This window comes from Cellulosimicrobium funkei, from assembly GCF_004519295.1.
GTDB classification, from domain to species: Bacteria; Actinomycetota; Actinomycetes; order Actinomycetales; family Cellulomonadaceae; genus Cellulosimicrobium; species Cellulosimicrobium funkei.
The window spans coordinates 56,572-102,822 of sequence record NZ_SOZH01000013.1 but is presented as its reverse complement, the minus strand read 5'-3'; the positions used below and the strand labels follow the sequence as shown (position 1 = coordinate 102,822).

The following is a 46,251-nucleotide window of genomic DNA, read 5'->3' as shown; positions in this document are numbered from 1 at the left end:
ACCGACGCCGACGTGCCCTCGATGATCTTCAACAACGCCTGCTGCACACCCTCACCCGACACGTCCCGCGTGATCGAAGGGTTCTCCGCCTTACGCGCCACCTTGTCGATCTCATCGATGTAGATGATGCCCGTCTCAGCCTTCTTCACATCGAAGTCCGCCGCCTGCACCAGCTTCAACAGAATGTTCTCCACGTCCTCACCGACATACCCCGCCTCGGTGAGCGCCGTCGCGTCCGCGATCGCAAAAGGCACGTTCAACATCCGCGCCAACGTCTGCGCCAGATACGTCTTGCCCGTCCCCGTCGGACCGATCAACAAGATGTTCGACTTCGCCAGCTCCACGTAGTCCGCGTCGTCCGGGTTCGAGGGCTTGGCCTGCTCGCCCGCCTGCACGCGCTTGTAGTGGTTGTAGACGGCGACGGCCAGGGCCCGCTTCGCGGCGTCCTGGCCGATGACGTACTGCTCGAGGAACTCGAAGATCTCCTTGGGCTTGGGCAGCTCCGTGAGACCGAGCTCCGTCGCCTCGGCGAGCTCCTCCTCGATGATCTCGTTGCAGAGGTCGATGCACTCGTCGCAGATGTACACGCCGGGGCCCGCGATGAGCTTCTTGACCTGCTTCTGCGACTTGCCGCAGAACGAGCACTTCAGCAGGTCGGCACCGTCTGAGATACGAGCCACTACGCGTCTCCTTGTCCCGGTGACCGGTCCTCCGCCCGTCGGGTTCGACGGCGCGGGGCCCGGGCACGGCCGAGCGGGTCCTGCTCCCCATTCCACACCACGGGGCCCCCGTTGTCAGGTGGGCTCTCCGCACGGGGCGCAACGTGTCGCGCCGCCGACCCCGGCGGGGACGGCGGCGCGGCGCGTGGTCAGGCGGACCGGGTCACGGCTTGTTGACCGCGACGGCCTTGCGGCTCTCGAGGACCTGGTCCACGAGGCCGTACTCCTTCGCCTGCTCGGCGGTGAGGATCTTGTCGCGCTCGATGTCCTGGCGGACCTGCTCGACCGACTTGCCCGAGTGCAGCGCGAGGGTGTCCTCGAGCCACTCGCGCATGCGGATGAGCTCGTTCGCGTGGATCTCGATGTCGGACGCCTGCGCGTAGCCGCCACCCTCCATCGCGGGCTGGTGGATGAGCACGCGCGCGTTGGGGAGCGCGAGACGCTTGCCCGGCTGGCCCGCGGCGAGCAGCACGGCCGCGGCCGAGGCCGCCTGGCCGAGGCAGACCGTCTGGATCTGGGGCTTGATGTACTGCATCGTGTCGTAGAGCGCGGTCATCGCGGTGAACGACCCGCCCGGCGAGTTGATGTAGAGGATGACGTCGCGGTCCGGGTCCTGGCTCTCGAGCACGAGGAGCTGGGCCATGACGTCGTCCGCGGACGCGTCGTCGACCTGGACGCCCAGGAAGATGATGCGGTCCTCGAACAGCTTGGTGTAGGGGTCCTGTCGCTTGAAGCCGTAGGCGGTGCGCTCCTCGAACTGCGGGAGCACGTAGCGGGCGGACGGCGCACCGCCCGGCAGGGCGATGCCGCCGGGGCGGGCCGCGGGGCCGGCGAGGCGCTGGGCGGTGGACAGGTACTGGGACTCGGCGCTGAAGCTCACGGGTTCTCCTCGGTGAAGTCTGGTGTCCGGTGCGGGGTCAGGAACCCGTGGTGCCGCCGCCGCCGGTCACGGACGACGCGTTGGTGACGACGTGGTCGATGAAGCCGTACTCCAGCGCCTCCTGCGCGGTGAACCAGCTGTCCCGGTCGTTGTCCTTGAGGATCTGCTCGAGCGGCTTGCCGGTCTGCTCGGCCGTCAGCTCGGAGAGCACCTGCTTCATGTGCATGATGAGCTGCGCGTTGATCCGCACGTCGGTCGCCGTGCCGCCGATGCCGCCGGACGGCTGGTGCATCATGACGCGCGCGTGCGGCGTCGCGTACCGCTTGCCCTTGGTGCCGGACGAGAGCAGGAACTGCCCCATCGACGCCGCCATGCCCATGGCGATCGTCGCGACGTCGGGCTGGATGTACTGCATCGTGTCGTAGATCGCCATGCCGGCCGTGATCGAGCCGCCGGGCGAGTTGATGTAGAGCCAGATGTCCTTGTCCGGGTCCTCCGCGGCGAGCAGCATCATCTGGGCGCAGATGGCGTTCGCGTTCTCGTCGCGCACCTCCGAGCCGAGCCAGATGATGCGCTCCTTGAGGAGCCGGTTGTAGATGGAGTCGTTGAGTCCGAGGCCCGGACCCTCGGCGCGGTTCACCGGGGCCGTCGCGTCGGACGGCAGGTACAGCTCGTTCACATCCATCTCCTTCGTCGCTCCCGCGGGTCGCCCCCGCCTGCGCTGCCCTGGCCGGCCGGGACGGCGTCCCGGTCCAGCCGTGCTGCAGTGACCCTAACGCGGTCCGTGCCCGCCGTTCGTCCCGGCGGGCCGCGTTTTCGCTGACGGCGCACCAGGCACCACGCCCCCTCGCCGACGACGACGGCCCGCACCCTCGCGCGGAGGGTGCGGGCCGTCGTGGGGACCGTCCGGCCGGGGGCCGGCGACGCGTCAGGCCTTCGTCGCGTCCTTCTCGTCGTCCTCGACCGGGGCGTCGGCGGCGGGGGCGGCCGAGTCGTCCACGAGCGCCTCCTCGACCGGCTCGCCCGCGACGTCCTCGACGGACTCGTCCGCGGCGGCGTCCTCGTCGTCAGAGCCGATAAACTCGGTCAGGTCGACGACGTTGCCGGCGGTGTCCTTGACCTCGATCTGGCGCAGCGCGACGGCGAGCGACTTGGAGCGCGCGACCTCGCCGACCATCGCGGGGATCTGCCCGCCCTGGTCGAGCGACTGGATGAACTGGTTCGGGTCCATCCCGTACTGGCGCGAGGCGCTCACGAGGTACTCGAGGAGCTCGTTCTGCGCGACCTTGATCTCGAGCTGCTCGGCGAGGGTGTCGAGCAGGATCTGATTGCGCAGGGCGTCGGTCGCCTCGACCGTGACCTCGGCGCGGTGCGTGTCGTCCTCCAGGCGGCCCTCGGACTCGAGGTGGCGGTGCACCTCGGCCTCGACGGCGCCCGCGGGGACGGGGATCTCGACGGCGTCGTTGAGCGCCTTGAGCAGCTCGTCGCGCGCGGCGACGGCCTGGTTCGACGTCTTGATGCTCGCGACCTGCTCGCGCAGGTCCGCCGTGAGCTCCTCGAGCGTGTCGAACTCGGAGGCGAGCTGGGCGAAGTCGTCGTCGGCCTCGGGGAGGTCGCGCTGCTTCACGGACGTGGCGGTCACGGTGACCGCGGCCTCCTTGCCCTCGTGCTCGCCGCCTGCCAGCGGCGCGTTGAACGTGGTCGTCTCCTCGGCCGAGAGACCGGTGAGCGCCTCGTCGAGGCCCTCGAGCATGTTGCCCGAGCCGATCTGGTAGCTCACGCCGGAGACGGAGTCGACCTCCTCGCCGTCGATCTCGGCCTTCAGGTCGAGCACGACGAAGTCGCCCTCGGCCGCGGGGCGGTCGACGCCGACGAGGGTGCCGAAGCGCTCGCGCAGCGCGTCGAGGCGCTCGGTGACGTCCTCGTCCGTGACCTCGGCGGGCTCGACGGTGATGGCGAGCGAGTCGAGCGCGGGCAGCGTGATCTCGGGGCGGACCTCGACCTCGGCGGTGAAGACCAGCTGGCCCTCGCCGGCCTTCGCCGGGATCTCGGTGACCTCGACCTCGGGCTGGCCGAGGGGGCGCAGGTTCTCCTCGCTCGCGGCCTGGCGGTAGAAGCCGGAGAGCGCGTCGTTGACGGCGTGCTCGATCACGGCGCCCCAGCCGACGCGCTGGTCGATGACGCGGGGCGGGACCTTGCCCTTGCGGAAGCCGGGGATGTTCACCTGCTCCGCGATGTGCTTGTAGGCGTGGTCGATGCTCGGCTTGAGCTCGTCGTACTCCACCTCGACGGTCAGCTTGACCTTGGTGGGGTCCAGGGTCTCGACGGCGCTCTTCACTTCGATGATCTCCAACTGATCGGGGCGGGCCGCGGGCGGCCGGGGACGGCACCGCACGCGGGCGTACGGGCAACCGTCCCATCGTACGCGAGCGGTCAAGCGCGCCCGACGCGCGGACCCGACCTCGATCCTGACCTCGAGCCTGACCTCGAACCTGACCCCGATCCGGGCCGTGGTCCCGGCCGGGGCACGACGAGCAGCACCGCGAGCGCGACGACCGCGGTCGCGACGACGGTCGGCCAGCGCAGCCCCACCACGCCGAGCACGTCGAGCAGGACCGCCATGACCATCTGGCCCCCGACGACGGTCAGCGTGAGGACGAGCGTGCCGAGGTGGCGCACGGCGAACGCGGCCGCGACGGTGACGACCGTCCCGAGCGGCCCGCCCAGGTAGAGCCACCACTGCGGGGGCAGCACGACGCCGTCGAGCACGCCGAACGGGACGCCGAGCGCGCACACGAGCGTGATCCCCGCGAGCCCGCCCGTGACCGAGGTGAGGGTCGCCACGACCGGGTCGCCCGTGAGCTCGGTGACGCGGCCGTTGCCCGCCTGCTGCCCGCACAGCACCGCGCCGCCCACGAAGAGCGCCGCACCGGCCGCGACGACCGCCCACCCGGGACCGCCCGCGCTGCTCCCGAGCACCGCGATGCCCAGACCCGCGAGCGCCGCGAGGCCGGCGCCCGCACGACGCGGTGTGAGCCGCAGCGGCGCGGGCAGCCCGACGCCCCGCGCGTCGAGCGCGAGCCCGGCGACGGTCTGGCCGGCCACGGAGCAGACGGACGCGACCGCGACCCCGACGAGGGGGATCCCGGCGGCCATCGCGACGACGATCGGCACGCTGCACAGCCCGACGGCGAACCACCACCACGAGGCGGACGAGCGCACGACGGCGAGCGTGGACCGGACGCGGCGGCGGGCGACCACCACGAGCACGGTCGCGAGGAGGGTGCCCACGTAGGAGAGCCACGCGGCGAGGACGGGCCCCGTGCCCGCTGCCCCGAGGTCGCCGTTGAGGCGTCCCTGGAGCGAGAGGACCGCACCGCTGCCCGCGGCGACGAGCGCGGCGAGGGTCACGCGGGCTGCCGGACCGGCGGTCGCGGAGGACGGGGTCAACGGGCACCTCCCGGGACGGGACCGCCACGGCGGCCCGGACGTCGACGACGTCCCGCGACGCCCCGCAGGGCGCCGCGCGAAGGTCGGGGTGACAGGATTTGAACCTGCGACCTTCCGCTCCCAAAGCGGACGCGCTACCAACCTGCGCCACACCCCGTCGTCCGCCACGGCGGGCGGACCAGGGGCAAGTGTACTGGCGGGACGGGGCGCGACCGACGGGCCGCCGCGTGGGGAACGCCGCGGCACGGGCGGCCCGCCGACGTTTGCTAGGGTGGCGGCCGCAGGTCGGTGGCACGCCGTCCCGGGCGGCCGCACAGGCCGACCACCGGGCGAGCCGAGGCCCGCGCGGGCGTAGCTCAATGGTAGAGCCCCAGTCTTCCAAACTGGCTACGCGGGTTCGATTCCCGTCGCCCGCTCCGTTCGTCCCACGACCCCACGGGCGCCCCGCCTCCCCGGCGAGGCGCCCGTCGTCGTTCCTGGGCCCCGCGGACGGCGTTGCAGGGCCGCGCCACGGACCGATAGCCTCGGGGCACGCGCGCCGTCGGCCCGCCCGGAGCTCCGGGCGACTCCCCCGGCGCGACCGACCAGGAGGAGCGAGGAATGACCGCGACGACCGCGCGTCCTGCATCGCTGCACCGCGCCGCGCCGCGCACCTCCTGTTGTCGCTGTCTCGGCTGCCGCTGACGACGGCCGTCCCCGCGTGCCCCGGCACGCCCGCGCACGCCCCTCGTCCCGCCCGAGCCCGTCCCGTCGCCCGCGCGCGCCCGCGCCGCCCCCGCGAGACGCTGGACCCCGGCCACCGGGCGCGCCCCGCTCCCCATCGGTACCCCCACCCGGCTCACCCCGAGCCGTCGACAGAAGAGGAAGACATGGCACGCATCTACGACGACGTCACGCAGCTCGTCGGCAACACCCCGCTGGTCCGGCTCAACAAGCTCACCGAGGGGCTCGGCGCCACCGTGGTGGGCAAGCTCGAGTTCTACAACCCCGCCAACTCGGTCAAGGACCGCATCGGCGTCGCGATCATCGACGCCGCCGAGGCGTCCGGCGAGCTGAAGCCGGGCGGGACGATCGTCGAGGCGACGTCCGGCAACACCGGCATCGCGCTCGCGATGGTGGGTGCGGCGCGCGGGTACGACGTCGTGCTCACGATGCCGGAGACGATGTCGAAGGAGCGCCGCGCGCTGCTGCGCGCGTTCGGTGCCGAGCTCATCCTCACGCCGGGCTCCGAGGGCATGAAGGGCGCGGTCAGCCGCGCGGACGAGATCGTCGCCGAGCGCGAGGGCGCGATCCTCGCCCGCCAGTTCGCGAACGAGGCGAACCCGGAGATCCACCGCCGCACGACGGCCGAGGAGATCTGGGCCGACACCGACGGCGCGGTCGACATCGTCGTCGCGGGCATCGGCACGGGCGGCACCATCACGGGCGTCGGCCAGGTGCTCAAGGAGCGCAAGCCCGGCGTGCAGATCGTCGCGGTCGAGCCCGAGGAGTCGGCCATCCTCAACGGCGGCCAGCCCGGCCCGCACAAGATCCAGGGCATCGGCGCGAACTTCGTGCCCGAGATCCTCGACACCTCGGTCTACGACGAGGTGATCGACGTCAACGCCGAGACCGCCGTCGAGTACGCGCGCCGCGCTGCCAAGGAGGAGGGCCTGCTCGTCGGGATCTCCTCGGGCGCCGCGATCGCCGCCGCGCTGCAGCTCGCCGCGCGTCCCGAGAACGCGGGCAAGCTCATCGTGACGATCATCCCGTCGTTCGGCGAGCGCTACCTGTCCTCCGTCCTCTACGCCGACCTGCTGGACTGACGTGACCGACCCCCACCCCCGCGCACGGACGGCCGGCCACCGGCTGCGCCGGTTCGTGCGCGTGCTCGGCGAGGACCTCGAGGCGGCCCGACGGCGTGACCCCGCCGCGCGCAGCCGCCTCGAGGTCGCTCTCGCGTACCCCGGCGTGCACGCCGTGTGGGCCTACCGGCTCGCGCACCGCATGTGGCGCGAGCCCCTGCTGCGCCTGCCGGCGCGGCTCGTGTCGCAGGCGGCGCGCGCGCTCACCGGCGTGGAGATCCACCCCGGCGCGCGCATCGGCCGACGGCTGTTCATCGACCACGGGATGGGCGTCGTCGTGGGCGAGACGGCCGTGGTCGGCGACGACGTCGTGCTGTTCCACACGTCGACGCTCGGCGGGCGCTCGATGAAGCGGGGCAAGCGGCACCCCACGCTCGGCGACCGGGTCGTCGTCGGCGCCGGGGCGAAGATCCTCGGGCCGGTGTGGGTCGGCGACGACGTCCAGGTCGGCGCCAACGCCGTCGTCGTCAAGGACGTGCCCGCGGGCGCGGTCGCCGTCGGCGTGCCGGCCACCGTCCGGATGCCGGCGGGCACGCCCGCCGCGCGGGAGGCCGTCGAGGACCCGTCGCTCCTCATCGAGTACGTCATCTGAGGAGGACGCCGGGGGCGGCCCCGGATCGGCTAGTGTGGTCGTGGGCGGTACCTGAGACCGCGCGTACCGGATACCCCCTGCCCGGTGCGCCCTCGGGTACCGCCCGCTCACCGCCGGCCGCAGCCGCCCGTCCGTGGCCGCCGGTCCCGGCACCACGACCCTCGACGAGGAGGAGCGCGCATGCGCCTCGGCATCCACACCGGCTACTGGTCCGCCGGTCCCCCCGACGGCATCCAGGACGCGGTCGTCGCGGCCGACCGCCTCGGCGTCGACTCGGTCTGGACCGCGGAGGCCTACGGCTCCGACGCGTTCACGCCGCTGGCGTGGTGGGGCTCGCGCACGACCCGCATCCGCCTCGGGACCGCCGTCGCGCAGGTCTCCGCACGCACCCCGACCGCGACGGCGATGGCCGCGCTGACGATGGACCACCTCTCGGGCGGCCGGTTCGTCCTCGGCCTCGGCGTCTCCGGGCCGCAGGTGGTCGAGGGCTGGTACGGCCAGCCGTACGCGAAGCCGCTCGCACGGACCCGCGAGTACGTGCAGGTGGTGCGCGACGTCCTGCGCCGGGAGGCGCCCGTGACGTCGTCCGGCCCGCACTACCCCCTCCCCCTGCCCGACGGCGTCGGGACCGGGCTGGGCAAGCCCCTGCGCTCGACCGTCCACCCGCTGCGCGCCGACCTCCCGATCCACCTGGCGGCCGAGGGGCCGAAGAACATCGCGCTCGCCGCCGAGATCGCGGACGGCTGGCTCCCGCTGTTCTACTCGCCGCGCATGGACGCGACGTTCCGCGAGCTCCTCGCGGACGGCTTCGCGCGCCGCGCGCCCGAGCGCTCGCCCGAGTCCGCGTTCGAGGTGAGCGCGACCGTCCCCGTCGTCGTGCGCGAGCACGTCGAGCAGGCCGCGGACCAGGTGCGCCCGTTCCTCGCGCTGTACGTCGGCGGGATGGGCGCCAAGGGGGCGAACTTCCACCGCGACGCGCTCGACCGCCTCGGGTACGCCGAGGCGTGCGACGAGATCCAGGCGCACTACCTCGCGGGACGCAAGGACCTCGCGGCCGCCGCCGTCCCGACGGCGATGGTCGAGGACGTCGCGCTCGTCGGCCCGCCCGAGAAGATCGCGAGCGACCTCGCGGCGTGGCGCGAGACGGCGGTGACGACGCTCCTCGTCCAGGGCGACGCGACGGCCGTGCAGACGCTCGCCCCGCTCCTCGCGGCCCCGACCCCGGGCTGACCGGCCCGGCGCCGCGCGGTCAGCCGTCGGCGCCGGGGAACCACACCGCCCGGCGCAGGTCCACGCGACGCCCGTCGCGCGACAGCGGGCAGCCCTCGGCGCGGAGCTCCGCGAGCGCCGCGTCGAGGTGGTGCGCGGGCGGCGACCCCGCCGCGTTGACGATCCGCCACCACGGCACCGGGGCGCCGTCGTCGTCCACCCCGGACGACCCGGCGAGCACCTGCCCGACCTGGCGCGGGCCGCCCCGCCCCAGCGACTCCGCGACGATCTCCGCGACGAGCCCGTAGGTCATGGCCCGCGCGGGCGGGACGCGCCGCACGAGGTCGAGCACCGCGGTCGCGTACTCCTGGGCGAGGGCGCGAGGGTCGGCGCGGTCGTCGCCGCCGCGTCCGGGGGTGCGTCGTGCCATGGCGCCCGACCCTAGCCGTCGCGAATGTCCTGGCGCGAGCACGGCCCGGGACAGGAGGATCGGGGGCATGAGCGACCACCGACCCGCACGCCTCCCGGACGGCTACGAGCTCGTCCCCCTCACGTCCGCCGACCTGCGCGACGTGCTCGACCTCGACACCACGACGTTCCCCTCGCCGGTGGAGGTCGACGAGCTCGTCGACCTCCCGTTCCCGCTCACCTGGGAGCGCGCGCTCGGCGTGACGGTCGAGCACGAGGACGCGGACGCGCCGCCCGTCGACGGCGCGCGTCCCGTGCGGCGCGAGCTCGTGGGGATGCACGCGTCGTACCCGTTCGCGCGCTTCCCGGTCCCCGGCGCGACCGCTCCGGTCGCGGGCCTCACCTGGGTGGGCGTCCACCCCGCGCACCGGCGGCGCGGCATCCTCAGCGCGATGATCGACACGCACCTCGCCCGGTGCCGCGAGCGGGGCGAGCCGGTCTCGGCGCTCTTCGCGGCGGAGGCCGCGATCTACGGCCGGTTCGGGTACGGCAAGGCGGCCGACGACGTGCGCCTCACCGTCCCGCGCGGCGTCGCGCTGCGCGACGTCCCGGGCGCGGAGCGGCACACCGTCCGCATCGAGCGCGCGGACCGCGCGCGGCACGGCGAGCTCGTCGCGACGATCCACGAGCGCGCGGGCGCCGACCCGACGGGCCAGGGCGCGGGCATCAACCGTCCGGGGTGGGCGACACGCGAGACCCCCGAGCTCCAGGCGACGTTCTGGGACGACGCCAAGGTCTGGCGCAAGGACCGCGAGCCCACGCGCATCGCGATCGTCGAGCTCGACGGCGAGCCGCGCGGGTACGCGCGCTTCCACCGCAAGCTCTCGTGGGAGGCCACGGGCCCGCGCGGCCCGGTGAGCACGGGCGAGGTCGTCGCGCTCGACGCCGCGGCCGCCCGCGCGCTGTGGGGCATGCTCACCGACCTCGACCTCACGCACGAGGTGACGCCCTTCATGCTGCCCGTGGACGACGTCGTCACGAGCCTGCTCGTGGACCCGCGCTCCGCGTCGCCTCGCCTCGCGGACAACCTCTGGGTGCGGGTCGTGGACGTGCCCGGCGCGCTCGCCGCGCGCCGGTACGCGGCGGACGTCGACGTCGTGCTGCACGTGACCGACGAGCGCCTGCCCGACAACGCAGGGCGCTGGCGGCTGCGGGCGGAGGCCTTCGGCCCGGCGACGGCCGAGCGGACCGATGACGCGGCGGACCTCTCCCTCGACGTGCGCGAGCTCGGCGCGACCTACCTGGGCGGGACGTCGCTCGCGGCCCTCGGCGCGGCAGGTCTGGTCACCGAGCACTCCCCCGGCGCGCTCGCGCGCACGAGCGCGGCCCTCGGCTGGCCCGTCGCCCCGGTGTGCAGCTGGGTGTTCTGACCGGGCGGGCGCACCCGGGTCCCGGGCGCGCCCGCCGTCACGTCTGGCAGACGCCGCACCAGAAGAGGTTGCGCCCCGCGAGCTCCTCGAGGAGCACCGGCGTGCCGCACACCCGGCACGGCAGCCCGTCGCGGTGGTACACGTAGAACGCCTCGTCCGCGGGCACGGCGTCGGGAGCGACGTCCGTGTTCTGCCGCACGCGCCGTCTCCCGGTCGCCGGCTCGTCGGGAGCCTCGCCCGCGCCGTCGTCGCGGTGCTCGGGGCGCGTCGTGACGATCGCGCCCGTGCGCGCGCCGTCGTGCATGAGCACGACGAGGTCGTCCCACAGGGTCCGCAGGTCCTCCGCGGGCACGTCGCGACCGGGGCGCATCGGGTCGAGCCCGGCCCGGAACAGCGCCTCCGCGCGGTAGATGTTCCCCACGCCCGCGACGACGTCCTGGTTCATGAGGAGCAGCCCGACGGGGCTGCGCGAGCGCCGCACCGCGGCGACGAACGCGTCGCGCGGGTCGGGCTCGCCGGGGCCCGGGTCGCGGATCGGGTCCGGCCCGAGCCGGTCCTCGACCGCACGCTTCTCGTCGGCCGTGACGACCTCGCACGCCGTCGGGCCCGTGAGGTCCGCGACCGCGTGCGCGCCGACGAGCCGGACGCGCACGGCGCCGCGCGGCGGCGGGGGCGACCAGGCGCCGTCGGGCGCGCCGGGCACCTCCCCCGGGCCCGCCGGGACGGTCTCACGCTCACCGATCCGGCGCCGGGGCGCGCCGATCGCGTGCACGACGGCGGTGCTGCCGTCGCCCGCGAACGTCCACGCCCCGTAGAGGCCGAGGTGCACGCGGAGCCAGCGGACGTCGTCGGACGCGGCACCCGGCGCGGCGAAGCCGAGGAACATCTGCTTGCCCCACGCCTCGCTCGCGACGAGCACGCGCCCGTCGAGCAGGGCCGCGCCGGGGGCGAACCGGCCCTGCGGGCTGCTCACCGTGAGCGGCTCGCCCGTGAAGAGCTCGCCGAAGGCGCGCGCGAGGCGGTGGACGGTGTGACCCTCGGGCACGTCAGGCCGAGGTGCCGCGCGCCGCCTCGTACGCCGCGAGCTGGTCGATGCGGCGCTGGTGGCGCGGGTCGCCGCTGAACGGCTCCGCGAGGAACGCGTCGACGAGCGCGACCGCCTCGTCCACCGAGTGCTGGCGCGCGCCCACCGCGACGACGTTCGCGTCGTTGTGCTGCCGCCCGAGGCGCGCGGTCTCCAGGTTCCAGGCGAGCGCGGCGCGCACGCCGACGACCTTGTTCGCCGCGATCTGCTCGCCGTTGCCGGAGCCGCCGATGACGACGCCCAGCGAACCGGGCTCCGCCGCCACCGCCTCGCCCGCCGCGAAGCAGAACGACGGGTAGTCGTCCTGCGCGTCGTACGTGTGGGCACCGTGGTCGACGACGTCGTGACCCGCCGCCCCCAGGTGCTCGACGAGATGGGTCTTGAGCTCGTAGCCGGCGTGGTCCGCGGCGATGTGAACGCGCATGGGCTCATCATGCCCCAGCGGGCCCCCTCGCCGCCGAGGTGAGGCCGTAGCCTGAGACGCATGACACAGACCTCCCCGACGTCCACGCCTCCGGCCTCGTCCGGCACCCCCGACGCGACGCGCTCCGGCATCGACCTCGACGCGCTGGACCCCGCCGTCCGCCCGCAGGACGACCTGTACCGCCACGTCAACGGCCGCTGGCTCGCGACGCACGAGATCCCCGCCGACCGCGCGATGGACGGCGCGTTCCGGGCGCTCCACGACCAGGCCGAGGTGCACGTCCGCGAGATCATCACGGACCTCGGGGAGCAGGTCGCGGCGGGCGGCGCAGACGTCGGGCCGGACGCGGCGAAGGTCGGGGCCCTCTACGCGAGCTTCATGGACACCGAGCGGATCGAGGCGCTCGGCACCACGCCCCTGCAGCCCGACCTCGCGCTCATCGCGTCCGCCACGACGCAGGCCGAGCTCACCGGGGCGCTCGGCGCCCTCCAGCGCACGGGCGGCGCGGGCGCCGTCGGCTTCTGGGTCGACAACGACGCGAAGGACCCCGAGCGGTACGTCGCCTACCTCTACCAGTCCGGGCTCGGCCTGCCGGACGAGGCGTACTACCGCGAGGACCAGTACGCCCCCGTCCGCGCGAAGTACGTGCCGCACGTCGCGCGCATGCTCGCGCTCGCGGGCGTCACGGCCGAGACGTGGGGCGCGACGCCCGAGGACGCCGCCGAGCGGATCATGGCGCTCGAGACGAGGCTCGCCGCGAAGCACTGGGACGTCGTGCGCGACCGCGACGCCGACCTCACCTACAACCCGCGGACGCTCGCCGCGCTCGTCCAGGAGGCCCCCGGGTTCGACTGGCGCGCGTGGGTCCTCGCGCTCGGCGCGCCGCAGGGCTCGCTCGACGACGTCGTGGTCCGCGAGCCGGACTTCGCGGCCGGGTTCGCCGAGCTCTGGGCGAGCGAGCCGCTCGAGGACTGGAAGCTGTGGATGGTGTACCACCTCGTCACCGCCCGGGCGCCCTACCTCTCCGAGGACCTCGTCGAGGCGAACTTCGACTTCTACGGGCGCACGCTGTCGGGCGCGCAGGAGGTGCGCGAGCGCTGGAAGCGCGCCGTCTCCGTCGTCGAGGGCGCGCTCGGCGAGGCCGTCGGCGCGCAGTACGTCGCGCGGCACTTCCCGCCCGCGCACAAGGCGCGCATGGAGGAGCTCGTCGCCTCCCTCGTGGCCGCCTACCGCGAGTCGATCACGACGCTCGACTGGATGACGGACGAGACGAAGGAGAAGGCGCTCGCCAAGCTCGAGGCCTTCACGCCGAAGATCGGCTACCCCGTGCGGTGGCGCGACTACTCGGCGCTCGTCGTCGACGCGCACGACCTCGTGGGCAACGTGCGCCGCGCCCACGCGTTCGAGCAGGACCGCGAGCTCGGCAAGATCGGGCGCCCGCTCGACCGCGAGGAGTGGTTCATGACGCCGCAGACGGTCAACGCCTACTACAACCCGGGCATGAACGAGATCGTCTTCCCCGCCGCGATCCTGCAGCCCCCGTTCTTCGACCCCGAGGCCGACGACGCCGTGAACTACGGCGGCATCGGCGCGGTGATCGGCCACGAGATCGGTCACGGCTTCGACGACCAGGGCTCCAAGTACGACGGCGCGGGCCGCCTCGAGGACTGGTGGACGGCGCGCGACCGCGAGGAGTTCGAGAAGCGCACGACGGCGCTCGTCGCCCAGTACGACGCGTACCGACCTGCGCAGCTCGGCGAGGACGGCCCGCACGTCAACGGCGCGCTGACCATCGGCGAGAACATCGGCGACCTCGGCGGCCTGTCGATCGCGCTCAAGGCGTACCGCATCGCGCTCGGCCGTCCGCTGGAGGAGGCGCCCGTCGTCGACGGGCTCACGGGCATCGAGCGCGTGTTCCTCGGCTGGGCCCAGGTGTGGCAGTCGAAGGGCCGGGACGAGGAGGTCGTGCGCCGCATCGCGACGGACCCGCACTCGCCCAACGAGTTCCGCTGCAACGGGGTCGTGCGCAACGTGGACGAGTTCTACGACGCCTACGACGTGCAGCCGGGCGACGCGCTCTACCTCGCCCCCGAGGAGCGCGTGCGCATCTGGTGACCCCGGACGCGCGAAGGGCCCGCGGCGGGTCGTCCCGCCGCGGGCCCTCCTGCGTGGTGGTCGGGCCGGTCAGAGCGTCCGGATGCCCGCGCGCGCGATGGTGAAGCCCTTGCCCGTGGCGTCGTCGCGGCACGTCATGCCGGTCTCGGCGCTGTCGCACGTGAAGGGGCCGACCGTCGTGGACGTGCCGTAGTCGAGGATCGCGGTGTCCCCCGGCGCGGGCTGCGGCTGCTCCGCCGCGGGCACGCACGGCTGGTCGACGCTGCCGTCGGCGTCCAGGACGACCTTGTAGCCGACCGTGCCGTCGCACCCGTCGACCGGGGCGGGCTGCGTGCCGAGCTGGGCGATCACGCACGTCGCGCTGACGTCGGTCACCTCGCACGTGATGTTCCGCGACTCCGACGCGAACGTCTCGGACACCGTGGGCTCGGCCGGTGCCGTCTCCTCGGCGCCGTCCGTGGCGGTCGCCGCCGGGGACGTCGACGCCCCGCCGAGCGGTTCCTCGTCGCCGCCGCCGAGCAGCGAGATCGCGAAGACGATCGCCCCGAGGACGAGCAGCGCGTCGACGACGATGAACGCGATCCACCCCGCGCCCAGCCGGTCCGAGCCGCGACCGCCGCCGTCCCCGCCGCGCCGGCCGGTCGACGGGCCGGACGGGGCGCCCGTGCCCCCCGACGAAGCGCGCGGGGCGGCGGCGGCCGGGGCCGCCGAGGCCGGCGGGTGGTAGGCGGGCTGCTGCGCGGGCGGCGTGGCGGCCGCGTAGGCGGGCTGGGCGGTCGGCTCGTACGCCGCGGTCGCGCCCCCGTACGGACCGGCCGCAGCGTGACCGGCCGCCGTGTCACCCGGAGCGTAGCCGGGACGGCCCGCGGCCGTCCCGACCGGGGCCGCGACGCCGAACCCGTTCTGCTCGGTCGCGTAGCGCACGCGCTGCGGCGGCACCGGCGACGGCGAGGGCGCCGGGACCGCGGGCTGCGCGGCCGTCGGGAGCTGGGTGATCGGCGTCACGTGCTGGACCGTCGTCGCCTGGAAGGACGACGCCGACGCGACGACGGTCGGCTGGCCGTCCGCGGGCGTCGCGCGCGGCGCCTGGGCCGTCGGGCCGCTCGTCGGGGCGAACGAGGGCGGCCCCGAGGTCCCGTGCGCGGGCACGGGGGCGAACGCCGTGGTCGGCTGGGCGTCGTCACGACCGACCGCGGCCCCCGGGACGCCGCCGGGGGGCGGCGGCGGCGGTGGCACGGGTGCGTTCGGGGACATGCTCGGCTCCTCGCGGGCTTCCTCGGCGGACTCGCCCGGCGCGACCGGGCGGCGGGCGCTCCTGGAACCGCCCGCGAACTGACGAAGCATGGCACGAGCCACCCGCACCGGTCGAACCCCGGGAGCCCCGCGACGCCCTCGCCCCCGGGGTCTGCACGACGTCCGCACGGCGTCCGCACGACGGCAGCGCCGTGCCCGACGTCAGTCGAAGACGGGGCCCTGCGTGCGCGTGCGCTTGAGCTCGAAGAAGCCCGGCGTGCTCGCGACCAGGACGCACCCGTCCCACAGCCGGCCAGCGGCCTCGCCCTTCGGCGCGGGCGTCACCACGGGGCCGAAGAACGCCGTCCCGCCGAACGCGACGACGGGCGTCCCGACGTCCTCGCCCACGCGACCGATGCCCTCGGCGTGCGACGCGCGCAGCTGCTCGTCGTAGGCGTCGGAGCCCGCGGCCTCGGCGAGCGACGCGGGCAGGCCCACCTCCGCGAGCGCCTCGAGCAGCACGGCGTCGTAGTCGGTGCGGCCGCCCGGGTGCAGGCGCGTCCCGATCGCGTCGTAGAGGGGCTTGACGACGTCCTCGCCGTGCTCGACGCGCGCGGCGGTGACCACGCGCACCGGGCCCCACGCCTTCGCCATGAGCTCGCGGTACTCCTCCGGCAGGTCGCGGCCCTCGTTGAGCACCGCGAGGCTCATCACGTGCCAGCGGACGGTGACGTCGCGCACCTGCTCGACCTCGCCCATCCAGCGGCTCGTCATCCACGCCCACGGGCACACGGGGTCGAACCAGAAGTCGGCGACGCGCAGGTCGTCCTCGGTCGCGGTGGGGTCGGTCGTCGCGGTGAGCGTCACGGGGCGGTCTCCTTCGTCGTCGGGCGCGCCCGGGGTCCGGGTCGCCGGGGCGCGGCGGCCGGGCCGACGGCGTCCCCACCCCGTTCCGACACCGCGCGAGGGCAGCGTATTCCCGGGAGCGGGCGCGGGCACGCGTGGGATGATCGTCCGTGGCCCACAGGCCGCCGTCGAGGCCGACCGGCCCGACCACGAGACCGAGGAGATGCAGTGCCCGGAGAGAACCTCACCCGCGCCGAGGCGAGCGAGCGCGCGGCGATCGTCGACGTCCAGTCCTACGAGGTCGACCTCGACCTCACGACGGGGGCGACGACGTTCGCGTCGACGACCGTGGTGCGGTTCACCGCGACCGAGGGCGCGAGCACGTTCGTCGACCTCGTCGCGCCGACCGTGCGCGAGGTCGTGCTCAACGGCCGTGCGCTCGACCCGGCGCAGGTGTTCGCCGACTCGCGCATCGCGCTCGACGGCCTCGCGGCCGACAACGAGCTGCGCGTCGTCGCCGACTGCGCGTACACCAACACGGGCGAGGGCCTGCACCGGTTCGTCGACCCGGTCGACGGCGAGGTCTACCTCTACACGCAGTTCGAGGTCCCGGACTCGCGGCGCGTGTTCGCCGTCTTCGAGCAGCCCGACCTCAAGGCGACGTTCGCGTTCACGGTCACCGCGCCCGCGGCGTGGGAGGTCGTGAGCAACCAGCCGACGCCCGCGCCCGAGGCGCTCGGCACGAAGGCCGACCCGACCGGCACCGGCGCCGGCGACGTCGAGGTCGCGCGCTGGGCGTTCGAGCCGACGCCGCGCATCTCGTCGTACATCACCGCGCTCGTCGCGGGGCCGTACGTCGTGGAGCGCAGCGAGCTCACGTCGTCCGACGGCCGCACGATCCCGCTCGGGGTCTTCTGCCGCGCGTCGCTCGCCGACCACATGGACGCCGACTACGTGTTCGACAAGACGCGCGAGGGCTTCGCGTTCTTCGAGTCCGCGTTCGAGCACCCGTACCCGTTCGACAAGTACGACCAGCTCTTCGTGCCCGAGTACAACATGGGCGCGATGGAGAACGCCGGGTGCGTGACGTTCACCGAGACGTACGTCTTCCGGTCCAAGGTCACCGACGCCGTCAAGGAGCGTCGCGTCGTGACGATCCTCCACGAGCTCGCGCACATGTGGTTCGGCGACCTCGTGACCATGAAGTGGTGGAACGACCTGTGGCTCAACGAGTCGTTCGCGGAGTACGCGTCGACGCTCGCGACCGCCGAGGCGACCGAGTGGCGCGAGGCGTGGACGACGTTCGCCGCGATGGAGAAGTCCTGGGCCTACCGCCAGGACCAGCTGCCCTCGACGCACCCCATCGTCGCGACGATCAACGACCTCGAGGACGTGTTCGTCAACTTCGACGGCATCACCTACGCCAAGGGCGCGTCGGTGCTCAAGCAGCTCGTCGCGTGGGTCGGCAAGGAGCAGTTCCTCGCCGGCGTCGCGGCGTACTTCCGCAAGCACGCGTGGGGCAACACCGAGCTGCGCGACCTGCTCGTCGAGCTCGAGGCCACGAGCGGCCGCGACCTCACCGAGTGGTCCGCGCTGTGGCTCGAGACCGCGGGCGTGAACACCCTGCGGCCCGAGTTCGAGCTCGACGCCCACGGCCGCTTCACCACGTTCTCCGTGGTGCAGACGGCGGCGGCCGACCACCCGACGCTGCGCCCGCACCGGCTCGGGATCGGCTTCTACGACCTCGTCGACGGCGTGCTGACCCGCGTGCACCGCACGGAGGTCGACGTCGCCGGCCCGCGGACCGAGATCCCCGAGCTGCTCGGCCTCGACCGCCCGCAGCTCGTCCTGCTCAACGACGACGACCTCGCGTACGCGAAGATCCGCCTCGACCCCGCGTCGCTCCAGGTCGCGACCGAGCACCTCGCGGACCTCGCCGACCCGCTGGCCCGCTCGCTCGTCTGGGGCTCCGCGTGGGACGCGACGCGCGACGGCGAGACGCCGGCCCGCGACTACGTGCGCCTCGTGCTGGGCAACATCGCCCGCGAGACCGAGTCGACGACGATCCGCACGACGCTCAACCAGCTCGCGCTCGCCGCGAAGACGTACGTGGCCCCGGAGCGCCGCGACGAGACGCTCGCGCACGTCGGCGACGTGCTCTGGTCGCTCGCGCAGGACGCGGCCCCCGGCTCGGACCTGCAGTTCCAGCTCGTGAAGTTCTTCGCGCACCTCGCGTCGACGCCCGCGCACGGCGAGGCGCTGCGGTCGCTGCTCGACGGCTCCGCTGCCCTCGACGGGCTCGAGATCGACACCGACCTGCGCTGGGAGATCCTCGAGGGGCTCGTCCTGCTCGACCTCGCGGACGACGCCGAGATCGAGGCGACGCTCGACGCCGACTCGACCGCGACGGGTCAGCAGTCCGCCGCACGGGCCCGCGCGACGGTGCCCACCGCCGCGGCGAAGCGCGCCGCGTTCGACCGCCTCGTCGGCTCGGACGACGCCCCCAACGCGATCGTCCGCGCCACCACGCTCGGGTTCCAGCACGTCAACGACCCCGAGTCGCTCGCCCCGCTCGTCGGCGCGTACTTCGACGCGCTGCTCCCCCTGTGGGACCAGCGGTCGTACCACATCGCCGAGGCGCTCGTCACGGGCCTCTACCCGGCCCCGCTCGCGAGCACGGTGCTGCGCGACGCGACGCAGGAGTGGCTCGACGCCAACGCCGACGCCGCCCCGGCGCTGCGCCGGCTCGTGGTGGAGAACCTCGCCGGCGTCGAGCGCGCCCTCGCGGCCCAGGCCGCCGACGCCTGACCCCTCGGGTCAGCACCCCTCACGACCGCGCGCCGGGTCGCTCCGCACGACGGGGCGGCCCGGCGCTCGTCGTCCCGCGCGGGTCCGCGACCAGGCGGTACCGGCGCGGCGAGCAGGCGATCCCGGCGCGTGCGGCGAGCAGGACGGACCAGGACGGCCTGCTCGGCCGGCTCGGCCGGTCAGAGGGAGTCGTTCATCGCCTTGGCGAGCGAGCGCAGGCGGGCGGAGTCGAACAGGTCCTCGAGCAGGACGAGGTTGCCCGACGAGTCGCCGAGCGGCACCCTCCAGTTCGGGTACTCCTGGTCCGTGCCTGGCTGGTTCTGCGAGCGGCGCTCCCCCACCGCGTCGGCCAGCGAGACGCCGAGCAGCACGGCCGGGGTGCTGCGGACGAGGCGGTGCAGGGCCTCGACGAGCTCGCGCTCGGACGGGTCCTCGCCCACGAGCGAGCGCTCGCGCAGGAACGCGATCATCGCGTCCCGCTCGGCGCGCGCGGCCCGCCGCACGTCGGCGACGTCCTCCGTGAGCACGCCCAGACGGTCCCGCAGCTCGACGTGCTCGCCCGCGAGGTACCCGGCCGTGGGCGGCAGGTCGTGCGTCGTGACGGTCGCGAGCGCGAGGCGCCGGTAGTCCTCCGGGGGCAGCGGGCGGCCGTCGTCGGTCTTCTCGAACCACAGGACGGACGTGCCGAGGACGCCGCGGTCCGCGAGGTAGTCACGGACCCAGGGCTCGAACACGCCGAGGTCCTCGCCGATGACCATCGCGCCCGCACGGTGCGCCTCGAGGCACAGGATGCCGACGAGGGCCTCGTGGTCGTAGCGGACGTACGCGCCCGCGTCGGCGCGCGCGCCGCCCGGGATCCACCACAGCCGGAACAGGCCGATGACGTGGTCGATCCGGATCGCGCCCGCGTGCCGCAGGACGGTGCGCAGCATGTCGCGGTACGGGGCGTACCCGGCCCGCGCGAGCGCCCGCGGGTGCCACGGCGGCTGGGACCAGTTCTGCCCCTGCTGGTTGTACATGTCCGGCGGCGCCCCGACGGACACCCCGGTGGCGAGCACGCCACGGTGCGACCAGACGTCGGCGCCCTCGGGGTGCACGCCGACCGCGAGGTCGTGCATGATCCCCACCGACATCCCCGCCTCGCGCGCGGTGCGCTGCGCGACGCGGAGCTGCTCGTCGGCGACCCACTGGAGCCAGCAGTAGAACTCCACGCGGTCGGCGAGCTGCTCGCGCAGCGCCGCGACGGTCGGGCCGTTCGGGTCGGACGCGCCGGGCGGCCAGTCCCGGTCGCCGTAGTGGTCGGCGAGCGCGCACCAGGTGGCGAAGTCCTCGAGCCCCTTGCCCTGCTCGGCGCGGAACGCGTCGAGCGACGCCTGGCGGGCGGTGGACCGGGGCGCGGTGAACACGACCTCCAGCGCCGCCTTCTTGGCCTCCCACGCGGCGTCGCGGTCGATGGGACCGGGGTCGGTGTCGAGGTCGCGCACCGGGTCGAACGCCCACTCGACGAGCGAGCGGTCGGCCGCGGACAGGTACCCCGTCTCGCGGATGTCCTCGACCCTGATGTACAGCGGGTTGACGAAGCGGCGGCTCGTCGGGAGGTAGGGCGAGGGCGTCATCGGCGTGCGCGGCTCGGCGGCGTGCAGCGGGTTGACGAGGACGAAGTCCGCGCCGGCCTCGTGCGCGGCGAGCCAGGCGAGGTCGGCGAGGTCGGCCAGGTCGCCGACGCCCCACGACGCGCGCGAGCGCACCGAGTACAGCTGGGCCATGAAGCCCCACGCGCGCCGTTCCGCGACGGCGGCGGGCAGCTCGAGCCGCTGCGGCGTCACGACGAGCGTCGCGCGCGCGTGGGCGCCGTCGCTCTCGGCGTGCAGGTCGTGCCACCCGAGGGGCAGGTCGGCCGGGATCTCGAACGTCGCGCGGCCGACGCGCCGGCCGTCGACGGTGCGCGGCTCGACGAACACGTCGAGCTGGCCGAGGTCGCGGCGCTCCCGGGGGGCGCGCGCGGCGTGGTGCCCGGCGACGCCGGAGCGGCCCTGCTCCGCCTCGAGCTCGACCCACACGTCGACGGCAGCGCCGTCCTGCACGTGCACGGGGACCGGCACGGCGTCACCCTCCCGCACGACGACGGTCGGGGGCAGCATCTGCCGCCACGCGTCGTCGCGCGAGTGCTCGAGGCTGACGGCGACCTTCTCCGGGGACGACGCGGGGACGCCGAGGGCCTCCAGCACGGCGACGAGGGTCGAGGCCCGGACCTGGCGGCGCGTCCCGTCGAAGTCCCAGAAGTCGGACGCGACGCCGTGGGCGTCGGCCAGCTGCACCAACGGCTCGGGCAGGTCCGTCTGCGGGGGTTCGCTCACGCCTGCATCCTGCCAGACCAGGGCCTTGCGAGCAGGACGATCGCCCGGCGTGCCCGTGGCGCTCTCATGTGCCCCGGGTACCCTGCCGGCATGTCCCTCCCCCTTCTCGCTCCTGCCGTGCGCGTGCCCGCGGAGGTCCCGGAAGAGCTGAGCAACGGCTTCGACCCGAGCAACCCCGACGACTGGTTCGAGTGGTTCGTCGGCCTCCCGCTGCGCGTGCTGCTCATCGTCGTGATCGGGGCGCTCGTCCTCGCGGTCGTGCGCCGGCTCATCCGTCGCGTCTCCGAGCACATCGCCGAGGGCACGCCCACGCTCCGCGGCAAGCGGCTCAAGGGCCTCGGCGGATCCGAGGTCGGCAGCGTGCTGCTGCGCGCGAACCCGCTCGCGAGCGCTCGCCGGGCCCAGCGGGCGCGGACCGTGGGCTCGGTGCTGCGCTCGACCGCGAACATCGTCATCGGCGCGACGATCGTGCTCATGGTGCTCACCGAGCTCGGCGTGAACATCGCGCCGTTCCTCGCGTCGGCCGGCATCGCGGGCGTCGCGCTGGGCTTCGGCGCGCAGAGCCTCGTGAAGGACTTCCTCTCGGGCACGTTCATGCTTCTCGAGGACCAGTACGGCGTCGGGGACACGGTCGACTTCGGCGAGGTCACGGGCACCGTCGAGGAGGTCGCGCTGCGCGTGACGAAGGTCCGCGACGGCAACGGCACGCTGTGGTTCGTCCGCAACGGCGAGATCCTGCGGACGGGCAACAAGACCCAGGAGTGGGGTCGCGCGGTGGTGGACGTGCGCGTCGCGTACTGGGCCGACGTCGAGGCCGTGCGCGCGGCGCTGCTCGCGGCCGCGGAGGAGGTCGGGAGCGACCCGGTGCTCGGCACGTACTTCCTCGAGCCGCCCGAGGTCACGGGCATCGAGGCCATGACGGCCGAGGCGCTGCAGCTCAGGGTGCAGGTCAAGACGCAGGCCGCGATGCAGTGGGAGGTGGCGCGCGCTGCGCTCGCGCGTCCGGCAGGCGCTCTCCGACGCCCGCGTCCCGCTGGCCGGGGCGCAGCAGGTGGTCGTCCTCGACCACTCGCCGTCGCTGCCCGACGACCGGGCCGACAACCGAACCGACGCGCGGCCCGACGACCGGCCCGACGACCGGCCCGACGACACGGGCGACCGGTCCGCGCAGGCGGCCCGCGAGCGGCGCGGCGCCGCCGCGGCGACCGTGGTGCAGGACGCGGCGGGCGGCCCGGCGTCCTGAGCCGCGCGGCGCCGTCGGGCACGACCACGACGGCGCCGGTCCCTCCGCGCGGAGGGACCCGGTGGGGACTCAGCGCAGGCCGTCGAGCTCCGCGGCGAGGTTGTCGGCCTCCGGGCCGACGATGACCTGGACGACGCGGCCCGAGCGCACGACGCCGAACGCGCCCGTCGCCTTGAGGCGCGCCTCGTCGACGAGCTGCGGGTCCGTGACCTCGACGCGCAGGCGCGTGATGCACGGCTCGAGGTCGACCACGTTGCCCTGACCCCCGAGGGCGTCGAGGATGTTCTGTGCCTTCTGGTCCGAGGGGGTGCTCATCGAAAGTGTCTCCTGAGGCGAGTCGCGGGTGGGGATCCGCGCGGGGGATCCGGGGTGTCGGGGTGCCGAGCACCTGGGAACAGCCTAGTCTCCTGGCGAGGTTGTCACCGGATCGACGCGGCCCCGCAACGCCCCCGCAACAGGGACGTGCGCGGCGCCTGGCGGTCGGACCGTGACGGGCACGCGTGCGCACCGGCCCGGGCACCCGGGTCGCACGCCCGAGGCGGACGAGGAGCGAGGGTCGTGACGGGCGGAACCGAGGACGAGGCACGGCAGGTCATCACGGGCATCGGCGTGTGCCCCGGCACGGTCGTCGGGCCGGTGGTGCTCATGCCGGAGGCCATCGACGAGCCGGCGCCCGGGCTGCGCATGGGTCCGCGCGAGGACCACGAGGCGCAGGCGCGGCGCGTCGACGCCGCGGCGGAGCAGGTCGCGGGCGACCTCCAGCGCGCCGCCGACGCCGCCGACGGGGACGCGCGCGACGTCCTCGAGGCGACGGCGGCGATGGCGGCCGACCCCACGCTCGCGGCTGACGCGCGGCGGCGCGTGCTCGACGAGCACCTCGTGCCCGAGCGCGCGGTGTGGGAGGCCGCGGAGGAGGTCGTGCGGCAGTTCACCGAGCTCGGTGGGTACTTCGCCGAGCGCGCCCGCGACGTCGCGGACGTCCGCGACCGGCTCGTCGCGGCCCTCACCGACCGCCCCGCGCCCGGCGTGCCCGAGCACACCGAGCCGTTCGTCCTCGTCGCGTACGACCTCGCGCCGTCGGCCACGGCCGCGCTCGACCCCGCGCGCGTGCTGGCGATCGTCACCGACGGCGCCGGGCCGACGTCGCACACCGCGATCGTCGCGAACGCCAAGGGCATCCCCGCGGTCGTCGCGGCCACGGGAGCGAGCGCGGCGCTCGCCCCGGAGGACGTCGTGCTGGTCGACGGCGCGGCCGGGACGGTCGTCGTGCACCCGTCGCCCGAGCAGGTGGCCGCGGCGCGGGCCCGCTCGCAGCGGGTGCGCACGTTCGACGGCACGGGCCGCACGCGGGACGGGCACCGCGTGCAGCTCCTCGCGAACGTCGGCGACCCGGCGGGCGCTGCGGCGGCGGCCGCGTCCGGCGCGGAGGGCGTCGGGCTGTTCCGCTCCGAGTTCTGCTTCCTCGACCGCGAGCAGCCGCCGACCGTCGCGGAGCAGGTCGCCGCCTACCGCACCGTCTTCCGCGAGTTCGGCGGGCGCAAGGTCGTGATCCGCACCCTCGACTCCGGCGCGGACAAGCCGCTGCACTTCCTCACCGTCGACGACGAGGAGAACCCGGCGCTCGGCGTGCGCGGGCTGCGCACCGCCGCGCGCTGGCCGGAGCTGCTCGAGCAGCAGCTCGACGCGATAGCGCAGGCCGCCGCGGCCGAGGAGGCCGAGGTGTGGGTCATGGCGCCCATGGTCTCGACCGTCGGGGAGACCGAGTGGTTCGTCGAGCGCTGCCGCGCGCACGGCCTCGACGTGGCGGGCGTCATGGTCGAGGTCCCGAGCGCCGCCCTGCTCTCCGGGCCGATCCTCGCGCGCGCGGCGTTCGCGTCGATCGGCACCAACGACCTCACGCAGTACACGATGGCCGCGGACCGGCTCCTCGGGTCGCTCGCGGAGCTGAGCGACCCGTGGCAGCCCGCCGTGCTCCGGCTCGTCGAGGCGACGTGCGCGGGCGGGGCCCAGCAGGGCCGGCCCGTGGGCGTGTGCGGCGAGGCGGCGTCCCAGCCGGTGCTCGCCGTCGTGCTCGTCGGGCTCGGGGTGTCGTCGCTGTCCATGACGGCGCGCGCGATCCCCGACGTCGCGGCGCTCCTGCGCGAGGTCGACGTCGACGAGTGCCGACGGCTCGCGCGCCTCGCGGTCGAGGCGGAGAGCGCGGCCGAGGCGCGCGCCGTCGTGCGCGAGAACCTGCCGGTGCTCGCCGAGCTCGGGCTGTGACGTGCGCCCGGACCGCCGCCGGCGGCGGCTCCGGGCTCTGGAGCGCGCCGCCGCCGGTGCGATGATGGGCCGGTGACGACCGAGCCCACCCCCCGCCCGACGCTGCCCGTCGCCGGACTGTCGAACGGCGCGCCGGCCGGCCCCGCGGGCGCGACCGCGCCGGTCCGCCCGAGCCGCACGTTCTACGACGAGGTCGGCGGGCACGAGACGTTCGTGCGTCTCGTCGACGCGTTCTACGAGGGCGTCGCGGACGACCCGGTCATGCGGCCCATGTACCCCGAGGAGGACCTCGGCCCGGCGCGCTGGCGGCTCACCGCGTTCCTCGAGCAGTACTGGGGCGGCCCGACGACGTACAGCGAGCAGCGCGGCCACCCGCGCCTGCGCATGCGGCACGCGCCCTTCAAGGTCAACCCCGACGCGCGCGACCGCTGGCTCGCGCACATGCGCGCCGCCGTCGACACCCTGGACCTGCCGCCGATCCAGGAGGCGACGCTGTGGGACTATCTGGAGCGCGCGGCGCACTCCCTCCTCAACACCTTCGAGGACTGACCGACCCGCCGCCCGAGCGAAGGAGCCCCCACCCGTGACCCCCGAGCCCACCCCGCCGTCGACCTCCTCGGCCTCCCCCGGCCCGACGTCGGACGCCGCCCCGCGCGAGCAGGTCCCGAACCCGCTGCACCACCTCCTCGACGTGCTGCGCCTCGAGCGGGTCGGCGACGGCGACGGGTCGGCCGCCGACCCGGAGCACTTCCGCGGGGTCTCCGTGCACCAGCCGACGGGCCGCGTCTACGGCGGGCAGGTGCTCGCGCAGGCGGTCCTCGCCGCGGGCCGCACGGTCCCCGAGGGCCGGCTCCCCCACTCCCTGCACGGGTACTTCCTGCGACCCGGCGGCCTCGACGTGCCCATCGACTTCGCGGTCGAGCGGCTGCGCGACGGGCGCTCCTTCAGCGCCCGCCGGACGCACGCGATCCAGCACGGCAAGCCGATCCTGTCGATGATCTCCTCGTTCCAGGAGGAGCAGGGCGGCATCGAGCACGCGTCCGAGATGCCCGCCGCCCCGGCCCCCGAGGAGGTGCCGTCCGCGCTCGACGTGCTCGGCGGCATCGACCACCCCATCGCGCGGTTCTGGTCGCACCACTCGGCGTTCGAGCTGCGGCACGTGGGCGGGTCGCTCTACCTGCACCCGGACCACGAGCCCAAGGACCACCAGATGGTGTGGATGCGGGCGCGCGGCGACGTCGGCGAAGACCAGCTGCTGCACCGTGCGCTCATGGCGTACGCGTGCGACCAGGTCATGCTCGAGCCGATCCTGCGCCAGGCGGGCACGAGCTGGGTCACGCCCGACATGTCGATCGCGAGCCTCGACCACGCGATGTGGTGGCACCGCGACGTGCGCGTGGACGAGTGGCTGCTCTACGTGCAGTCCGCCCCGAGCGCCCAGGGCGGACGCGGGCTCGGCGCCGCGCGGGTGTTCGCGCAGGACGGCACCCTCGTCGCGTCGATCGCCCAGGAGGGCATGGTCCGCCTCCCCGCGCTCTGACGGGCGACGGACGCGCGTCGGCCCGACACTGTCCTGGTGCGACTGCGCCGCGTGACCGTGACCTCGCCGGGGTACACCCGCCGCCCGAAGGGCGACGCGTGGGTGTTCCTCGACGTCGAGGGCCTGCCCCTGGCCGACGAGGAGGAGGTCGCGCGGTGCGAGCGCCTCGCCGTCCCGCCCGCGTGGTCCGACGTCTGGATCTGCCGGTACCCCAACGGGCACATCCAGGCGTTCGGCCGGGACGTCGCCGGGCGCGGCCAGTACCTCTACCACGAGCAGTGGCAGGTGCGGCGGGCCCGCCGCAAGCACGACCACGTGCTCGACGTCGGCCGTCGCCTGCCCGCCGCCCGGCGCCGGGTCGCGCGCGAGCTCGAGCTCCCCGGCATGCCGCGCGACAAGGTGCTGGCGCTCGCGTTCAGGCTGCTCGACCTCGCGTACTTCCGGGCGGGCGGCGAGATCTACGCGAAGCAGAACAACAGCTACGGCCTCGCCACGATCCGCAAGGAGCACGCGCGCGTCCGCCGCGACGGGAGCGTGCACTTCCACTACCCGGCGAAGTCCGGCCAGGTGCGTGACGTGATCGTCGACGACCCGGTGGTCGCCGAGCTCGTGACGACGCTCAAGCGGCGCCGGGGCGGCGTCGAGCTGCTCGCTTGGCGCGACGTGGACGCGACCGGCAGCGCGGTGTGGCACGACGTCACGAGCGCCGACGTCCAGGCCGGCATCAAGGAGCGCCTGGGCGACGACGCGACGCCCAAGGACTTCCGCACGTGGCACGCGACGGTGCTCGCGGCGCGCGCCCTGGCCGACGCCGGCACGGCGCCCGCGTCCGAGCGCGCCCGGCGCCGGGTCGTCACGGGGATCGTCAAGGACGTCGCGGAGGAGCTCGGGAACACGCCCGCCGTGGCGCGCTCGTCGTACATCGACCCGCGGCTGTTCGACCTGTGGGAGCGGGGCGAGACCATCGGGTCGACGCGCTCGCAGGCGCGCGCCGAGCGCGAGGTCCTGGAGCTCCTCGGATGAGGGCCGCGGTCACCGGGGTCACCGGGTACGTCGGCGGGCGGCTCGTGCCCGAGCTGCTCCGTGCCGGCTTCGAGGTCCGTGCGCTCGCCCGGCACCCCGAGCGGCTCGCGGGCCGCGAGTGGGCGGACGACGTCGAGCTCGTCGAGGCGGACGCGAGCGACCTGGACCAGATCCGGGCGGCGCTCCAGGGCGCCGACGTGGCGTACTACCTCGTGCACTCGCTCGGCACCGGGCGCACGTTCGAGGTCCGCGACCGGCGCACCGCGCTGACGTTCGCGCGCGCGGCGCGCGAGGCCGGCGTGGGGCGCATCGTCTACCTCGGCGGGCTGTTCCCCGACGTGCCGGAGGGCGAGCTGTCGCCGCACCTCGCGTCGCGCAAGGAGGTCGGGGAGATCCTGCTCGCGTCGGGCGTCCCGACGACCGTCCTGCGCGCCGCGGTGATCCTCGGCTCGGGCTCCGCGTCGTTCGAGATGATGCGCTACCTCACCGAGCGGCTCCCGGCCATGACGACCCCGAAGTGGGTCGACAACCGCATCCAGCCGATCGCGGTCCGCGACGTGCTGCGCTACCTCGTCGGCTCGGCCTCGATGCCCGACGACGTGTCGCGCGGCTTCGACATCGGCGGCCCCGACGTGCTCACCTACCGCGACATGATGCAGCGGTACGCGCGCGTGGCGAACCTCCCCCGGCGGCGCATCGTCAGCGTGCCGGTGCTCACGCCCCGGCTGTCGTCGCACTGGGTCGGGCTCGTCACGCCCGTGCCGAGCGGCATCGCCCGACCCCTCGTCGAGTCGCTCCAGCACGAGGTCGTGTGCCACGAGCACGACATCGCGCAGTACGTGCCCGACCCGCCCGAGGGGCTCATCGGGTTCGACCGGGCCGTCGAGCTCGCGCTGGAGCGCATCCACGACGGCGAGGTCACGACGCGCTGGTCGTCCGCGTCGGTGCCCGGGGCGCCGTCGGACCCGCTGCCGAGCGACCCCGACTGGGCGGGCGGCTCGCTCTACGTGGACGAGCGCCGCACCGTCGTGGACGCACCGCGCGAGGTGCTCTGGCGCGTGATCGAGGAGATCGGCGGGCAGGGCGGCTGGTACTCGTGGTCGCTCGCGTGGCGCGTGCGCGGCCTCATGGACCGGGTCGTCGGCGGGCCGGGCCTGCGCCGCGGCCGGCGCGACGAGCGCTACCTCCGCGTCGACGACGAGCTCGACTGGTGGCGCGTCGAGGCGATCGAGCCCGGGCGTCGGCTCCTGCTGCGCGCCGAGATGCGGCTCCCGGGCCTCGCGTGGCTCGAGCTGCGCGTCGACGAGGCGGCGGCCGAGCTTCCCGACGCGACCGACCCCGACGCGCCGGGTCCCTCGCCGCAGGACGCCAGCGGGCCGGGCCGCACGTACTTCGCGCAGCGCGCGCTGTTCCACCCGCACGGGCTCGCGGGCCAGCTCTACTGGTGGGCCGTCAAGCCGTTCCACGGCGTGGTGTTCGGCGGGATGCAGCGCAACGTCGCCGAGGCCGCCGAGCGCGCCGCCCGCAGCGGTCGTCCCTCCGTGGACCGGCCGCGCGACGACCGAGAGCCGGGCTGACCGGAGCGGCGACGCACGCCGCCGCTCCGAGGGCTCAGCGGCGCCGGCGGAACGTCAGGGGCTCCTCGACGAACGGCTCCCACGCGGCGCGCTCGGCCTCGGTGATGCGCCGGGGCGAGCCCGTCGCGGCGTCGACCACGACGATCGTCGTCGCGGCCTTCGCGTACGAGGCGCCGCCCGAGGTGGGGCCGGTGCGCTCGAAGCGCGCGGCGCCGTCGTGCACCTCGTAGCAGACCTCGAGGCTGGCCCCGCCGAGGTGCCCGATCCACAGCTCGACGCGGACGGGCGTGCGCGTGAAGCCGAGCGGGCGCAGGTACTCGATCTCCTGGCGCGCGACGAGCGTGTGGCTCGTCGCGTGCGGCCCGGTCTCCAGGACGGCCGTCGGCCAGGCGTCCTCGCCCGCGTCCGGGTGGGTCCAGAACGCGGTGATGCGGGCGTCCTCCAGCAGGCGGAACATCTCGACGTTGTTGACGTGCGCGTACGCGTCGAGGTCCGACCACCGCAGGGAGACGGGGACGTGCAGACGGGTCATGGAGGGTCCTCTCGCTCGACGGTGCGGCCCGGCGCGACCGGCGGGACAGGTGCCCCGGTCACCGGACCGGGTCCATTCTCCACCGGCCCGCCGACCACGAGGCTCCTCCGCGCCGAGCCTGGAGGTCGGACGGTCAGGACGCGGCGACGAGGGCCGCGGCGCGGCAGCTCGCGAGCGCGGAGAGCTCCTCGCCCACGGGGAGCCGCACGAGCCGGTCGGCCACCTGGCCGACGGCGTCGCGCAGCCGCCGTCGGGCGCGCGCCGCCCGCCGTCGTCCGCCCACCGCGGCCGCGACGCGGGACACGAGCGCGACGAGCACGCCCACGACGATCCCGCCGAGCGCGAGGAGCGTCGGCCACGGCAGCTCCGGGGCGCCCGGGCCGCCGAGCGTGAGGACCGGCGTCGGCGGCTCGGGCAGGCGCAGGTAGGTGAACCCCCACAGCGCGGCGAGCCACAGCAGGCCCACGACGAGCGCCGCGAGCACGAGCCACTGGAACGCGCCGACGACGCGCCACCACACCGGACGGCGGGCCGCCTCGAGCTCCGTCCCCGCGACGGCCTGGTCGAGCGCGTCGGCGAGGTCGGCCGCACCCTCGGACGCCCGACGGCGCACGGCGAGCGCCCAGTCGTCCGGCACGCCCGCGGTGGCCTCGGCCGCGTAGTCGCGCACCGCCGTCTGGGCGCCGGCCCGCAGCGCGGCGCCGACCGCCGGGAGCGAGGTCCGTGCGAGCTCGGGCCGGCTCGCGGTCTCGGCCGTGCCCAGCTCCTTCGCCGCCCGCGCGCGCGCCGAGCCCGGCGCAGGGCCGGTGCGCAGCCCGATGCGGCGCAGCGGGTCGGGCCGGAACCGGCCGACCCAGCGCGTCACGGGCCAGCCCGTCGCGGCGCGCGCGTCCCGCACGGCCGAGCCGCGCACGGCGGCGACGACCGTCGGGACGCCCGCCGCGGCCTCCAGGGCGTCGACGAGACCGTCGCGTGCGCGGCGCGCCGCGCGCTCCGGGACGGGCTCCCCGCACGCCGCGGCGACGCGGCGCGCGACCGCGCGCACGTCGGCCGCGAGCCGGTCGTTCGACGCGCGCCGCCGGGCCGCGGCGTCCGCGAGCAGCCCCCGCAGCTCGTCCAGGCCCTGGCCGGTGCGGGCCGAGACACCGAGCACGCGCGCGTCGGCGAGCCCGTCCTCGGCCGCGAGCCGGCGCAGGTCGGCGAGGCACGCGTCGGCGTCGGCGGGCGTGAGCCGGTCCACCTGGTTGAGCACGAGGACGACGACCGACCCGTGCCCCGCGAGCGGGCGCAGGTAGCGCTCGTGCAGCGCGGCGTCCGCGTACTTCTGCGGGTCGACGACCCACACGAGCAGGTCGGCACGCTCGACGAGGCGTTCCGCGCGCACGCGGTGCTCGACGACGACCGAGTCGTGGTCGGGCAGGTCGAGCAGCACGAGGCCGCTCGTCAGCTCGCCCGCGCGGCGACCGCGCAGGAGCGCGCGCAGGCCCCCGCCCGCGCGCGCGTCGCCCGGGTCGCCGGACGTGAGCGGGGTGCCCATCTCGTGCCGTCGCCGCACCTCGAGCCAGTCGAGGAGGGCGGCCGGTCCCGCCGGGCCGGCGGCCGGTCCCGACGCGCCCCACACCGCGGCGAGCGGGTGGGACGTCGTGGGCCGCTGCACCCCGACCGTCGCGAGCTCGGTGCCCGCGAGCGCGTTGAACACCGACGACTTGCCGGAGCCGGTCGCGCCCGCGAGCGCGACGACGGTGTGGTCGGCCGAGAGCCCGGCCCGCTCTCGCGCGCGGGCGACGACGGTCCGCGCGTCGGCGAGCAGGTCGGCGTCGACGCGCCCCTCCCCCGCGCGCACGGCGGTCTCCAGCGCGGTCGTGCGCGCCGCGAGGTCGATCGTCATGCCTGCTCACCCCCCAGCAGGCGGCGCCAGAACCCCGGCCGCCGGGCCGGCTCTGCCGCCTCGTCCCCCGGCGCGGCCACGGGCTCGTCCGGAGGCGGCGGGGTCCACCCCGCGCCGCGCAGGAGGCGCGCGGCGTGCCGGCCCACGGCGGTCCGGCCGTCTACACCGGCCGCGACGGCGGGGCGTGCGGACCGCTCGACCCGGGCCGCGGCCTCGACCGCGCGCGCCGCCTCGAGGACCGAGCGGGCGGTCTCGTCGGCGTCGGCCGTCCCGAGCGCGTCGAGCTGCGCGGTGTAGCGCAGCGCCTCGTCGTCGAGCACCACGCGCACCCGCTCCGCGAGCCGCTCGCGCGCGGTCCGCGTCAGACGCCGTACGGCGTCGTCGCCGAACACGGCCTCCAGGAGCTTCTGCGCGAGGATCGCCGTCCCGCCCGCGATCCCGACCTCGGCGCCCGTCAGACCGCCGGTCGAGGCGAACACCACGACCATGAGGCTCAGCCCCAGCCCGTTGATGCCGAAGGACAACGCCCGCGCGGCGCCGCGCTTGCCCGCTCCCTGCTCGCGCACGAGGTCGAGGACGTCGGACTGCCAGCCCCGGATCTCCTCCGCGACGCGCGCCCGCACGCCCGCGGACGACCGCGCCAGGTCGAGCCCGTCGAGCAGGGCCGACCCCGCGGGGTCCGCGCGCCACCCGCCGTAGGCGCGCTCGGCCGCGACGTCCGTCGCGTCCAGGACCACCGCCTCCAGGCCGTGCGCGATCGCCTGCTCGACCTGTGGCGCCTGCGCCGGCCGCCCGCGGAAGAACGCCGCGAGCGCGTCGCGGACCCGACCGACGCCCTGCTCGACGGAGCGGAACAGCTCGCTCGTGCCCACGAAGTCCTGCCAGCGCGCGAGCACCTCGCCGCGCAGCAGCGCCCCGTCGCTCGTCGCGGCGTCCACGGTCGTCGCCGCCTCGTCGTACGCGCGCTCGACGACGGCGCGCAGGCGCGCGTCCGACGCCGCCTGCGCGTCGGCCGCACCCGCCACGAGGACCGCCCGGCGCACGAGGTCGTCCACGACCCCGTCACGCGTGGCGGTCGCGACGCGGTCCCGCTCGTCGCCGTCCGCGCCCAGCGCGGAGAGCCACGACGCCACCGCGGCGACCGCCCGCTCGGGGAGGAAGCCGTCGACGAGCTCGGACTCCCCCACGGCGAAGAGCGTCGCGGCGTCGAGGCCGTTCTCGTCCATCATCCGGCGCAGGTCGTCCGCCACGGCCTCGGTGCCCGGGTCGACCCGGTCGAGGACCATCGCGACCTGCGCGCGGCGCTCGGCGGCTCGGTGCAGGAGGTCCCACGGGACGGCGTCGGCGTAGCGGGCGGCCGTCGTGACGAACAGCCACAAGTCGGCCGCGGCGAGGAGCTGCGCGGCGAGCTCGCGGTTCGCCGTCTCCACGGAGTCGACGTCGGGCGCGTCCACGAGCGCGAGGCCCTGCGGCAGCGCGTCGCTCGCCACGAGGCGCAGCGTGCGCGTCGGGTCGGGCGGCGTGGCGGGCTCGCCGGGCCTGGCCCCGGTACCGGGACCGGTCGCGGTGCCGGTCGGGGTGCCGGGGGCGGCGGACCGGGTGCCGTGCTCGCTCACGCGCGCGAGCCCGGGCAGCACGCGGTCGGTCGAGAACCAACGCTCGTCGAGCGGGTGGTGGACGAGGACGGGAGCCCGCGTCGTCGGGCGCAGCACGCCGGGCGCCGAGACGTGCTCGCCGAGGAGCGAGTTCACGAGCGTCGACTTCCCCGCTCCGGTCGACCCGCCGACGACGACGAGCAGCGGAGCCGCGTGCGAGCGCAGCCGGGGCAGCAGGTAGTCGTCGAGCTGGTGGACCGCGAGGCCGAGGTCCTCGCGCGCGAGCGCCGCGCCGGGCAGGTCGAGCGGGAGCCGCGTGGCGGCGAGCCGCCCCCGCAGGATCTCCAGCGCCTCGACGAGCCCCGTGGTCGCCGAGGCGCTCGCCGCGACCCCGCCGGCGCGCGGGCCGTCGGGGCGCGGGCCGTCGGGGCGCGGACCGTCGGGGGTCGACGCGTCCGGACGGACCGCGTCGTCTCCGAAGTCACCGCTGGCTGTCATCCCGTCAGTCTGCCGGAATGCCGCTGGCCAGGCCCGATGGGACACGGCAGGGCCGTCCCCGGCACCCCCGCGAGATCGGGCGCACGGGTCGAGACCGCCCCTGCGAGGGTCGACCGCGACCGCACGAGCCGGTCTCGGGGAGGGTCACTCCCCCAGGCGGTGCCGGAGCCACGCGACCCCGACCTCGGCCTGCGCCCGCTGGAACGCGCGCAGGTGCGGGATGCCCGGCGGCGCCGTGTCGAGCGAGGACTTGAGGAAGTAGCCGGTCAGCGCGGCGAGGTAGCAGGTCACGGCGTCGGGCTCGACGTCGCGCGGCAGAGGGTGACGCCGCAGCACCTCCTCGGGCGGCGGACCGCCCTCGACCTGCACGGCCGGAAGCATGCCGACCGCGTCGCAGAACGCGGCACCCCGCGCGGCGCACGGCCAGTCGACCGCCACGGCGGCACGGTCGACGAGCACCGTGTTGTCGCCCCGGAGGTCGCCGTGGACGAGGTGGTCCCCCGCCGTGGCCTCGGGCCACGACCCCGCCAGTGCGGCGAGCCCGTCGAGGCGGGCCGCGACCCACGGGTCGTACGTTCCCAGGCCCGCCGGACGACGGTCCGCGAGGTCCTCCCACTCGCGCCACTCCACCGTGTCCGCGAAGGGCGGGAGCAGGGAGTCGGCGGGCACCTCGACCTCGCCGATCCGGCGGGCGAGGTCCGCGACCGCCGCGAGCTCGTCGTCGCGCCACGGCGTGGCGACGGCCCGGCCGGGCACGGCGTCGAAGGCCAGCGCGACCCAGGTCCCCGCACCGTCGAGGTCGTCGTCGAGCACCCAGCGGAGCGCAGGCGCCGGTGTCCCGGCGGGCAGCGCCCTCGCGGTCCGCGCCTCGAGCCGGTACAGGTCGGCGGTGAAGGGGTGCTCGGGCCCGACCGCCTTGACGAACACGTCGCCCGCGTCGGTCCGGAGCGTCGACGCGAGCCCCTGCGAGTAGCCGCCGTCGTGGCTCGTCCAGCCCGAGACGCCGGCACCCAGCCGGGTCTCGACGGCAGCGCGGACCGCCGCCGGGAGGTCGGGCCAGGAAGGGCGCACGCGCGAGGGGGCGAGGTCGAGGGTCATGCCGAGGGATCCTCGCGACCTCCGACGGGCGGCGTCAACGCCTTTCCGCGTCGCCCAGCCGCCACGGACGGTGGGGACGGTCCGTCCCGCTGGAACGCCGAGGTCCTGACGGCGGGGCGCCTGGAGGTCTGGACGGGCCGACGGCTCGCGAGCCCGACGGCACACCCTTCCCGCCGGCTCGGCCGGCCAGGACGGGCCCGGACGCGCCGACGCCGGGCGGGAACGGGTCCCGCCCGGCGTCGTGCCGAGGCGTGCGACGTCGGTCGGTCAGTCGCGCGTGAGCTTGCGGTACGTCACGCGGTGCGGGCGGGCCGCCTCCGCGCCGAGACGCTCCACCTTGTTCTCCTCGTAGGAGGCGAAGTTGCCCTCGAACCAGTACCAGCTCGCCGGGTTCTCCTCCGTACCCTCGTACGCGAGGATGTGGGTCGCCACGCGGTCGAGGAACCACCGGTCGTGGGACACCACGACGGCGCAGCCGGGGAACTCGAGCAGCGCGTTCTCGAGCGAGCCCAGGGTCTCGACGTCGAGGTCGTTCGTCGGCTCGTCGAGCAGCAGGAGGTTGCCGCCCTGCTTGAGCGTCAGCGCGAGGTTGAGGCGGTTGCGCTCACCACCCGACAGGACGCCCGCAGGCTTCTGCTGGTCCGGGCCCTTGAACCCGAACGACGCGACGTACGCGCGCGACGGGATCTCGACGTTGCCGACCTTGATGAAGTCGAGGCCGTCGGACACGACCTCCCACAGCGTCTTCTTCGGGTCGATGCCGCCGCGCGACTGGTCGACGTAGGAGATCGACACGGTCTCGCCGACCTTGAGCTCGCCGCCGTCCAGCGGCTCGAGCCCGACGATCGTCTTGAACAGCGTCGTCTTACCGACGCCGTTCGGGCCGATGACACCGACGATGCCGTTGCGCGGCAGCGTGAAGCTCAGGCCGTCGATGAGCTGGCGGCCGTCGAAGCCCTTCTGGAGGTTCGACGCCTCGAGGACCAGGTTGCCCAGGCGCGGGCCCGGCGGGATCTGGATCTCCTCGAAGTCGAGCTTCCTCGTGCGCTCGGCCTCAGCAGCCATCTCCTCGTAGCGGGCGAGACGCGCCTTCGACTTGGTCTGGCGGCCCTTCGCGTTCGAGCGGACCCACTCGAGCTCGTCCTTCAGGCGCTTGGCGAGCTTCGCGTCCTTCTTGCCCTGGACCTGGAGACGCTCCTGCTTCTTCTCCAGGTACGTCGAGTAGTTGCCCTCGTACGGGTAGAGGCGCCCACGGTCGACCTCGCAGATCCACTCCGCGACGTGGTCGAGGAAGTAGCGGTCGTGCGTGACGGCGAGGATCGCGCCCGGGTACGTCGCGAGGTGCTGCTCGAGCCAGAGCACGGACTCGGCGTCCAGGTGGTTCGTGGGCTCGTCGAGCAGCAGCAGGTCCGGCTTCTCGAGCAGGAGCTTGCACAGCGCGACGCGGCGTCGCTCACCACCGGAGAGCACCGACACGTCGGCGTCCGGCGGCGGGCAGCGCAGCGCGTCCATCGCCTGCTCGAGCTGCGAGTCGAGGTCCCACGCGTCGGCGGCGTCGATCGCCTCCTGGAGCGTGCCCATCTCGGCGAGGAGCGCGTCGAAGTCCGCGTCGGGCTCCGCCATGAGCGCGGAGATCTCGTCGAAGCGCTGCTTCTTGGCGAGGATGTCGGCCACGGCCTCCTGGACGTTGCCGAGCACCGTCTTCTCTTCGTTGAGCGGCGGCTCCTGCAGCAGGATGCCGACGCTGTACCCCGGGGAGAGGCGCGCCTCACCGTTCGACGGCGTGTCCAGGCCGGCCATGATCTTGAGGATCGTGGACTTCCCGGCGCCGTTGGGGCCCACGACGCCGATCTTGGCGCCGGGCAGGAAGTTCAGGGAGACGTCGTCGAGGATGACCTTGTCTCCGTGCGCCTTGCGCGCCTTGTACATGGAGTAGATGAACTCAGCCACAGCCTGTCGTTCCACCGTTTCGGTCGGGAGAGGTACGGGATTCGTCGACCACTCAGCCTACGCGGTCGGGCCGCCGGGACGCGCCCGACGGCGCCGCGACCGGTCGAAGGTCACGACGCCGCCCCGTCCCACGGCTCAGGCGGCCGCCGTCGCGCTCCCCTTCCGGGCGGTGCGAGCACGCGGCGCGCGAGCACCCGACGCGTCGGGCTCCCCGCCCAGCGCCTCGGCGACGTCCGCCGCCGCCCACGGGTCGTCGTCGGCAGGCTCGTCGAGCGCGGGCTCGCCGGGGACGGGCTCACCGCGGCCGGCGCCCGGGCCCGCTCCCGCGTCGCCCCCGCCTGCGGCGTCAGGCCCGCCGGTCGGGTCGAGCGTGCCGGCCGGGGCGGGCGGGACGCCGTCGACCGCGTCGGCGGGGCCGCCCTCGGTGCGGCGCGTGGCGTCGTCGTCGCGGCGGTGCACCGTGCGCGTGAACCGCGCCTCGCCGAGCGTGAGGTCCGGGCCGAGCGCCGTCGCCTCGACGACGAGGCTCGTGCGCGGGCCGTCCGGGCCGTCCCACTCGTCGAGCGAGAGCCGGCCCGTGACGACGACCGGGTCGCCCTTGTGGAGCGAGAGCGCGACGTTGCGCGCGGTGTTCTTCCACGCCTTGACCGTGAACCACAGCGTGCGGCCGTCGACCCACTCGCCGCGCTCGCGGTCGAGGTAGCGCCGGGTCTGGGCGATCCGGAAGCTCGTGAAGTCGTTGCCCGACTGCGAGCGGAACAGCGTGGGCGTGGTCGCGACGAAGCCGGACAGCGTGACCGTGACGTCACCGGGCATGGTTCCTCCTGAGGTCGACGGCCGGGCTGGTCCCGGCCACCGCCTCAGGGTGCGGTGGGAGCGGCGGGGGCGTCCGGCGTCGGGCCCTCGCCTGTGGACGAGCCTGCGCCGTCCATGCCTGGGGGTAGCCGTAGCGCCCCGGTGAGCGGCGCGGCGGGCGTCTTGTCCCGCGCGGACTGCGCCAGCTCGCGCACCTGCCGGTGGAGGTCGAGGAGCTCCTGGGTGGGCCGGCCCATCGCGTCCTGCACGACGCGCTCGATCGCGCCGCGCCCCGAGGCGAGGACCTGCTGCTCCCGGCGTCGGGCGAGCGTGCGCCGCACCTGGAGCGCGACGAGGAACGCGACCACGGCGCCCAGGACGGCGACCGCGGCCACGACCGCGCACACCGTGACGAGCGTGCGCCCGAGGTCGAGCACGCGCAGCGACCCGAGCACCGCCAGGACGCCCGCCACGACCCCGACCGCGAGCGCCGACCAGGCCGCGCGCCGTGTGGGGCGCGAGGACGACGGCCCGCGCGTGTCGAGGGGGATCTTCGCGAGCGCGGACCGCGTCGCCTCGGCGACGCGCAGAGACGGGGCGACGGCCTCGTCGAGGGCCTTCTGCCAGCCGGACCGCAGCGAGCGCCCCGCGCGCGCGAGCCAGCGCGAGCGCGACAGGGCGACGGCGTCGGGCTGCGGCGGCGAGAACTCGGGCCGCCCGTACCCGTTGCGCACGGCCGCGCCGACCTGGCCCGCGACCGCGGCGAGGCCCGTCGCGTCGGCGAGCGCGTCGACCTCCTCCTCGACGGCCGTGCTCATCGTCCACGGGACGTCGCCCGGGAGCTGCTCCAGGAGGAGCGCCCCGGCGCGGTCGAGCTCGCCCGCGACGCGGCTCGCGGCGACGCTGCGTCGCGCGACCGCCTGCTCGAGCAGCGACCGCAGCTCGTCCAGGCCCTCGCCGGTGCGCGCGGAGACGGTGGTGACGTAGACGCCGTCGAGCCCGTCCTCCTGCAGGAGGCGGCCCATGTCCTCGACGAGCGACGCGCGGCGCGCCTCGGGGACGGTGTCGATCTGGTTGAGCGCGACGACCATGGAGCCCTCGAGCCCCGTCGACTTCTGCAGGTAGCCCGAGTGCAGCGCGTCGTCGGCGTACTTCTGCGGGTCGACGACCCACACGAGCAGGTCGACGAGCGGCAGCACCCGGTCCACGACCGCGCGGTGGGCGGGCTCGATCGAGTCGTGGTCCGGGAGGTCGAGCAGGACGAGGCCGCCGAGCGCCGACTCGTCCTCGGCGTCGAGCTCGCCGTCGCGCGTGATGCGACGCTCGGGGTCGACGTCGAGCCAGTCGAGCAGCGCCGTCGCGACGTCGCTCCACGAGCACGCCGTGACCCGGGCCGTCGTGGGCCGCTTGACGCCGACGTCGGCGAAATCGAGGCGCGACACCCGGTTGAAGAGGCTCGACTTGCCCGACCCGGTGCCGCCCGCGAGCGCGACGACGGTGTGGTCGACGCCGAGCGCGAGCCGTTCGCGCACGCCGCCGATCGCGTCGCGCACCTGGGCCGCGACGGCGGGGTCGAGGCGGTCGCCCGCGAGGTCCACCGCGCGCGCGAGGTCGTCGACCCGGGCGCGCAGCTGGGCGTCGTGGGACGTCACATGAGCCTCCTCAGCTCGGCGAGTCGTAGGCGCAGGCCGACGGCGGCGTCCGCGGCGAGCGCAGGGTCGGCGAGCGTCGTGAGGACCGGCTCGGCCTCCCGCTCGACCATGGTCGCGGCCCGGTCGGCGAGGTCGTCGCGCAGCGCGGCGACCGCCTCGTCGCCCTCGTCCGCGAGCACGGTGCGCACGAGCCGGGCGGCGTCGTCGTTTCCTGCCGCGCCGGCGAGGAGCAGCGCCGCGACGCCCGTCTCCCCGAAGGCCTTCACCGCGGCACGGCCCGCCTCCGACGCCGACGGCGCCCCGAGCGCGGTCACCACGTGCTCGGCGCGCGTCGCCCACTGCTGCACCTGGGTCGTCGCGGACGCCTCCCGGCGCGCGGCGGCGGCATCCTCGGCGGGCAGGACGGCGGCCCCGCCGGGCAGCGGGCGGTCGCCGTCGAGCGCCGCCCGCAGCGCCTCGTACGCGAGGACGCCGTCCGCGGCGAGCGTGCGGCGCGCCGCGTCGCGGGTCTCGTCGAGCAGCGGGGCGAGCACCAGGTCGCGCGCGCGGCCCCGGCGGCGCGACGACCGCACGACGCCGCCCCGCACCTTGACGCGGTCGACGCGCCCGGCACCCGTCACCTGGGCCCAGCGCGCCTCGAGCGACCCGTGCGCGACGGCGCCGTCCAGCGCGGTGCGGCGCACGGTCTCCTGCACCGGCGGCAGCGCCCGCTCGACGGCGGAGCGCAGGTCCGCCGCGGCCTCGACCTGCTCCTCCACCGCGTCCGAGACGCCGGTGACCCAGTCGGGCAGGGCCGCGAGCGACCCCTTGAGCGTGCGCACGATCACCGCGCGGGAGCGGTCCGGGCCCGCGAGCATCGTCAGCCAGCGCGCGACCGGCGCGACGACCGAGCGGTCGAGCAGACCCTCGTGCGGGCCGACGTCGGGCACGACGAACAGCGGCACGCCGTCCATGCCGTGGTCGCGCAGCCGCTGGAGCAGGTCGCCGCGGATCGTCGTGAGCGTCTCGCGCGGGACGCGGTTGAGGACCATCGCGACGCTCGCGCCGCGCTCCTTCGCGCGCGACAGCGCCTGCCACGGCAGCGCGTCGCCGTAGCGCGACGCGGTCGTGACGAACAGCCACAGGTCCGCCGCCTCGAGGAGCAGGCTGGCCGTGTCGCGGTTCTCCGACAGCAGCGAGTCGAGGTCCGGGGCGTCGAGCAGGCCCGTGCCGCGCGGCACGCCGTCGTGGTCGATCACGCGCGCCACGCGCGTCACCGGGCCCTCGACGATGACGTCCGCGTCGAGCGGGTTGAACGCGAGCACCGGCTCGCGCGTCGTGGGCCGCAGCACGCCTGCCTGCGACACCTCCTCGCCGAGCAGCGAGTTGTACAGCGTCGACTTGCCCGCCCCCGTCGACCCCGCGATGACCACGATCGCGGGCGAGGACAGCTCCCGCAGCCGCGGCAGCAGGTGCTCGTCGAGCTGGGTGAGCAGACGACGGCGCGAGGCGTCGGCCTCGGTCGCACCGTCGATCGCGAGCGGGAGGCGCACGTCCGCCACGTCGCGGCGCAGGTCGCGCGCGACGTCGAAGACCGTGACACCGAGCTCCTCGGTCGCCTGAGCGGGGCGCCACGAGCCCGGCGACCGGCCGGCCGAGGTGGCGCTCGCGTCGCTCGTGGCGGCGTCTGGGGTTCTCACTGGTTCATAGTGACCGCTGTCGAGGGCCCCGCCAAACGCACGCGCCGGACGACGCACGACCACCCGACCTGCGGCTCCACCACCGCGGCCCCACCTCCCGAGCACGCCCGGCTCCCACTACGATGGGCGCGCGCCTCGATAGCTCAATGGATAGAGCAACGGCCTTCTAATCCGTAGGTTGCAGGTTCGAGTCCTGCTCGGGGCACCGCCGGAACGGGCCGTGACCAGCGCAAACGCTGGCACGGGCCGTCTACGCACTTCGTCTACTCCCGCCGGAACCCACGGTTACCCCACGGAATCGGGCTCAGGGGCGAGGCGGATAGAGGCGTCGTTGATGATGAGTTGGGTGACGTCGAGGCACTCCTGAGCCATCTCGCGCACTTCGTCGTACTTCCGCACGCGCTTGCGGCGCTCAAGTGCTGCTCGGCGGTCCCCAGAAGGATGCGTTAGGTGGAGCTCGTGGCTGATCTCGTTCCGCGCGTCGAAGGCACGACCGCGGAGCAGCTCGGCGATCTTCGAGCTCATGCGCCGTCGCACCTTCGAATCGTTGACCCCGAGCGCTCCGGCGATCTCCTCGACCTTCTCCACCGACTGCGCGCTCGAGCTCTCGAAGTGTCGTATCCATCTCTGCATGAGGATGCCCTTCGGCGCTTCCCCCCTTCCCGATGAGCAACTTGACGAGCTCGGCAGGGTCGACCCCTTCGCTGTCTCGACTCGTCATGGCCGCAGTCGCGAACTTCTCAAACTTCTCGTGCGACAGGCCATCGAGTTCAACCAGCCGCGGCAGCCATCGTGTCAACCACGGTACGAACGTCGGGGCCTGCGTGGGTCCTCTGAACATGGTGGCGTGCGGTCACGTCGGTGCCTGCGGGGCCAAGCTGACCCGCCGCTGCGGCAAGGTCAGCGTTCGCGTCGATGAGCGTCGAGACCGTCGATGCGCGACCACGCCGAGGAAGCGCCCGAGCTCGCGCGGCGCGGCGAGCGGATCGTGCGCCCGGCCGAGGGCATCCCGGTGCGGGCGTGGGTCACGCAGCGCCAGAGCGGCGGGGCGCGCATCGACGGCGAGGCCGTCGCGTGGGCGGGCCGTCAGGTCTACGTGCGCTACCTGTCAACCGGCTATCGAATCCGTTTGTGCAGGTCAGGCAGTTGAGTGGAGCCTGGGGTCGCCCGTAGCGACTGCTGCAGAGCCGGGCGGGCCGGGGTATCCCGGGACAAGGAACACGTTCGGGCGTACCGTCCCAGGCACCAGCAGGGGGCTGCAGGAGTTCGCGCACGCTCCTAACGAGAGAGGAGCGTGGAAATGAACGAATCCATCGCTTTGCGTGCACGCAAGGGGTTGATCCCCCTTGCCGCGCTGGCGACCATCCTGGTTGCCCTACTTGTCGGCGCTCGCCCGGCAGCCGCAGCAGCGGCGTGCGCAGCCGCCGAGAACGCGAAGGCCGAGGTTGCCCAGCTCCACGTCGCCAGCAAGCTCCAGGGCATCGATGAGCGGGGCGCTGTCGACACTGATGACGGCGGGATCATCGTTACGCCGCAGGTCATCACCTGTACGCCCTACGACGGTTTCCACATCACATCGTCGGCGAACTGCCAGGCTCGCGTGGCGTACCTGAAGAAGGTGGCACCGGACTTCAAGTCCTGGAAGTGCCAGCGGTCCTACATGCCAGGCTGCCCGACCGGGTACTACTACTGGATGGTCATGGTAGGGACGAACTACTGAGCGCCATCACAGTGATCGAAGGGCTGCAGCCGGGGTCACGAGTAGTGGCCACCGGACTCCCCATTGTGGTCGAGGGCGAGACAGGCCTCGCCCTCGACCCGGAACATGCGCAAACTGCCCCCTACGACTCGCCATGGACGGTGCGGACCACGTGGCCCGATCCACCTGAGCCCACCCTTCTACCTGACGAGCTGCTGAAGGTGCACGGGATCTGGGACGGCTCCGGCATCGCCGTCTACCGCGTGACGGTCACGCGCGAGGAGCGCAAGCCCCTCCAGCAGAGAGCCCTTGCCCGCAGACCGATCGAGCCATCGCGCTACGCCATCCTGCGAAAGGCGCTCGACGCGCTCACGGGCGCAGACCTGCTCGCCGCAGCGCACACCACGCCACGGAGCGACCTCGTCGGCAGCTTGTGTGTGTTCGACGCCCCCACCGCCCAACGCGTGCTGCGCGCGGAGGGCATATCAGTCCCCCAGTTCCGGTTTGTCCGGTGCCAGTGGACCCGTATCGAGCTGGCGACGGCCCGAGGCCTGTACGCGCACGTCCCCGACGAACTGCTCAGCGCCTTTGGCGAATCGGCAACAGAGCAGGCGCAGCCACAGGTCCTCCTCGAGGTGAAACTTGTGACACCAGACCTTGCGCGAGCGGTCTCTGATCTTCCAACAGGCCTTGTCAAAGTGACCTCGTACATCCGACCTGATGCCTGAGGACACGGGCGTGGCACCGACGCAAAAGCCCGACGAGGACCGATTAGCCGGTGAATACATCTCGCGCGAGGGACGCGAGGGATGGGCATGGCTGTGGCCGACGCCGTCGAGCGACGCTGACCCGCACAGACTGACTCTCGCCCACGCTTACCCCACGGAAACGCCCTTCCACCAGGAGCCGCAGAATTCCGGGCGTGCAGCCAAAATAGACGTACGTCCATAAGTTCAGGAGAATCGTCTATGGCTGTCTATTTGCTCTAGACCTGCGTCTATATGTTTCGAACGTAGGAATCCGTAGGTTGCAGGTTCAAGTCCTGCTCGGGGCACCACGCGCGACCCTCGCGCGACGCACATCACGCCCGGGCGAGCCTGGAAGCGCCTGCGGCGCGACGGTCCCCACATGCTCGTGCCGGCCGAGGCAGGTCTCTTCCTCACCCGGGTATCAGGAACGGCGCACGTCCCTCTCTCCGGTACGTGGGTCGCTGGGGGCACGCTCGCCGTCGCGCGCTCTGCGCTGCCCTCCTCCTCGCCGTCCCGGCCACGCTCGTCGGTTCGACCGCGAGCGCCGACCTGCCCGCGACCGTCCCGTCCCCGCGCTTCGCCGCCTACTCCCCCGTGACGTCCGGGGCGCCGTGCGTGCCCCACGACGTCGCGGGCGTCGTCAATGCCATCGCGTGGGAGGAGATCGAGCGGCTCGGGGCCCGTGGGCTGCCGGTGTGCGACGTGCGGTGGCGGTTCGTCCCGGACGGCGTCGGGTGGTGGTGGAGCTCGGTCACGGGCTCGACGCGTTGCTGGGCCTGTCGGAGGACGACCTCCGGGACCTGGTCGTCGTCGAGCTCGACCGCGAGCGGCCGACGCTCCGTCCCGCGCGGGAGGCGTTCGCGGAGGCGGTGACCGTCGCGCTCACCCCCGACGGCGAGGAGCGCACCTGGTTCTACGACGAGCACGTGCCCGAGGAGAACGTCCGCGCAGCGAAGCTCGTGATCGAGGCCTTCACGAGCTCGCAGCGACAGGACTCACGCACGGGCCGCGGGGCGGAGAATGCGGTCACCGACCCTGGACGGACGACGGGACGCGAGTCGCGGTCGGCGACGGCGCGAGGCGCAGGACGGAGAGGGACGTGAGCACGCTCGGGGATCTTGATCGCTGCGGTCGGCCAGATCGAGGCGGGCCAGCCTGGCCCCGACCCGGTGACGCTCGCGCTCGAGCCGTTCCCGGGCGGCGTGCGCGTCCGGACCGTCCAGGGCGGGAGCGTGGACCTGTTCGTAGGGCAGGGCTCGCGGGCCGTCTGGGCTGCGCTCGCGGCCGGCGTCGCCGGGCTGGTCCCGGTCGTCCCCGGGGTGGAGGCGAGTGGCTTCCCGCCCTGGTCCCGGCGGCTCGGGTGGGCCGCGTACCTGATCGACCTGGGCACCTGGGAGGGCCTGCTCCGGGACTTCGGGCAGCCGCTGGCGTACCGGCGGATCCGCTGGCACGCGGACACGCTCCGCGTGACGATCACCGACGGCACCCGCGCCCAGGAGCTCACGCGACCGCTGGACGGCACCGGGTTCACCGGCGCCACCCCCGCAGAGCTCGCCGCGGACTTCCTCCGGTCGCCCCGCTGAGGGACGTGCGCACGCTGTCGCCGGGCACCCCGGTGCACCGCCACGCAGGCCGAGGGGCGGAACTCGCCGGCCGCCCGAACGTTGGTCTGACATGGGGAGTTCTCACCCTCCCGATCCCCGGAAAGGGTAAAGATCCGGCCACCGGTCGTAGATATACTCGCCCGACCGGCGCAGGCCGGTTCCACCCGGTTCGCCCGGGTCGAGGGGGAGCCCGCGAGGGCGTCCTCCACCCGCCACCGACGGCGTCCGACGGCACGCACGAGCGAAGGACCGACATGACCGAGGCAGCACCGCTCCAGCCCCCCGCCCCGACGGAGACGCTCACGCTCAGCGCCCCGGAGCCCGTCAAGCCCGTCGCGGCGACCCAGGCCCCGGCGCTCGCGCCGCGCGTCGACGAGGCGGCCATCCCGGGTCTCGAGTCGAAGGTGTCGTCCTACCTCGACCAGCTCCTGACCACGGACACCCGCTCCCCCGAGTTCGGCGCGAAGGCGGACGACGTCCGCAAGATGGGCGACAAGGACATCCGCGCCGCGGCCGACGTCTCCAACCGCATGCTGGAGATGCCGGTCAAGGAGCTGCGCGAGGGCGGCGTGTCCGACAGCTCGAAGGTGAGCAAGTCGCTGCTCGAGCTGCGCCGCACCGTGGAGGACCTCGACCCGAGCGAGGCGAGCGTCGGCAAGAAGTTCCTGGGCCTCATCCCGTTCGGCGGGAAGCTCCAGGACTACTTCCGCCGCTACGAGAGCTCGCAGAAGCAGCTCAACGCGATCGTCCAGTCGCTGTACAACGGCCAGGACGAGCTCCGCAAGGACAACGCAGCGCTCAACCTGGAGAAGCAGAACCTCTGGGACACGATGGCGCGGCTCAACCAGTACATCTTCATCGCCGAGCGCCTCGACACCGAGCTGTCCACGAAGATCGCGGAGATCGAGGCGAGCGACCCGGAGCGGGCCAAGGCGCTGCGCGAGGACGTGCTGTTCTACGTGCGCCAGAAGCACCAGGACCTGCTCACGCAGCTCGCGGTGTCCATCCAGGGCTACCTCGCGATGGACATCATCATGAAGAACAACCTCGAGCTCATCAAGGGCGTCGACCGCGCGACGACCACGACGATCTCGGCGCTGCGGACCGCCGTCATCGTGGCGCAGGCGCTCGCGAACCAGAAGCTCGTGCTCGACCAGATCACGGCGCTCAACACGACGACGTCGAACATGATCGCGTCGACCTCGAAGATGCTGGCGGACCAGTCGGCGAGCATCCAGCAGCAGGCCGCGAGCGCGACCGTCGGGCTCCCGCAGCTCCAGCAGGCGTTCGCGAACATCTACGCGACGCTCGACTCGATCTCGACGTTCAAGACGCAGGCGCTCGACTCCATGGCGCAGACCATCGGCGTCCTGGAGACGGAGACGACGAAGGCGAACGAGTACCTGGACCGTGCGCGCCGCTCCGACCAGTCGCAGGCGGGCAGCGGCTCGCTCGACATCGGCCGGCT

At 74.4% G+C, this 46,251-nt stretch carries 39 protein-coding genes and 3 tRNA genes (1 of these 42 only partly in view); 20 read left to right on the top strand and 22 right to left on the bottom strand.

The features are described 5' to 3' along the window. From clpX to E1O70_RS19210, 6 genes are all read right to left on the bottom strand, one after another. A partial coding sequence (gene clpX, locus E1O70_RS19235) for an ATP-dependent Clp protease ATP-binding subunit ClpX (RefSeq protein ID WP_134724206.1) occupies positions 1-680 on the bottom strand: 680 nt, incomplete at its 3' end. Positions 681-882: 202 nt separating this feature from the next. Continuing rightward, positions 883-1,599, bottom strand: coding sequence for an ATP-dependent Clp protease proteolytic subunit (locus E1O70_RS19230; protein ID WP_021482022.1), 717 nt, complete (start codon positions 1,597-1,599; stop codon positions 883-885). A 37-nt stretch (positions 1,600-1,636) separates the two neighbouring features. Beyond that, complete coding sequence (locus E1O70_RS19225; protein ID WP_044144211.1) at positions 1,637-2,284, bottom strand: ATP-dependent Clp protease proteolytic subunit; 648 nt, start codon at positions 2,282-2,284, stop codon at positions 1,637-1,639. A gap of 243 nt (positions 2,285-2,527) precedes the next feature. Beyond that, positions 2,528-3,937, bottom strand: a complete 1,410-nt coding sequence (tig, locus tag E1O70_RS19220; protein ID WP_061269281.1) for a trigger factor — start codon at positions 3,935-3,937, stop codon at positions 2,528-2,530. Positions 3,938-4,032: 95 nt separating this feature from the next. Continuing rightward, entirely contained in the window at positions 4,033-5,049 is a 1,017-nt protein-coding gene (locus tag E1O70_RS19215; RefSeq protein WP_082774823.1) for a DMT family transporter, read from the bottom strand. An 83-nt stretch (positions 5,050-5,132) separates the two neighbouring features. Continuing rightward, positions 5,133-5,206: transfer RNA gene (locus E1O70_RS19210), tRNA-Pro, on the bottom strand. A 188-nt stretch (positions 5,207-5,394) separates the two neighbouring features. Between E1O70_RS19210 and E1O70_RS19205 the strand changes: the two genes are divergently transcribed. The 4 genes from E1O70_RS19205 (at position 5,395) to E1O70_RS19190 (ending at position 8,715) form a co-directional block, all read left to right on the top strand. Beyond that, positions 5,395-5,465: transfer RNA gene (locus E1O70_RS19205), tRNA-Gly, on the top strand. A gap of 453 nt (positions 5,466-5,918) precedes the next feature. Beyond that, a complete protein-coding gene (cysK, locus tag E1O70_RS19200) occupies positions 5,919-6,854 on the top strand; it encodes a cysteine synthase A (RefSeq protein WP_021482934.1) in 936 nt (311 codons plus the stop codon). 1 nt (position 6,855) lies between these two features. Further along, positions 6,856-7,485: a serine O-acetyltransferase EpsC gene (gene epsC / locus E1O70_RS19195; protein ID WP_061269279.1), complete on the top strand. Its 630-nt coding sequence runs from the start codon at positions 6,856-6,858 to the stop codon at positions 7,483-7,485. 180 nt (positions 7,486-7,665) lie between these two features. After that, positions 7,666-8,715 carry an LLM class F420-dependent oxidoreductase gene (locus tag E1O70_RS19190; protein WP_061269278.1) on the top strand — a complete coding sequence of 350 codons (1,050 nt, stop codon included), beginning with the start codon at positions 7,666-7,668 and terminating at the stop codon, positions 8,713-8,715. 19 nt (positions 8,716-8,734) lie between these two features. Here E1O70_RS19190 and E1O70_RS19185 read toward each other — a convergent pair whose 3' ends face one another. Next, positions 8,735-9,124 (bottom strand): MGMT family protein, encoded by a 390-nt coding sequence (locus E1O70_RS19185; protein ID WP_082774822.1) that lies wholly within the window; start codon positions 9,122-9,124, stop codon positions 8,735-8,737. Between the two features lie 67 nt (positions 9,125-9,191). On the opposite strand from E1O70_RS19185, the gene E1O70_RS19180 reads away from it, so the two are divergent. Further along, positions 9,192-10,532: a GNAT family N-acetyltransferase gene (locus E1O70_RS19180; protein ID WP_061269277.1), complete on the top strand. Its 1,341-nt coding sequence runs from the start codon at positions 9,192-9,194 to the stop codon at positions 10,530-10,532. A gap of 37 nt (positions 10,533-10,569) precedes the next feature. On the opposite strand, the gene E1O70_RS19175 is transcribed toward E1O70_RS19180, so the two are convergent. Further along, complete coding sequence (locus E1O70_RS19175; protein ID WP_061269276.1) at positions 10,570-11,577, bottom strand: Fpg/Nei family DNA glycosylase; 1,008 nt, start codon at positions 11,575-11,577, stop codon at positions 10,570-10,572. Between the two features lies 1 nt (position 11,578). Continuing rightward, on the bottom strand, positions 11,579-12,040 hold the full coding sequence (locus E1O70_RS19170; protein ID WP_021482425.1) for a ribose-5-phosphate isomerase: 462 nt from the start codon (positions 12,038-12,040) through the stop codon (positions 11,579-11,581). 60 nt (positions 12,041-12,100) lie between these two features. Between E1O70_RS19170 and E1O70_RS19165 the strand changes: the two genes are divergently transcribed. After that, on the top strand, positions 12,101-14,155 hold the full coding sequence (locus E1O70_RS19165) for a M13 family metallopeptidase (RefSeq protein ID WP_061269275.1): 2,055 nt from the start codon (positions 12,101-12,103) through the stop codon (positions 14,153-14,155). A 69-nt stretch (positions 14,156-14,224) separates the two neighbouring features. Here E1O70_RS19165 and E1O70_RS19160 read toward each other — a convergent pair whose 3' ends face one another. Together E1O70_RS19160 and E1O70_RS19155 are read right to left on the bottom strand one after the other, a co-directional pair. Next, positions 14,225-15,409, bottom strand: a complete 1,185-nt coding sequence (locus E1O70_RS19160; protein WP_128957529.1) for a hypothetical protein — start codon at positions 15,407-15,409, stop codon at positions 14,225-14,227. A gap of 201 nt (positions 15,410-15,610) precedes the next feature. After that, positions 15,611-16,255, bottom strand: coding sequence for a mycothiol-dependent nitroreductase Rv2466c family protein (locus tag E1O70_RS19155; protein ID WP_370670929.1), 645 nt, complete (start codon positions 16,253-16,255; stop codon positions 15,611-15,613). Positions 16,256-16,462: 207 nt separating this feature from the next. On the opposite strand from E1O70_RS19155, the gene pepN reads away from it, so the two are divergent. Further along, complete coding sequence (gene pepN / locus E1O70_RS19150; protein ID WP_061269272.1) at positions 16,463-19,042, top strand: aminopeptidase N; 2,580 nt, start codon at positions 16,463-16,465, stop codon at positions 19,040-19,042. 179 nt (positions 19,043-19,221) lie between these two features. Here the strand turns inward: pepN and malQ are convergent, their stop codons facing one another. Next, positions 19,222-21,399, bottom strand: a complete 2,178-nt coding sequence (malQ, locus tag E1O70_RS19145) for a 4-alpha-glucanotransferase (protein WP_061269271.1) — start codon at positions 21,397-21,399, stop codon at positions 19,222-19,224. 90 nt (positions 21,400-21,489) lie between these two features. Between malQ and E1O70_RS19140 the strand changes: the two genes are divergently transcribed. Continuing rightward, positions 21,490-22,767: a mechanosensitive ion channel family protein gene (locus E1O70_RS19140; RefSeq protein WP_240696773.1), complete on the top strand. Its 1,278-nt coding sequence runs from the start codon at positions 21,490-21,492 to the stop codon at positions 22,765-22,767. On the opposite strand, the gene E1O70_RS19135 is transcribed toward E1O70_RS19140, so the two are convergent. Then, positions 22,712-22,957, bottom strand: a complete 246-nt coding sequence (locus tag E1O70_RS19135) for a PTS sugar transporter subunit IIB (protein WP_043658687.1) — start codon at positions 22,955-22,957, stop codon at positions 22,712-22,714. The genes E1O70_RS19140 and E1O70_RS19135 overlap by 56 nt on opposite strands. Before the next feature lie 243 nt (positions 22,958-23,200). On the opposite strand from E1O70_RS19135, the gene ptsP reads away from it, so the two are divergent. The 5 genes from ptsP (at position 23,201) to E1O70_RS19110 (ending at position 29,044) form a co-directional block, all read left to right on the top strand. Continuing rightward, positions 23,201-24,904 carry a phosphoenolpyruvate--protein phosphotransferase gene (gene ptsP / locus E1O70_RS19130; RefSeq protein WP_061268576.1) on the top strand — a complete coding sequence of 568 codons (1,704 nt, stop codon included), beginning with the start codon at positions 23,201-23,203 and terminating at the stop codon, positions 24,902-24,904. A 117-nt stretch (positions 24,905-25,021) separates the two neighbouring features. Continuing rightward, entirely contained in the window at positions 25,022-25,453 is a 432-nt protein-coding gene (locus tag E1O70_RS19125) for a globin (RefSeq protein WP_044144497.1), read from the top strand. Positions 25,454-25,595: 142 nt separating this feature from the next. Next, on the top strand, positions 25,596-26,444 hold the full coding sequence (locus E1O70_RS19120; protein WP_240696775.1) for an acyl-CoA thioesterase: 849 nt from the start codon (positions 25,596-25,598) through the stop codon (positions 26,442-26,444). Positions 26,445-26,477: 33 nt separating this feature from the next. Continuing rightward, on the top strand, positions 26,478-27,467 hold the full coding sequence (locus E1O70_RS19115; protein ID WP_061268575.1) for a DNA topoisomerase IB: 990 nt from the start codon (positions 26,478-26,480) through the stop codon (positions 27,465-27,467). Then, positions 27,464-29,044 (top strand): SDR family oxidoreductase, encoded by a 1,581-nt coding sequence (locus E1O70_RS19110; protein WP_061268574.1) that lies wholly within the window; start codon positions 27,464-27,466, stop codon positions 29,042-29,044. Before E1O70_RS19115 ends, E1O70_RS19110 begins: the two co-directional genes overlap by 4 nt. Before the next feature lie 34 nt (positions 29,045-29,078). Here the strand turns inward: E1O70_RS19110 and E1O70_RS19105 are convergent, their stop codons facing one another. From E1O70_RS19105 to E1O70_RS19070, 8 genes are all read right to left on the bottom strand, one after another. After that, entirely contained in the window at positions 29,079-29,576 is a 498-nt protein-coding gene (locus E1O70_RS19105) for an acyl-CoA thioesterase (RefSeq protein WP_061268573.1), read from the bottom strand. Positions 29,577-29,709: 133 nt separating this feature from the next. Further along, a complete protein-coding gene (locus E1O70_RS19100) occupies positions 29,710-31,464 on the bottom strand; it encodes a GTPase (protein ID WP_061268572.1) in 1,755 nt (584 codons plus the stop codon). After that, positions 31,461-33,557, bottom strand: coding sequence for a dynamin family protein (locus tag E1O70_RS19095; RefSeq protein WP_082774655.1), 2,097 nt, complete (start codon positions 33,555-33,557; stop codon positions 31,461-31,463). The genes E1O70_RS19100 and E1O70_RS19095 overlap by 4 nt, the downstream gene beginning before the upstream one ends. Positions 33,558-33,701: 144 nt before the next feature. Further along, positions 33,702-34,655 carry a phosphotransferase family protein gene (locus tag E1O70_RS19090; RefSeq protein ID WP_061268571.1) on the bottom strand — a complete coding sequence of 318 codons (954 nt, stop codon included), beginning with the start codon at positions 34,653-34,655 and terminating at the stop codon, positions 33,702-33,704. A 267-nt stretch (positions 34,656-34,922) separates the two neighbouring features. Beyond that, complete coding sequence (gene ettA / locus E1O70_RS19085) at positions 34,923-36,605, bottom strand: energy-dependent translational throttle protein EttA (RefSeq protein ID WP_021483138.1); 1,683 nt, start codon at positions 36,603-36,605, stop codon at positions 34,923-34,925. 135 nt (positions 36,606-36,740) lie between these two features. After that, the gene (locus tag E1O70_RS19080; protein WP_061268570.1) at positions 36,741-37,421 is read right to left on the bottom strand and encodes a single-stranded DNA-binding protein; all 681 of its coding nucleotides are present in this window, start codon (positions 37,419-37,421) and stop codon (positions 36,741-36,743) included. A 44-nt stretch (positions 37,422-37,465) separates the two neighbouring features. Then, entirely contained in the window at positions 37,466-39,052 is a 1,587-nt protein-coding gene (locus E1O70_RS19075; RefSeq protein ID WP_061268569.1) for a P-loop NTPase family protein, read from the bottom strand. After that, entirely contained in the window at positions 39,049-40,731 is a 1,683-nt protein-coding gene (locus E1O70_RS19070) for a GTPase (RefSeq protein ID WP_061268568.1), read from the bottom strand. Before E1O70_RS19070 ends, E1O70_RS19075 begins: the two co-directional genes overlap by 4 nt. 132 nt (positions 40,732-40,863) lie before the next feature. On the opposite strand from E1O70_RS19070, the gene E1O70_RS19065 reads away from it, so the two are divergent. Beyond that, positions 40,864-40,936 (top strand) — tRNA-Arg (locus E1O70_RS19065). Between the two features lie 80 nt (positions 40,937-41,016). Here E1O70_RS19065 and E1O70_RS19060 read toward each other — a convergent pair. Then, on the bottom strand, positions 41,017-41,319 hold the full coding sequence (locus tag E1O70_RS19060; protein ID WP_128957530.1) for a hypothetical protein: 303 nt from the start codon (positions 41,317-41,319) through the stop codon (positions 41,017-41,019). Positions 41,320-41,665: 346 nt separating this feature from the next. Here E1O70_RS19060 and E1O70_RS19055 point away from each other — a divergent pair, with 346 nt between their 5' ends. From E1O70_RS19055 to E1O70_RS19030, 6 genes are all read left to right on the top strand, one after another. Further along, a complete protein-coding gene (locus E1O70_RS19055) occupies positions 41,666-41,881 on the top strand; it encodes a hypothetical protein (protein ID WP_061268566.1) in 216 nt (71 codons plus the stop codon). 150 nt (positions 41,882-42,031) lie between these two features. Further along, the gene (locus E1O70_RS19050; RefSeq protein WP_061268565.1) at positions 42,032-42,451 is read left to right on the top strand and encodes a hypothetical protein; all 420 of its coding nucleotides are present in this window, start codon (positions 42,032-42,034) and stop codon (positions 42,449-42,451) included. A gap of 44 nt (positions 42,452-42,495) precedes the next feature. After that, the gene (locus E1O70_RS19045; protein WP_061268564.1) at positions 42,496-43,158 is read left to right on the top strand and encodes a hypothetical protein; all 663 of its coding nucleotides are present in this window, start codon (positions 42,496-42,498) and stop codon (positions 43,156-43,158) included. Positions 43,159-43,913: 755 nt separating this feature from the next. Further along, positions 43,914-44,282: a hypothetical protein gene (locus E1O70_RS19040; protein ID WP_134724205.1), complete on the top strand. Its 369-nt coding sequence runs from the start codon at positions 43,914-43,916 to the stop codon at positions 44,280-44,282. A 15-nt stretch (positions 44,283-44,297) separates the two neighbouring features. Beyond that, positions 44,298-44,762, top strand: coding sequence for a hypothetical protein (locus E1O70_RS19035; protein ID WP_061268562.1), 465 nt, complete (start codon positions 44,298-44,300; stop codon positions 44,760-44,762). Positions 44,763-45,037: 275 nt separating this feature from the next. Next, on the top strand, positions 45,038-46,251 hold the 5' portion of the coding sequence (locus E1O70_RS19030; RefSeq protein ID WP_061268561.1) for a toxic anion resistance protein. 4 nt of this gene lie beyond the right edge of the window; the window shows 1,214 of its 1,218 coding nt (coding positions 1-1,214); the start codon lies at positions 45,038-45,040; its stop codon lies off the right edge, out of view.

Excerpts from the sequence above, each read along its gene's own strand:
- E1O70_RS19225 (WP_044144211.1), bottom strand. The coding sequence starts at position 2,284 with ATGGATGTGAACGAGCTGTACCTGCCGTCCGACGCGACGGCCCCGGTG.
- cysK (WP_021482934.1), top strand. The coding sequence starts at position 5,919 with ATGGCACGCATCTACGACGACGTCACGCAGCTCGTCGGCAACACCCCG.
- E1O70_RS19190 (WP_061269278.1), top strand. The coding sequence starts at position 7,666 with ATGCGCCTCGGCATCCACACCGGCTACTGGTCCGCCGGTCCCCCCGAC.
- E1O70_RS19185 (WP_082774822.1), bottom strand. The coding sequence starts at position 9,124 with ATGGCACGACGCACCCCCGGACGCGGCGGCGACGACCGCGCCGACCCT.
- E1O70_RS19180 (WP_061269277.1), top strand. The coding sequence starts at position 9,192 with ATGAGCGACCACCGACCCGCACGCCTCCCGGACGGCTACGAGCTCGTC.
- E1O70_RS19170 (WP_021482425.1), bottom strand. The coding sequence starts at position 12,040 with ATGCGCGTTCACATCGCCGCGGACCACGCCGGCTACGAGCTCAAGACC.
- E1O70_RS19165 (WP_061269275.1), top strand. The coding sequence starts at position 12,101 with ATGACACAGACCTCCCCGACGTCCACGCCTCCGGCCTCGTCCGGCACC.
- E1O70_RS19160 (WP_128957529.1), bottom strand. The coding sequence starts at position 15,409 with ATGTCCCCGAACGCACCCGTGCCACCGCCGCCGCCGCCCCCCGGCGGC.
- E1O70_RS19140 (WP_240696773.1), top strand. The coding sequence starts at position 21,490 with ATGTCCCTCCCCCTTCTCGCTCCTGCCGTGCGCGTGCCCGCGGAGGTC.
- E1O70_RS19135 (WP_043658687.1), bottom strand. The coding sequence starts at position 22,957 with ATGAGCACCCCCTCGGACCAGAAGGCACAGAACATCCTCGACGCCCTC.
- E1O70_RS19110 (WP_061268574.1), top strand. The coding sequence starts at position 27,464 with ATGAGGGCCGCGGTCACCGGGGTCACCGGGTACGTCGGCGGGCGGCTC.
- E1O70_RS19105 (WP_061268573.1), bottom strand. The coding sequence starts at position 29,576 with ATGACCCGTCTGCACGTCCCCGTCTCCCTGCGGTGGTCGGACCTCGAC.
- E1O70_RS19100 (WP_061268572.1), bottom strand. The coding sequence starts at position 31,464 with ATGACGATCGACCTCGCGGCGCGCACGACCGCGCTGGAGACCGCCGTG.
- E1O70_RS19095 (WP_082774655.1), bottom strand. The coding sequence starts at position 33,557 with ATGACAGCCAGCGGTGACTTCGGAGACGACGCGGTCCGTCCGGACGCG.
- E1O70_RS19090 (WP_061268571.1), bottom strand. The coding sequence starts at position 34,655 with ATGACCCTCGACCTCGCCCCCTCGCGCGTGCGCCCTTCCTGGCCCGAC.
- E1O70_RS19080 (WP_061268570.1), bottom strand. The coding sequence starts at position 37,421 with ATGCCCGGTGACGTCACGGTCACGCTGTCCGGCTTCGTCGCGACCACG.
- E1O70_RS19055 (WP_061268566.1), top strand. The coding sequence starts at position 41,666 with ATGCGCGACCACGCCGAGGAAGCGCCCGAGCTCGCGCGGCGCGGCGAG.
- E1O70_RS19050 (WP_061268565.1), top strand. The coding sequence starts at position 42,032 with ATGAACGAATCCATCGCTTTGCGTGCACGCAAGGGGTTGATCCCCCTT.